Raw genomic sequence first — 42125 nt, forward strand, 5'->3', positions numbered from 1 at the left:
CTCATCGTGGTGGCATGGCTGCTGCCGGTGCTGGGGGTGCCGCTGCTGCTGGAGCCGGTGCTGCGGGGGCGGGTGGCGCTGCCGGCGCAGGGGGCTCCGGTGGAGCTGGCGCGCTGAGCCGGGCGCGAGAGACCCGCGCGTCACTCGATGAGGTGAGGGGAGGTCATCGCCGTTGACCCGCACGGGAACATACGGCAAATGCCTCAGACACCCCGATTCCTCACTGCCCGATGAGCGCCGGAGCCCTCGTCCGGCGCACCGTGAGCGGCGCGACGGCGCTGCGCGGCGGCGGCTCCTGGCGCCCCACCCCGTACCAGGCCGCCGGGTTCCTCTTCTGGCTCGTGATGTCCCTGGCGTACTGGCGGGTGCCGCTGTGCTGCGACGCCGGGCAGCACGCAGCGGTCGTCGAACGGCTCAAGGCCGATCTGCTGAGCCCCCGGCATCCGACGGCGGATCTGCCGGGCGCGGGCAGCCCCTACTACTCGCCGTTCGCGCTGGCGCAGGGCGTCGTCGCGCGGCTGACGGGGCTGGGCGGCTGGGAGGTGGTCCGGCTCACCGGGCCGCTGAACCTGCTGGTGCTGCTCACCGGGATCGGCCGCTTCGTGCGCGTGCTGAGCCCGCGGCCGTGGGCGCCGGTGCTGGCGCTGGGCGCGATGACGCTGCTGTGGGGCACGGAGCGGGCCTGGTGGAGCGGCTACCTGGGCCTGATGTCGATGACGGGGAACCTCGCCTACCCCTCGGCGTTCGCGATCGGGCTCACCTTCTGGGCCTGGGCGCTCACCGGGGAGCGGGCCCGGGACACGGGCGCGGTGCGCTATGTGGGGCCGAGCGGGCTGCGCGGGCTGTCCGGGTACGCGGCCGTCGGCGCGCTGTACGGGCTGATCGTGCTGGTCCACCCGATCACGGCGGTGGCGGCGGCGCTGGGGGCGATGGCGTTCACCGCGGGATGGCAGCGGGGGTGGCCGCGGGCGGTCGTGAGGCGGTGGGCGCTCGCGGGCGGGTCGGCGGCGCTGGTCGCGGTGTCGTGGCCGTACTTCGACGTCCTGTCGCTGGCCGGCGACGGCAGCGTGGACGGGATGCACCGGAAGCTGTATCTGGATCTAGGGGGCCAGTTCTGGCTGGCCCTGCTGCTGGGGCTGCCGGCGCTGTGGCTGCGAGCGCGGCGCGATTCCTGGCGTGATCCGCTGGTGCTGATGTTCGTCCTGGACTGTGCGGTGGTGGCGTACGGCTGGTTCAGCGGGCACTACACCTACGGCAGGATCCTCGGGCTGACGCTCGTGCCGCTGCAGTTCGCGCTCGCGGTGGAGTTGGCGGCGGCCCGGCCGTGGCCGGTGTGGCGGCGGGTGCTCGGCGGGGCCGCGGCGGCGGGCGCCTGCGCCGGGTTCCTGACCGTGCAGGCCGGGGCGGTGGTGCCGCGGGCCCTGGATCCGGTCGGGTTCGACCAGCCGCCCGACTGGCCGGCGTACGAGTGGGCCGCACGGCACATCGGGCCGGGCGAGGTGGTGATCACCGACGGCTATCACGCCGTGCACGCGATCGCCGGATACGGTCCGAACCTCGCCGCGCCCGCCTGGCCGGACGCCGCCCTGGACGAACGCGAGCGGCAGCGCCGGCTGGCCGACGTCCGCTCCTATCTCGACGCCGGCTCGACCCGCGCCGAGCGCGACACCATCGCCCGCCGCTACCGGGTGCGCTGGCTGCTGCTGACGCGCTGGCACCCGGTTCCGGAGGAGGCCGTGGTGGTGGCGTGGAGCGAGCGGACGGGGGAGGTGCTGGCGCGGGTCGGGTGACGGCGCGGGTTACTCGATGACGAGGTCGACCGGGATGTTGCCGCGGGTGGCGTTGGAGTAGGGGCACACCTGGTGGGCCTGCTCGACCAGCTTGCGGCCGGTCGCCTCGTCCACGCTCTCGGGCAGCTCGACGCGCAGCGTCACCGCGAGCGCGAAGCCCTCGCCCTGCTTGCCGATGCCGACCTCGGCGGTCACCGCGGCGTCACTGACGTCGATCTTCGCGGCCCGGCCGACCAGGCCGAGCGCACTGGCGAAGCAGGCGGAGTACCCGGCGGCGAACAGCTGCTCGGGGTTGGTGCCCTGACCGGAGCCGCCCATCTCCACCGGGATGCCCAGCTTCAGGTCCAGCGTGCCGTCGGAGGAGACGGCGCGGCCCTCGCGGCCGTGGGTGGCGGTGGCGACGGCGGTGTAGAGCGCGTTCATGGGTGGACCTTCCCTCTCGTCGGGTTCGTGACGCCCTTGAGTAGAGCACACAATCCAGATGGACGCAATTAGATTGTGCACAACTAAATAGCCCACCGGGTCTACCCTGGAGGCATGACACCGAGCTCCTCCGACGACTGGCTCCGCCTGGACCAGCAGATCTGCTTCTCCCTGAACGCGGCCTCCCGCGCCTTCAACGGCGTCTACCGCGTGATCCTGAAGGACCTCGGGCTCACGTATCCGCAGTACCTGGTGATGCTGGTGCTCTGGGAGCACGGAGCCCTGCCCGTGAAGAAGCTCGGCGAGCATCTGCGGCTGGACTCCGGCACGCTCTCCCCGCTGCTCAAGCGGCTGGAGGCGGCCGGGCTGGTGCGCCGGGAGCGCAGCGCGCGCGACGAGCGGTCGGTGGAGGTGCGGCCGACCGAGGAGGGGCTCGCGCTGCGCGAACGCGCGCGGGAGGTGCCGCGCCGGATCGTCGAAGCGACCGGCTTCGAGCTCGACGAGATCCGCGCCCTGCGGTCCGACCTCGACCGGCTCACCACCGCCCTGGACACGGCGGCGACCACGGCGGCGACCATGGCATCGACGCACCACACGTGACGAAACGTCCCCAAACGGGCAAAAGGCCAGTGACCGGCCCACCACCCCCAGGGACGCCATGGACCCCTACGTTGCCCAGGTCGCCGTCGTCGTCATCGGATACGACGACGCCGCCCACGTGACCGACGCCGTGCGCTCGGCGCTCGATCAGGGACCGGCCGTGCGCGAGGTCGTCGCCGTGGACGACTGCTCGACGGACGGCTCCGCCGATCTGCTCGCCCGGCTGGCCGACAGCGAGCCGCGCCTGCGCGTGATCCGGCTCCCGGTCAACAGCGGCGGCTGCGGCACCCCCCGCAACACCGGGATCGACGCGGTGACCGCGCCCTACGTCATGTTCCTGGACAGCGACGACGTCCTCCCGCCCGGCGCGGTGGACGCCCTTCTCACGGCGGCGGCCGGGGCGGGCGCCGACGTCGCGGGCGGGCTGTGCGTGCGGCGGGAGCTGCCGTCGGGGCGCGAGGTGCCGTGGGAGCCCGACCTGTACGCCGCGCCCGCCGTCGTCGAACGCCCCGCGCAGCGCCAGCGCCTCGTCCACGACACCCTCTGCGTCAACAAGCTCTACGCCACCGCCTTCCTGCGCGAGCACCGCATCCGCTTCCCCGAGGGCCGCTTCCCCTACGAGGACTTCGTCTTCACCGCCCGTCTGTGGGCCGCCTCCCCGCGCGTCGCGCTCGTCCCGGACCGGGTCTACGTCTGGCACGTCCGCCGCTCCGCGCGACGCCTGTCGATCTCGCTGGACCGCGCCGACATCGACAACTGGCGGGCCCGCACGCACGCGTGCCGCACCGCGTACGACATCCTGCTGGGCGCCGGCCACAAACGGCTGGCCCGTGAGGCGCGGGCCAAGTTCCTCGACCACGAGCTGCGCATGTACGTCCGCGAGCTGCGGCTGCACGAGGAGGACTACCGCCGGCAGTGGTGGACGCACACACGCGGCGTCCTCGCGGAGTACGACGCGGCCGACTGGGCGCGGGACCCGGTCGCGCCGGGCCGCCTGATCGGGCGGGTCGTGCTGATGTCCCCCGAGCCGCGCGACCTGCCCCGGCTGGCGGAACTGGCCGCCCGCCCGGCCCGCCTGTGCCCGCCGTACGCGCGTGCGTCGGACGGCTCGCCCTGCTGGTCCGAGGACCTGCCCGCGGTCGGTCTCGAGGCGCTGCTGACCCGTCCCGTGCGGCTGCTCCCGCTCGCCGTCGACGCGGAACTGCGGCCGCGCGTGCGGGGCACCCGGATGCGGCTGCGCCTGCACGAGCTGTACGGGCGGGTGGCGCGTGCGGACCCGGAGAGCGTGGAGGTGGAGTGGCGGCACCGGGAGGGGAGCGGTGCGGCCGTGCGCCGTACCGTCCCGCTGCGCCCGTCGCACCGGGACACCTGGGTCGCGGAGACGACCGTACGCCCGGCCCGGCTGGCCCGCCTCGGCGCGGGCACCTGGGACCTGCACCTGCGGGTGCGCTTCCGTGACGGCACGTCCCGCGCCACCACGGCCCACGCCCTCACCGGCCCCGGCCTGTTGCGCCGCAGCGCGGTACCGAGCCTCCGGCACGGCCTGGTCCTGATCCGCCCCTACGCCACGAACTCCGGCTCCCTGGCCCTCCGCATCGCCCCCGGCCTGCCCGGCGCCGCCTCGGTACTGCGCGGAAGGCTCTGGCGCCTGCTTCACTGAGAGGGCTCGACCAAGAGGGTTCTTCTCGACCGCACAGCACACCAGCACGGGCCAACGACGAGGGGACGGCCGCACATGACCTGGTTGATCACCGGCGGCGCCGGCTACATCGGGGCGCATGTCGTACGGGCGATGACCGAGGCGGGGGAACAGGCGGTGGTCTACGACGACCTGTCCACCGGCGTCGCCGAGCGCGTGCCGGACGGCGTACCGCTGGTGGTGGGCTCGACGCTGGACGGCGAGCGCGTGGCGCGCGCGCTGGCGGACCACGAGGTGACGGGCGTGGTCCACCTGGCGGCGAAGAAGCAGGTGGCCGAGTCGGTGGCCCAGCCCCTGCGCTACTACCGGGAGAACGTGGAGGGCCTGCGCGTCCTGCTGGACGCCGTGACGGCGGCCGAGGTCCCGTCCTTCGTCTTCTCCTCCTCGGCCGCGGTGTACGGCATGCCGGACGTGGACCTGGTGACGGAGGAGACCCCCTGCCTGCCGATGTCGCCGTACGGCGAGACGAAACTCGCCGGCGAGTGGCTGGTCCGCGCGACAGGCAAGGCGACCGGCCTGTCCACGGCCTGCCTGCGCTACTTCAACGTGGCCGGCGCGGCCCGCCCGGAGCTCGCCGACACGGGTGTCTTCAACGTCGTCCCCATGGTCTTCGAGAAGCTGACCGAGAACGCGCCCCCGCGCATCTTCGGCGACGACTACCCGACGCCGGACGGCACCTGCGTCCGCGACTACATCCACGTCGTCGACGTCGCCGAGGCCCATGTCGCCGCGGCCCACGCCCTGCGCTCCTCCCCCGGCCGCTCCCTGACCCTCAACATCGGCCGGGGCGAGGGCGTCTCGGTCCGCGAGATGATCGACCACATCACCGCCGTCACCGGCCACCGCCTCTCCCCCACGATCACCCCCCGCCGCCCCGGTGACCCGCCCCGGGTCGTCGCCTCCGCCGACCGCGCGGCGACGGAACTGGCCTGGAAGGCCAAGCACGACCTCCACGACATGATCACCTCGGCCTGGCAGGGCTGGCTGCGCCTCCACCCGGAGGCGGGAAGAAACTAGTCAGCCGCCTCAGAGCGCCTTGAGCGCCGCCGCCGTGGAGCGGGCCAGGGCGGCCAGGTAGCCCTTCGGGAGCTTCGGGGTGCGGATGACCACCGAGCGCCAGTAGAGGGGCCCGGAGATCAGGTCGAGGGCCAGGGTGTGGTCGAGGCCGGGGCGGAGGTCGCCGCGGGTCACCGCCGCGGTGATGATGCCCCGGGCGACCGAGTCCTGGCCCTCACGCAGGGCCTTCTGCAGCGCCTCGGCGATGTCGGGGTTGCGGGCGGCCTCGGCCTGGAGGTCGGGGATGATCTGCGAGGCCAGCGGGTGGCGCAGGGCGCGGGACGTGACCTCGTACAGCAGGCGCAGGTCGCCCTCCAGGGAGCCGGTGTCGGGGGCGGGCAGGCCCTGGACGGCGAGGGCCGAGACCAGGTCGAGGACCAGGTGCAGCTTGGAGCGCCAGCGGCGGTAGACGGCGGTCTTGCCGACGCCGGCGCGGCGCGCGATCCCCTCGATGGACATCCGCGCGTAGCCGACGGCCGCGAGCTCCTCGAAGACGGCCGCGCGGATCGCCTCCGTCACGTCCTCACGCAGGACCGCCGCCCCCGCGGGGGCCCGGCGGCGCGGACGGGGGCGCGGCTGCGGCTCGTCGGCGTTGGTCGTCATGCGCGCCAAGCATAGGGCGTCACGACGGAACGGTTGCGTTCCGACGTCGACCGGGCCTACGCTCGCGTTGCGACGATACGGTCCCGTCCCGACGTATCGCCGGCCACCCTCCTCATGCCCTCCCTAGCGAAAGCAGCGGATGTGAGTCAGGTCCTCCACACACCGCCTCCCGCACCGGCGGCCCCCTCGCCGGCCGCCGCCGAGCACGACCTCGCGGCACTCGCCGCCCGCCACGGGCTCACCGTCAGCGGCGCCCGCCCCTCGCTGCCCGCCTACGTCCGCGCACTGTGGGCGCGCCGGCACTTCATCACCGCGTTCGCCACCGCCAAGCTCACCGCCCAGTACAGCCAGGCGAAGCTCGGCCAGGTCTGGCAGGTGATGACCCCGCTGCTGAACGCGGCGGTCTACTACTTCATCTTCGGCGTGCTGATGCAGACCCGGCACGGCGTCCCGGACTACGTCCCGTTCCTGGTCACCGGCGTGTTCGTGTGGACGTTCACGCAGAGCTCGCTGCTGGCGGGCACCCGCGCCATCTCCGGCAACCTGGGTCTCGTCCGCGCCCTGCACTTCCCGCGGGCCGCGCTGCCGGTGTCGTTCTGCCTCCAGCAGCTCCAGCAGCTGCTGTTCTCGATGGCGGCGCTGGCGGTGATCCTGCTGGTCTTCGGCGTGCCGGTCGCCGCCTCGTGGCTGCTGGCGATCCCGGCCCTGGTGCTTCAGTTCACCTTCAACGCGGGCGTGTCCATGATCCTCGCCCGGATCGGGGCCGCGACCCCCGACATCGCCCAGCTGATGCCGTTCGTGCTGCGCACCTGGATGTACGCGTCCGGGGTGATGTTCAGCATCGACCACATCATCGCCAAGCACGGCAGCGATCTGCCGTCCTGGGTCGGTCCCGTCCTCCAGGCCAACCCCGCCGCCGTCTACATCGACCTGATGCGCTTCGCCCTCATCGACAGCTTCCAGGCGCACCAACTGCCGGACCACGTCTGGCTGATCGCGACCGGCTGGGCGCTGCTCGCCGGCATCGGCGGCTTCATCTACTTCTGGAAGGCTGAGGAGACCTACGGCCGTGGCTGATCACACCGACGAGAAGACCGGCGAGAAGATCCCCACCGTCATCGCCGACGGCGTCGACATCGTCTACCGGGTGAACGGCACCGGCGCCGGACGCGGCTCCGCCACCGCCGCCCTCAACCGCATCCTGCGCCGCAAGCAGACCGAGAAGGCCTCCGGCGTGCGCAAGGTGCACGCCGTGCGGAACGTGTCCTTCGTGGCGTACCGGGGCGAGGCCATCGGCCTGATCGGCACCAACGGCTCGGGCAAGTCCACGCTGCTCAAGGCCGTCGCCGGACTGCTCCCGGTGGAGAACGGCCGTATCTACACCGACGGCCAGCCCTCCCTGCTCGGGGTCAACGCCGCCCTGATGAGCGATCTGACCGGCGAGCGCAACGTCCACCTCGGCGGGCTCGCGATGGGGATGTCCCGCGAGCAGATCCGCGAGCGCTACGACGAGATCGTCGACTTCTCCGGCATCAACGACAAGGGCGACTTCATCACCCTGCCGATGCGGACGTACTCCTCCGGCATGGCGGCCCGGCTGCGGTTCTCCATCGCCGCCGCCAAGGACCACGACGTCCTCCTCGTCGACGAGGCGCTGGCCACCGGCGACCGCTCCTTCCAGAAGCGCTCCGAGGCCCGCATCCGTGAGCTGCGCGAGCGGGCCGGGACGGTGTTCCTGGTCAGCCACAACAACAAGTCCATCCGCACGACCTGCGACCGGGTGCTGTGGCTGGAGCGCGGTGAGCTGCGCATGGACGGGCCGACGGAGGAGGTGCTCGAGGAGTACGAGGCGTTCACGGGCGGCGCCGGCACCAGGAAGGCGGCCGGGGCCAAGCCCAAGCCCGCGGCCAAACCCGCGAAGGCCCCGCTTCCCTCGTGAGGCGCACCGCCGTTCCCTCGCCGGGCGCATCCCGGGCAGCCCGTTCGTCGTATTGATGCCACTATGACCGGAAGCGGGATGTCCGGAGTGTGACGGCGAGACGAAGGAGCCCCCGATGCCCGAGCTCAGCGTCATCGTCCACGGGCCGAACGTCCAGGACCACCTCACCGGGCTCCTCGACTCCCTCGTCGCGCACCCCCTCCCCGGCGCCGAGGTCGTCGTCGCCGCCGTCGGCGACTGGGCCCGGGAGACCGCCGAACGGTACGCCGCCGACCTGCGGGTGCTGCCGCTGCCCGACGGCACGTCCGACGCGGCGGCCCGGGCGGCGGGGGCCGGCCTCGCCACCGGCCGCCGGCTGCACTTCGTCCACGCCAAGGACGGCCTGCCGCCCGGCAGCACCCGCACCGTCGCCGAACGCGTCGCCGAGCTCCCGGACACCGTCGACGTCCTGCTCATGGACCACCTCCGCAGCACCTGGCGCACCTCCGGCCTGCCCTCCCCGGACGGCCCCCTCCTCGCCCGCGCGGGCCGCGCCGACCTCCCCCTCGACGACAGCGCGCCCCTGCTGCGCCTGACCCCGCTGCTCGGCACCCGCGTCCTGCGCACCGACTTCTGGCGGGCCCACGAGGCGCAGCTCAACACCGACGACGAGGCGTACGACGCGCTCGCCGCCCTGCTCCTCGCCGACCGCGTCGCCTGCCTGCCCCTCCTCGCCTACGAGGACCGCAGGCTGCGCCCGGCGAGCCTCCCGCCGCCCACCCCCGAGCAGCGGTACGCCCTGGTCGAACGCTACGAGTCCCTGCTGGAGCTCACCCACGAGCGCCCGGCCGCACACACCGTGCTGTACGAGGTGATGGTCCGGGACTGCCTGCGCACCTTCGCCCGCGGCGGCATGCCTGAGGAGGTGGCCCGCGAGTTCTTCCGCCGCGCCTCCGTGGCCGCCGTGCGCCTCCGCCCCGAGGGCCACCGCCGCCCCGCGGGACCGGAGGGCGTCCGCCGCGCCCTGCTGGAGGAGGGCGCCTATCGCAAGTACCGCGCCTTCCAGGCCGCCAACCGGGCCCGCCGCACCGTCCGCTCCGCGGTGCGCACCCGCGGCCGCCGCCTCGGCACCCGGCTGCGCGACCACCAGTACCGCAGGGCCCTGCACCGCCCCGTCGACACCCGTCTCGCGGTGTTCGCGGCCTACTGGAACCGCGGCGTCGCCTGCAATCCGGCCGCCATCGCCGCCAAGCTCGCCGAACTCGCCCCGGACATCCACCCGGTGTGGGTCGTCACCGCCGAGAACGCCGCGCTGCTGCCGCCCGGCACCGACCACGTCGTCCCCGGCACGCGCCGCTACTGGGAGGTGCTCGCCACCGCGAAGTACCTGGTCAACAACGTCAACTTCCCCAATGCGGTGGTCAAGCGCCCCGACGCGGTCCACGTCCAGACCCACCACGGCACGCCCCTGAAGCGCATGGGCCTGGACCAGATGCCGTACCCGGCCGCCGCGCAGGGCCTCGACTTCCAGGCGCTGCTGGAGCGCATCGACAAATGGGACTACAGCATCTCCAGCAACAGCCACACCACCCGCATGTGGGAGCGGGCGTACCCGTCCCGGTACGTGTCCCTCGACTACGGCTATCCGCGCAACGACGTCTACTACACCGCGGGCGCCGACGACATCCGCGCCGTCCGCGAACGGCTCGGTATCGCCCCGGGCCGCCGCGCGATCCTGTACGCGCCGACCCACCGCGACTACGAGGCCGGCTGGACTCCCCGCCTGGACCTCGCCGCGCTCGCCGACCGGCTCGGCGAGGACACCGTCCTGCTGGTGCGCGCCCACTATTTCTACGCCGGCACCGCCTCCCCGCTGACCGGCCTGCGCCGCTCGGGACGCCTCGTCGACGTCTCCTCCTACGACCCCGTCGAGGAGCTGTGCCTGGCCGCCGACGCCCTGGTCACGGACTACTCGTCGATCATGTTCGACTACGCCAACCTGGACCGCCCCATCGTGATCCACGCCGACGACTGGGAGACGTACCGCACCACCCGCGGCGTCTACTTCGACCTGATGGCCGAGGCCCCGGGCCCGGTGGCCCGCACCCAGGAGCAGCTCACCGAGATCCTCACCACGGACGCCTGGCGGGACGAGAGCGCGGCGAAGGCACGCGCCGCATTCCGGCGCAGATTCTGCGAGTACGACGACGGCCGCGCCGCCGAGCGCGTCGTACGCCGGGTCTTCCTCGGCCAGGACGAGGCCGCGCTGCCGCCGGTGCTGCCCGTCGAGGAACGCACCCCGGCGCCGAACCCTCAGGAGGTGGGCTCCTCATGAGCACCCAGGGCACCCCCGACGTGACGGTGACGGTCATCGTGCACAACGACGCCGAACGCCTCCCCCGCGCCGTCGAGTCCGTGCGCCGCCAGACCCACAGCGATCTGGAGATCGTCATCAGCGACGACCACTCCACCGACGACACCCCCGAGGTGGCCCGGCGGCTGGCGGCCGAGGACCCCCGCATCCGGTGTCTGCGCCTGCCGGAGAACAGCGGCGGCTGCAGCGCCCCCCGCAACCGTGCCCTGGAGATCGCCCGCGCGCCCTATCTGTTGTTCCTCGACAGCGACGACGAACTCCCTCCGAACGCCGTCGGGTCGCTGCTCGCCGCGCACCGCGAGCGGGAGATCGACTTCGCGATGGGCGCGGTGCGCCGGATCCGTGTCGACACCGGCCGCCGCTCCACCTGGATGCCGCACCTCGTGCAGGAGCGCCGCACCCTGGACGGCATCGAGGCCGACCCGCGGCTGTTCTTCGAGCACCTGGCCACCAGCAAGATGTACGCCCGCGCCTTCCTCGACCGGCACTCCCTGCGCTTCCCCGAGGGGATCCACTACGAGGACCAGCTTTTCTCGGCGCAGGCGTACTGCCTGGCGAAACGGTTCACGATCATCCCCGAGCCGGTGTACGTCTGGTACGTCGCCCCGTACGCCTCCTCCGACGCGGCGTCCATATCCAACCAGCGGTACAAGATCGCCAACGTCCGTGACCGCGTCCACGTCCAGCGCCTCATCGACGCGTTCCTGACCGACAGCGGGCACGAGGCGCTGCGCGAGGACAAGGACCACAAGTTCCTCAAGCACGACTTCCGCATGTACGCCGGTGACCTGCCCTACCGGGACGACGCATGGCTGGAAGCCTTCGCGGACGTGATGAACCCCTACCTGGACGTCCTCTCCCCCGGCGCCTACGCCCGCCTGCCGCGCGCGGAGCGGGTGGTCCTCCAGCTGGTCCGCGACCGCCGTCTGTCCGAGGCCCGGCTCGCCGCCCGGGGCCTGGGCCGCGGCGTCGCCCCGCGCCGGGTCGTCACGGACGCGGACGGCCGCACCTACTGGGGCGAGCGGCTCCCCGCATCCGCCGACGCCCGCCGCGAGCTGGACCTCACCGACCTGGACCTGGACACCCGCCCGTTCTTCAGCGCCCAGTTCCGCCACGAGATCACCGAGATCACCCGGGGCCCCGGCGCCTCCGTCGACCTGACCGTGCGCACCTACGACCCCGCCCTGCGTCTCCCGGTCGGCCCCCAGCGCGCGACCCTCCTCATCGCCCCCGGCCCGCGCCCCCTCACGGTGCCGTTCCGGCTCTCCCCCGTCCGCCCGGGTGTCTTCGAGGGCCAGGTCCACTTCGACGTGGCGACCGCGCCCCTGTCACCGGCCGGCTTCGCCGGTGTCCGTCATCCGCTGCTCCGCCTCACCCACCAGGGCCTGGCCAACACCGGCCTCCTGCTCGCCCCACTGGACTTCCCGCCGCTTTCGACCCGCGTGCCCTACCACTCCGGCGCGACTCCGCACCGGGTGACGATCGAGCCGGAGGGCCATGGCGCGGGCCGGCTTCAGGTGCGGTGGGAGCCGGTGGGGGTGACGGCCCGGGTGCTGCGGCCGGTGGTGCGCAGGGTGGCCCGGCCGAGGGTGAAGCGGGCGGTGCGGCTGGTGGCGAGCGCGGTGCGGTGAGGGGCCGGCGAGCGCGGTCCGGTCAGGTCCGGGAGCGCGGTGCGGTCAGGTCCGGGAGCGCGGTGCGGTCAGGTCCGGGAGCGCGGTGCGGGACTGATCACGGCGCCGGCACCTCGTAGAGCACCTGTCCCTCCGGCCCCCGGGCCACCTCCCGCAGCCCGGCGCCGTCCAGCACCCCGTACGCGTCCACGACCCACCGCACCCCGTACTCCCGCTCGGTCCACCGCCGCACCCCCTCCGGTGTCCCCGCCGCGAAGTACGTCTCCACGGCCGCCGCCCGCCGCTTCTCGTCCGGCAGGAAGAAGTCGGGGTAGCCGGGTGCGACCGTGTACGGGCCGTACGCGGGGATCCGGCGCGACGGATGCCGCTCGGCCAGCACCACCTCCCCGTACCGCACCCACGGCGTGATCCAGTGGTATCCGGTCCACGGCTCCCGGTACCTGGCCTCCACCGGCCCGGGCAGCGCCCCGCGCGGCAGCACGTACCCCAGCGTGCCCGACTGCGCCCACGCCCCGAGCACGAGCGCGGCGGTGAGGACGGCCGCCCATCCGGCGCGCAGCCACCGGCGCCCCGCCTCGACCGCCTCCAGCGCGACCGCGAGCTGCGCGGGGATCAGCACGGCGGGCAGGGCGCGCCCCCACGAGTAGTGCCCGCTCAGCCACCCCGCCGCCACGATCAGCGCCCCCAGCGCGAAGAACAGCACCAGCGGATCCCGCCGGTCGCGCCACCACCGCGCGCCCAGCGCGGCCACCCCGAGCAGCACGAGGCCGAACCGGCCGAGCCAGTCCCGGTACAGCACCCGGTGCACCGTCTCCAGGTCGTCGCCGGCACCGAGCAGCGCGAAGAAGTCGTAGTACGGCCAGGCCCACAGCAGCACCGCCCCCAGCAGCAGCCCCGCCGCGAGCCGCGTCCACAGCACCGGGTCGGGCCGCCGCACCGCGAGCAGCGTGGCGCACGCGCCGAGCGTGGCCACGACGCCCGAGAACTGGTGGCAGAGCAGGATCACCGCCCACAGCGCGCCCAGTGCGAGCCACGCCGCCCACCCACCGGGAGCCCGGATCGCCGCGCCGAGCCAGGCCCAGAAGTGGAAGGCGAGCCCGAGGGCGAAGGTGCTCGGGTACGACACCGTCAGCGCGAGCGAGGTGAGCCCGAGGAAACCGCTCCAGGTGTACGCGGTGGTGCCCCACACCAGCAGCAGGCTCAGCAGCGCGAGCGCGGGTGCCGCCCGGTGCGCACTCAGCGTCCGCACGTACCGCCACACGCCCGTCACCAGCAGCGCCAGCCCGGCCACGGCGGCCACCCGCAGCACGACGAAGACCGACAGCCCTGTCGCCCTGGCGAGCAGGCCGAGCAGCAGCATCCACGGCGAGTAGTACGGGCTCGGCGTGTCCGCGTCGACCAGCGGGTTGCCGGGGTCGAGCGGGCTGTGCCGCAGCCGTTGCACGGTCGCCGCGTGCATGCCCAGATCACCGGCCCAGGGCAGCCGGACGATCACCGCGAGCAGCAGGACGACGAGGAGCCCCGCGACCGCCATGGGAGCGACGGACGGGGAGCGGACGGTCACCCCACAGACATGCCCGAATCCATGACATATCCACCGTTTTCCGCCCAGAAGCCATCTAAGGCACCACAACGCAAGGGGGGCGCCCCGGGTCCTCGCGACCCGGGGCGCCCCCCTTGACGTACCGCCTACGCGGCCTGCGAGGTACGCACCGCCTACGTGTGGCTGCGCAGCAGGGTGCGCATCGTCCGCATCGCCACCGACAGGTTGGCCAGGTCGAAGGTGTCCGAACTCTGGATCTCGTCGAGGGTGGTGCGGGCCCGGCCGAGGATCGCCGCGTTCTTCTGCTCCCACAGCTGGAACCGCTGGTGCGGGGTGTCGGAGCCGTTGCCCGCCGCCAGCACGTCCGCGGTGACCGCCGCGTGCGCCGCGTACAGGTCCTCGCGGATGGCCGCGCGGGCCATGGACTGCCAGCGGTCCGCTCGGGGCAGCTCGATGATGCGGTCCATCAGCTGGGTGATGCGCAGCCGGTCGGCGAGGTCGTAGTACACCTCGGCGACGTCCAGCGGCTCCTTGCCCATGCGGTCGGCCACCGACACGATGTCGAGCGTCGGGAAGGCCGAGGAGAACCCGGCCACGCGGGTGGCCAGCTCCTCCGGGACCCCGGCGTCGGTCAGCTCGTCGTGGATCTTCTGGTACCACTCCAGGTCCGCGCCGCGCAGCAGCTTCGGCAGCTGCGACCAGACCAGCTCGACCCGCTCGGCGAAGAACTCCACGGTCTCCTGGAGCTCCAGCGGCTGCGGCCGGTTGTTCAGCAGCCAGCGCGTGCCGCGCTCGACCAGCCGGCGCGAGTGCAGCCGGATCCGGGTCTGCACCTCGGCCTCGACCTTGTTGTCCAGTTCCTCGACGGCGTCCCACACCACCGAGGAGCGGAAGATCGCGCGGGCCGCGGTCTGCGCCCGGACGATCTCCTCCAGCGACGCGCCGGTCTCCTCGCGCATCCGGTGCAGATACGTCGTACCGCCGGTGTTGACGGTGTCGTTGACCAGCACGGTCGTGGTGATCTCGCGGCGCAGCGGGTGGCCGTCGATCCGGTCCAGGAACTGCTCGCGCAGCGCGGTCGGGAAGTACGCGTGCAGCAGCACCTTCAGATACGGGTCGTCGGGCAGCGAGGTGTGCAGCAGCTCCTCGGCGACCGTGATCTTCGTGTACGCCAGCAGGACGGCCGTCTCCGGACCCGTCAGGCCCTGCCCGGTGGCGAGGCGCTCGCGGATCTGCCGGTCGGTGGGCAGGAACTCCAGCGCCCGGTCGAGGCTCCCCTCGCGCACCAGGTGCTTCATGAAGCGCTGCTGGGCGTGGAGCATGTCCTTGGACTGGGCGAGCGCGTTGGCGATGGCGGTGTTCTGCGCGTAGTTGTTGCGCAGCACCAGCCGGCCGACCTCGTCGGTCATCTCGGCGAGCAGCTTGTTGCGCTGCTTGACCGTCATGTCGCCGTCCGCGACCAGGCCGTTGAGCAGGATCTTGATGTTCACCTCGTGGTCGGAGGTGTCCACGCCGGCGCTGTTGTCGATGGCGTCGGTGTTGATCCGGCCGCCGTGCAGCGCGAACTCGATCCGGCCGAGCTGGGTCAGGCCCAGGTTGCCGCCCTCGCCGACGACCTTGACGCGCAGGTCCTTGCCGTCGACGCGGATGGCGTCGTTGGCCTTGTCGCCGACGTCCGGGTGGGACTCGGTGGACGCCTTGACGTAGGTGCCGATGCCGCCGTTCCACAGCAGGTCCACCGGCGCCTGGAGGATCGCCTTCATCAGGTCGGCCGGGGTCATCTTGGTGATGCCCGGCTCGATGCCGAGGGCCTCGCGGATCTGCGAGTTGATGGCAATGGCCTTCGCGCTGCGCGGGAACACGCCACCGCCGGCCGAGATCAGCTGGGTGTCGTAGTCGGCCCAGGAGCTGCGCGGCAGCTCGAACAGACGGCGGCGCTCGGCGTACGAGGTGGCCGCGTCCGGGTTGGGGTCGATGAAGATGTGCCGGTGGTCGAAGGCGGCGACCAGGCGGATGTGCTCACTGAGCAGCATGCCGTTGCCGAAGACGTCACCGGACATGTCGCCGATGCCGACCACGGTGAAGTCCTGGGTCTGGGTGTCCACGCCCAGCTCCCGGAAGTGCCGCTTGACGGACTCCCAGGCGCCGCGGGCGGTGATGCCCATGCCCTTGTGGTCGTATCCGGCGGAGCCGCCGGAGGCGAAGGCGTCCCCGAGCCAGAAGTTGTAGCTCTGAGCGACCTCGTTGGCGATGTCGGAGAAGGTGGCCGTGCCCTTGTCGGCGGCGACCACGAGATACGTGTCGTCCTCGTCGTGCCGGACGACGTCCGCCGGGGGCACGACCTCGCCGGCCACCATGTTGTCGGTGATGTCGAGCAGCGCCGAGATGAACGTCCGGTAGCTGGCGATGCCCTCGGCCATCCACGCGTCGCGGTCGACGCTCGGGTCCGGGAGCTGCTTGGCGACGAAGCCGCCCTTGGCGCCGACCGGCACGATGACGGTGTTCTTCACCATCTGCGCCTTCACCAGGCCGAGGATCTCGGTACGGAAGTCCTCCCGGCGGTCCGACCAGCGCAGACCACCGCGGGCCACCTTGCCGAACCGCAGGTGCACGCCTTCGACGCGCGGCGAGTACACCCAGATCTCGAACGCCGGGCGCGGCGCGGGGAGGTCGGGGATGGCCTGCGGGTCGAACTTCATGGAGACGTAGTCGTGCGGCTTGCCGCCGGCCGCCTCCTGGAAGAAGTTGGTGCGCAGCGTCGCCTTGATCACCGTGAGGAAGGAACGCAGGATGCGGTCCTCGTCGAGGCTCGCCACCTGGTCCAGAGCCGCGTCGACCTCCTCCAGCAGGGCGTCCACCAGCTCGTACCCGGCGCGCTGCCGGTCCGGCGACATGCGCGCCTCGAACAGCGAGACGAGCAGCCGCGTGGTGTGGACGTTGTTGCGGAGGGTGTCCTCCATGTAGTCCTGGCTGAAGGTGGAGCCCGCCTGGCGCAGGTACTTGGCGTAGGCGCGCAGCACCATCGCCTGCCGCCAGGTCAGCCCGGCGCTCAGCACCAGGGCGTTGAAGCCGTCGTTCTCGGCCTTGCCGGTCCAGGTCGCGGCGAAGGCCTCCTGGAACCGCTCACGGGCGTCGTCGCCGAGGTAGTCGAGACCGCCGCCGGGCGCCTTGGGCATGCGCAGCCCGAAGTCGTAGATCCAGGCGACGCTGCGGTCGGCGCACCGCAGCTCGTACGGCCGCTCGTCGACGACCTCGACGCCGAGCCGCTGGAGCACGGGCAGCACCGCGGACAGGGAGACCGCCTCGCCCTTGCGGTAGATCTTGAAGCGGCGCTCCTCGGGGGCCGCGCCGACCGGCTCGTACAGGCTGAGCTCGAAGCTCTTCTCCTCGTCGAGCTGCTCGAGGCGCACCAGGTCGGCGACCGCGCTGCGCGGCGAGTGGTCCGCCTTGTAGCCCTCGGGGAAGGCACCGGAGTAGCGGCGCAGCAGCTCGGCGGCGCGCTCCTCGCCGAACTCCGCGTTCAGCGCCTCGCCGAAGCCGTCGGCCCAGGAGCGGGCGGCCTCGACCAGGCGGGCCTCGATGCGCTCCTTGTCGGCGTCGGACAGCTCCGGCAGCTCGGTGCCCTGCGGGACCCGGACCACGAAGTGCAGCCGGGAGAGGATCGACTCGGTGTTCCAGGCGGTGAAGTCGACGCTGATGCCGCCGAGCTCCTCCTTGAGGATGTCGATGATCCGCAGCCGGACGCCGGTGGTGTAGCGGTCGCGGGGCAGGTAGACGAGGGCGGAGTAGTAGCGCCCGTACTCGTCCTGGCGCAGGTACAGCCGCAGCCGGCGGCGCTCCTGGAGGTAGAGCACCGAGGTGACGATGGAGCGCAGCTCGTCGACCGGGGTCTGGAACAGCTCGTCGCGCGGGTAGGTCTCCAGGATCTGCAGCAGATCGCGTCCGTCGTGGCTGTGCGGGGAGAAGCCGGCGCGCTCCAGCACCTCCTCGACCTTGCGGCGGATCACCGGGACCCGGCGGACCGACTCCGTGTAGGCGGCGGAGGAGAACAGACCGAGGAAGCGGCGCTCACCGATGACGTTGCCGTCGGCGTCGAACTTCTTGACGCCGATGTAGTCCAGGTACGACGGCCGGTGCACGGTGGCCCGGCTGTTGGCCTTGGTCAGCACCAGCAGCTTGTGCTCGCGTGCCTTGGCGCGGGCGTCGGCGGGCAGCCGCTCGAAGGAGGGGCTGACAGGGTGGCTCTCGTCGGTGGCGTGATGCGGGTCGGAGCGCAGGATGCCGAGGCCGGTGCCGGGGACGGCGGCCAGGGAGTCGTCCTCGCGCAGCTGATACTCGCGATAGCCGAGGAAGGTGAAGTGGTCGTCGGCGAGCCAGCGGAGCAGCTCCCGGGCCTCCTCGACCTGCTGCGTGGGCAGGTCGTCGGGAACGGACTCGGCCGGCAGCTCCTCGGCCAGCGCGGTCGCGGCCTGCCGCATCTTGCCCCAGTCCTCGACGGCCTCGCGGACGTCGGACAGCACGCGCAGCAGATCGGCGGTGATCTGCTTGAGGTCGCCGCGGTCGGTCTCGCGGTCGATCTCGACGTGGATCCAGGACTCGATGTGGGCGTCGTGCGGGAGGTCGCCGGCGGGCCGGGTGGCGAGGACCTCGATCAGCTTGCCGGTGAGGTCGCGGCGGACCACGACCTGCGGGTGGATGACGACGTGGATGCCGCGGCCCTGGCGGGTCAGCTCGTTGGTGACGGAGTCCACGAGGAAGGGCATGTCGTCGGTGACCACCTCGACGACGGAGTGGCTGCAGGTCCAGCCGTTCTCCTCGACCGTCGGGGTGTGGACCCGCACGTTGGCCGTGCCCTGGGGGCGGTTCTCGGCCAGCCTGAAGTGCGAGACAGCGGCTCCGAAGATGTCGACCGGGTCGCGGTCGGTGAGGTCCTCGGGGGCGGTGTGCAGGTAGTAGCGCTGGAGGAACGCGAGCACGGACTCCCGGTCCGGGGTGCCCTCGTCCGCCGTCCCGGTCGGTAGTTTCCCCCCGGCCGGGCTGTTCTCAGCTACCCGGGCGGCCCTCTCGAGCAGCTCGGCCTTGGCTTCGTCCAGCTTGGTCTGCATTGTCCTCTGGCTCCTGTCGCGCGCCGTTGCGTGACGTAGAAGGAAGTACGGTCTCTGCCCTTGCGGTGCGGTGATACGACACGGGGTGTCCGGTCTGTTCCGACGCTATGCCGCGAGGTGAGATGAGCGGGGAAATATGAGCCACTCTTGAGCTGCCCGCTGGGTGCGACGCCGATCTCCGGTGCGCCGTCACCCGGGCCGTGGATGGCGTCCCGGGAGCTCCGAGAGCCCCCTCCCGCCCGCGAGGACCAGCGACCGCCGCCCGGTCACGGATGTCGTCCGTGCTCTCCGGGCGCACAGCGGGGACACCGATGTCCCCGCGAGCTATCGCGCTGATCACGCCACCAAGGCTATCGCTCCTTACAGGGGGCCCGTCATGAGCCGTATGTGTACAAAACCGGGGGGCGAAGTTTGACGTTCTGCACAGTGCACACCGCGTGCGCGGGGCGTACCGAGCGCGCTCGGCGTACCGCCGCTCACGGCGTGGGCAGCGGTCCTCGGCGTGCCGGCCGCGCCGGGGTCGAGGCTCACGCCGCCAGGCGCTCCGCCTCCGCCACGGCCTCAGCGAGCGTGTCCACCACCGGTACGCCCACCGCCTCCAGGCTGGCCCGGCCGTGGGAACCGCCCGTGTACAGCACGGCCCGCGCACCGACGGCCTGGGCGGCCAGCGCGTCGTCGGCGGCGTCCCCGATCACCACGGTGCGCGCCGGGTCGACGCTTCTGAGCGCGTCGAGATGGCGCACCATGTGCTCCGCCTTGCTGCCCCCGGAGGGACCCGTCCGGCCGTCGACGCGTATGAAGTGCGGCTCGATCCCGAAGTCCCGGACCAGTGGCACAAGATCATCGTGCCCGTACATGCTCAGGATGGACTGACTGCGCCCGGCCGACGCCCACCCCGTCAGCAGCTCCTCCACGCCCTCGGCGAGGGAGCACAGCGCCCGGTGCTCCGTGTAGTACCGGTGGAAGGTCGCGTCCATGACCTCCCACTCGGCGTCACTCGGCAGCCGGCCGAGCAGCCGCTCGTAGAACTTCGGCACCGGCACGCAGTACAGCTCCCGGTACCGCTCCAGCGTGATCGGCTCCAGCCCGAGCTCGGCGAAGGCCGCGTTCGTCGCCCCGATGACCGCGTCGACATCGTGGAACAAGGTGCCGTTCCAGTCCCAGACGATGTGCGCGTCCGTCTGCATCCCCATGCCCGCAAACGTACCCGCCCCCACTGACAATCAAGAGAACGGCAGGTCGACGGGCCTTCAGCCGGCGGTGCCGACGTCGATCAGGTTCGGGATCTCCTGCGTGGCGTACCAGAGCAGTTCATGGTCCTCGGCGCCGTCGACGACGAACTGCGCGTCGTCGTCCCCGGCGTCCGCCGCGGACAGCGCCTCCACGGCCGCCGTCACGTCGGCTTCCGCGTCCGCCGCGTCCACGTGCACGGCCGCGGCCTTGGCCAGCGCGACATCGCCGACGACCCGCACCTCGCCGAGCGTGTCCGGGTCGAGTGCGCGGCCGGGGTCGGTGGAGGCCGCCTTGTCGGGTACGTCGACGGCGACCACGACCCGCCGCCTGGGCGCCCCCGGATCCGCCGCCAGCAGCCGAAGCGAGGCCAGGGTGGCGCGGTTCAGCGCGGCGTACTCCAGCTCCTCGAGGTCGTCGGAGAGGTACCACTCGCGCAGCGCGGGCGTGACGGCGTACGCGAGGAACGGCCCCTCGGCCAGCTGCCCCGTCTTGTACGCCTCGGCGAGCCCGGGAAGGGTCAGGGGGACGTAGACGCGCATGTCGGCCGCTTTCTGGGTCGGAGTGGGTCGGAGTCGTGACGGGCCTTCAGGATACGCGCGGGCGTCCCCCATCGAGTTGCCCTCCACACCCCCGACGGCGTCCACCGGCGTCCCGGAATTCACCCGCCGCTCCCGCTCCCTTGCGGGCTCGCGCAGCCGCACGCCACTCGGATAGGTGAATCCTGCCGCCCCCCGGGCTCGCCCGCCTCCTCCTTGCCGCCGCCCCCGACCGCCCCGTACAAGATCCCCAACCACGAAGTTACCGCCCGGTATCGCCCGGCTCCCCAGCCGGTCCCCGAGCCCCGGGCCGTCGAACGGGGACCCCCATGAACAAGGTCATGACCAGGACCCAGACCCGCCGCACCTCCCACCAGGACCCCCGCACGCCAGCCACCGCACCGCAGACCGCACCCGGCCCCGCACCGCAGACCACACACGGCCCCGCACCGCAGACCACACACGGCCCCACCGGAGACCGCCCGGTCCCCGCCGGACCGCATGACAGCGTCTCCACGACGCGCGCCAGGCCCGCCCGGACGGGAGCCCGCCCAGACCCCACCGAACCCCTCGCCCGCCCGACCCGCAGCACTCCCCCCGGCGCCTCCTCGGCGCGCCCCACAGCCGCCCCGGCCGCCGGGAACCGACCAGCTGCTCTCCAGCGCGCCGCCGTGTCCGGCGACGGGCGCCCCCCATCCCGCCCCGCGGGCACCACCCCGCCCCGGGTCCCCGTCGGCAGGGGGACATCCGCGTCCTCCGCCGACGGCAGGCGCCGTCCGTCCGGTGCGGCGCCCTCCACCCGGCCCGCCGACAACCGCCCTGCGTCCTACCGGGCCCCGCGTCGGCGCGTCGCCGCGCCGGGGCCGGCCCCGCGGAGCACACCGGCGGTGGCCGTCCCCGGCGCCGTCCCGACCGTGCCCCGCGTCCCCCAGCAGGCCCCCCGCCGGCCCCTCCCCGTCCCCCAGCTCCGCCCCACCGATCACTTCGCCGAGCTGCTCCTCGCCGTGCTCAGCGGCCAGCGCCCCGTGCACGCCATGCTGCGGCACACCGCCGGACGGGCCTACGACGAGCTGGCCCGGCTCGCCGAGCGGGGGCCGCTGCGCACGCGCGGTGCCCGGCCCGTCGTACGGGACATCGGTTACTTCGTCCCCCGCGAAGGCGCCCTGGAGGTCTTCGCCCGCATCGCCGCCGGCGACCGGCTGCGCGCCCTGGCCTTCCGGCTGGAACAGGGCCGGGACCTGCGCTGGCGCTGCACCGCCGTCGAAGTGGGCGGCCCCCGCGCCCACCACGCCGGCGCCCACTGAGCGACCGCACGACGCCCGAGGGCCGGGCATCCTGAGATGCCCGGCCCTCGGCCCGCTCGAACCGCTCCCCGCTCACTGGGGAGCCCCGCTCACTTCTTGCGGCGACGCCCGCCCCGCGCCTGCTTGCGGCGCTCGGCGCGCGTGAGACCGTCGGCCGGGGAGCGCACCGGCTCGCCGTCCTCGCTGAAGTCGCCCTCGATGGTGCCGCCCTCGCCGTCCACGGTCGGCGCGGTGAAGTGGAGGTTCCGCCGCTGCGGCGCCTCCAGGCCCTTCGCGCGGATCTCGGGGCGGGAGCCCGCCTGCGCGGGCACCGCGTCCTGCTTCTCCAGCGACGGCGCGGTGTCCTCGACCGGGACCTCCTCGACCTGCTGCTCGACCTGGACCTCCAGGTTGAACAGGTAGCCGACGGACTCCTCCTTGATGCCGTCCATCATCGCGGTGAACATGTCGAAGCCCTCGCGCTGGTACTCGACCAGCGGGTCCTTCTGCGCCATCGCGCGCAGGCCGATGCCCTCCTGGAGGTAGTCCATCTCGTAGAGGTGCTCGCGCCACTTGCGGTCCAGCACCGACAGCACGACCCGGCGCTCCAGCTCACGCATGATCTCGGAGCCGAGCTGCTCCTCACGCTTCGCGTACTGCTCGCGGATGTCGTCCTTGATGGACTCGGAGATGAACTCGGCGGTCAGCCCGGCCCGGTCGCCGGCCGCCTCCTCCAGCTCCTCGATGGTGACCTTGCACGGGTAGAGCTGCTTGAAGGCGCCCCACAGCCGGTCCAGGTCCCAGTCCTCGGGGAAGCCCTCGGCGGTCTCCGCCTGCACATAGGCGTCGATGGTGTCGTCCATGAAGTGCTGGATCTGCTCGTGCAGGTCCTCGCCCTCCAGGACGCGGCGCCGCTCGCCGTAGATGACCTCGCGCTGCCGGTTGAGCACCTCGTCGTACTTCAGGACGTTCTTACGGGTCTCGAAGTTCTGCTGCTCGACCTGCGACTGGGCGGAGGCGATCGCCCGCGTGACCATCTTGTTCTCGATCGGCACGTCGTCCGGGACGTTCGCCATCGACATCACGCGCTCGACCATCTGGGCCTTGAACAGCCGCATCAGGTCGTCACCGAGCGAGAGGTAGAAGCGCGACTCGCCCGGGTCGCCCTGACGGCCGGAACGACCGCGCAGCTGGTTGTCGATACGCCGCGACTCGTGCCGCTCGGTGCCCAGCACGTAGAGGCCGCCGAGCTTCTCGACCTCCTCCTTCTCGGCCTTGACCGCCGCCTCGGCCCGCTCCAGCGCCGCGGGCAGGGCGTGCGCCCACTCCTCGATGTGCTCCTCGGGGTCGAGGCCGCGCTGGCGCAGCTCCGCCTCGGCGAGGTCCTCGGGGTTGCCGCCGAGCTTGATGTCCGTACCACGGCCGGCCATGTTGGTGGCCACCGTGACGGCGCCCTTGCGGCCGGCCTGGGCGACGATCTGGGCCTCACGGTCGTGCTGCTTGGCGTTCAGCACCTCGTGCTGGATGCCGCGCTTGCTGAGCTGCTGCGACAGGTACTCGGACTTCTCCACCGAGGTCGTGCCGACGAGGATCGGCTGGCCCTTGCGGTGCTTCTCCTCGATGTCGTCGACGACCGCCTCGAACTTGGCGACCTCGGTGCGGTAGATCAGGTCCGACTGGTCCTTGCGGATCATGGGCCGGTTGGTCGGGATGGGCACCACGCCGAGCTTGTAGATCTGGTGGAACTCGGCGGCCTCGGTCATCGCCGTACCGGTCATGCCGCACAGACCCGGCATCTCCTTGCCGTTGTGGTCGTGGCGCTTGTAGAGGCGGAAGAAGTTCTGCAGCGTGATCGTGGCGAGCGTCTGGTTCTCGTCCTTGATCGGCACGCCTTCCTTCGCCTCGATGGCCTGGTGCATGCCCTCGTTGTAGCGGCGGCCGGCGAGGATACGGCCGGTGTGCTCGTCGACGATCATGACTTCGTCGTCGATGATGACGTAGTCCTTGTCGCGCTTGAAGAGCTCCTTGGCCTTGATGGCGTTGTTCAGGTAGCCCACGAGCGGGGTGTTCACCGACTCGTACAGGTTCTCGATGCCCAGCCAGTCCTCGACCTTCTGGACACCGGACTCGTGGATGGCGACCGTGCGCTTCTTCTCGTCGACGTCGTAGTCGCCGGTCTCCTCGATGCCCTTGAGCGGCTGCCCGGCCTCACCGCGCTTGAGGCGCTTGACCAGCTTCGCGAAGTCGCCGTACCACTTGGTGGCCTGATCGGCCGGACCGGAGATGATCAGCGGCGTACGGGCCTCGTCGATCAGGATGGAGTCGACCTCGTCGACGATGGCGAAGTTGTGCCCGCGCTGGACGAGTTCCTCCTTGGACCACGCCATGTTGTCGCGCAGGTAGTCGAAGCCGAACTCGTTGTTCGTGCCGTAGGTGATGTCGCACGCGTACTGCTCGCGGCGCTGGGCCGGCGTCATGTTGGCGAGGATGCAGCCGACGTCCAGGCCCAGGAAGCGGTGGACGCGGCCCATCATCTCGGAGTCGCGCTCGGCCAGGTAGTCGTTGACCGTGATGATGTGGACGCCCTCGCCGGACAGGGCGTTGAGATACGCGGGCAGGGTGCCGACGAGGGTCTTGCCCTCACCGGTCTTCATCTCGGCCACGTAGCCCATGTGCAGGGCGGCGCCGCCCATCATCTGCACGTCGTAGTGGCGCTGGCCGAGGACGCGCTTGGCGGCCTCGCGGACGGTGGCGAACGCCTCGGGCAGCAGGTCGTCCAGGCTCTCACCGTCGGCGTACCGCTGCTTGTACTCATCGGTGAGGGCCCGCAGCTCGGCGTCGGAGAGGTCGACGAAGTCCTCTTCGATGGAGTTGACCTGGTCCGCGATGCGGTGCAGCTTGCGCAGGATTTTGCCTTCGCCTGCACGCATGATCTTCGAGAGGACGGACACGGGGGTTGGTCTCCTTGCCGGTCGGGCCTGGGACGGTCGGTTTCCGTTTCACTGACTGAGCAACGGCCATCGTATGCGAGGACCCCGCCGCGCCGGGAGGCCTGCCGTGCCGGTGGCCGTCCGCCGCTCGCCAGGTGCTTGTCATGGGTTCCACGGCTGTTTCACAAAGGACAACGTCCGGGGCCCTCGGATGGTGCCGCATCGCCGCGGCGAATTACGCGAAGGGTGATCGCCGCCTCACACACGGCGAAAGGAATGGCGCCGTTCACCGGCCCGAGAGCAGAATCGGCCGATGGAACCCGTCACGCTCACCACGGACCGCCTTCTGTTGCGCACCGTCGGCCCGCAGGACACCGACGCCGTGTACGCGGCCTGTCAGGATCCCGACATCCAGCGCTGGACCACGATCCCCTCCCCGTACCTGCCCGAGCACGCGCGGGGCTTCACGGAGCAGATGGCCCCCGACGGCTGGGCGAACGGCTCGATGTTCACCTTCGGCGTCTTCCTGCCCACCGGGGACCTCACCGGCATGCTCGGCATCACCTCGCGCTCCCTCGGGGTGGGCGAGATCGGCTTCTGGGCCGCCAAGGAGCACCGCGGCAACGGCTACATCACCGAGGCCGCCGTCACGGCCGCCCGCTGGGCCTTCACCCGTATGTCGATCGACCGTGTGGAGTGGCGCGCGGAGGTCGGCAACCTGCCCTCCCGCGCGGTGGCCGAACGCGCGGGCTTCACCGTCGAGGGCACCTTGCGCGCCGCCATCAACAACAAGGGCGTGCTGCGGGACTGCTGGGTGGGCTCCCTGCTGCCGTCCGACCTGGGGATCGCCTCGACGACCCCGTACGTGCCGGCACGTGAGTGACACCGCCCCCGCTCCCGTTGTCAGTGGCTGCCTCTATCGTGCGGACGTATGACGACCCTTGCGCGTCCCACCACGGAACTGTCGGCTGACGAGGCCCGCCGCATCGCCCTGCGGGCCCAGGGCTTCCTCGGCGCCCCCGACCGCCGCGCGGGAGTCCGCGGTGTCCTCCGTCACCTGGGTGCGGTGCAGCTCGATACCATCTCCGTCCTCGCCCGCTCGCACGAGCTCATCCCCTACGCCCGCCTGGGCGCCGTGGGCCGCAGAACCGTCGAGGACGCGTACTGGAAGACCGGCTCCGAGCCGCCGCACGCGTTCGAGTACTGGTCGCACGCCGCGTGCATCCTGCCCGTCGAGGAGTGGCCGCACTTCGCCTTCCGCCGCCGCGCCTATCGCAACCGCCCGCACTGGAACCACGAGCTGCCCGACGGCACCTACGAGCAGGTGATCAAACAGCTCCGCGCGGAAGGCCCGCTCACCGCCACGGAGTTGGGCGGCGCCAAGCGCACCAGCGAGTGGTGGGACTGGTCCGGCTCCAAGGTCGCCGTGGAGCGCGCGCTGATGTACGGCGAGGTGGTGTGCGTGGAGCGCCGCGGCTGGAAGCGGGTCTACGACCTCGCCGAGCGCGCGATCCCGGACGCTCTGCTGCACGACGAACTGGACGACACCGAGTGCCTGCGCCGCCTGGTGCGGCTGGCCGGCCAGTCCCTGGGCGTGGGCACGCGGGCGGACATCGCCGACTACCACCGCCTCAAGGGCGAACAGGTCGACGCGGTGATCGCCGACTCCGGTCTGGTGCCGGTCACGGTCGAGGGCTGGTCCAAGCCGGCCTGGGCCGATCCGGCGGCCCTCGCGACCCCGCCCCGCGGCCGCCACCGTACGACCCTGCTGTCCCCCTTCGACTCCTTGATCTGGGAACGGGCGCGCACCGAGCGGATCTTCGGCTTCACCCACCGCCTGGAGGCCTACGTGCCCAAGCAGAAGCGGGTGTACGGCTATTTCGCGATGCCGGTGCTCGCCGGCGGCCGGCTGGTCGGCCGGGTCGATCCGGCCCGCGAGGGCCGCACCCTGGTGGCCAGACTGGCCACGCTGGAGGGCCGCAAGGCGGTCCCGGCGGTCGCGCAGGCGCTGGTGGAGGCGGCGAGCTGGGTGGACTGCAGCGACGTCCGCGTGGAGCGCGTGGAAGCACCGGAGCTGCGCGATCCCCTCGTCCGGGAACTCGCCCGGCTCCTGGCCTGACGTGCCCCGACGTGCTCAGCGGATCTCGAGGATCTTCTCCCGCATCGCGTAGACCACCGCCTCCATCCTGGAGTGCAGTTGCAGCTTCTCCAGGATGTTGCGCACGTGGTTCTTCACGGTGTTCTCGGAGATGAACAACTCCTTGGCGATGTCGCGGTTGTTCATTCCCGTGGCGACGAGCTTGAGGACTTCCAGTTCACGGTCCGTCAGCCGCGGCGCCGGAACGAGCCTGCGCTCGTCGGTCCGCTGGATCATCGACTTGAACTCGGTGAGCAGTTTCGACGCCATCGAGGGGCTGATCTGCGACTGCCCGTCGGCCACCGCGCGAATGGCGGTCGCCACCTCGTCGGTGGAGATCTCCTTGAGGAGATAACCGGTCGCGCCCGCCTTGATGGCGTCGTAGAGATCGGCTTCCTCGTCGCTTATCGTCAGCATGATGATCTTGGCGCTGGGGGCGACCTCCTTGATGGAGGTGCACGCCTCGATCCCGCCCCGTTTCGGCATCCGCACGTCCATGAGGATGATGTCGGGCAGCAGATCGGCGGCCTTCTCCACGGCCTCCGCGCCGTCGCCCGCCTCTCCGACGACCTGGATGTCCTCCTCGGCGGCGAGCACGATCTCCAGCCCGCGGCGGAACAGCGCGTGGTCGTCCACCACAAGGACTCTGATCGGTTCCTTGCGTGGTGAGCCCGCGTCCGGGCCCATGCCGACGACGCCGTCGTCGGCGTCCTCGTCACGCATCGGTCCGAAGCTGTCCGCCATCGTTCCTCCCCCTGAAGGCTTGGCCTGTGGTCCTGAGCCATCGCCAACCCAAGGCAACGGCCCACCGCTTGAGCCGTTGCAGCCATGATTCCATGCCCGGATGACACCGGGGTGACAGCGTGCGGTGCGAAGGGGTCGCACACCGGTGCCCCTGGGGGCGCACACGCGCACCAGGGGCACCGCTCGGCTGTCGCCCGGCAGGTCAGCCGCCGAGGGTTCCGCCCGCCTCGGGGGAATGGGTCTCGGTGACCATCGTGTCGGTCCTGAGGTGGATCACGCCGTAGTCGTAGGCGTGGCGCCGGTAGACGACGGCGGGTTCCTTCGTCTCGGAGTCGACGAACAGGTAGAAGTCGTGCCCGACCAGCTCCATCTCGTAGAGAGCCTGGTCAAGGGTCATGGGGGCGGCGACGTGGGTCTTCTCGCGGACGACGAGGGGTCCGTCCCCCTGTACCTCCAGCGAACCGATCTTCTTCGTCGGGACGGCTTCGCGCTCCTCCGCGGCGGAGGCCGCGCCGGTGCCGTTGAGTGTCGCCGCGCCCGGGACGTGGGCGGGGACCTCGGCTGCCGAGATCCTGCGCGCGCCGCGCCGCGAGAAACGCTTGTCGTGCTGCTTGCGCAGCCGGGCGTCCAGCTTTTCCGCTGCCAGGTCGAGCGCCGCGTACGGGTCGCTCGCCGCCGCCTCCGCCCGGATCACCGGACCGCGGGAGCGGAGGGTGATCTCCACTCGGTCACAGCGGTCGGCCTGTCGGGGGTTGGGCTCCTTGGACACCTCGACGTCGAGGCTGATCACCTTGCCATCGAGCTTCTGGATCTTCTCCAGCTTCAGCTTCTCGGCCACGTGCTTCCGGAACCGCTCGGGCACCTCGGTCTTGCGGCCCTTGACGACGATGTCCACGCAGAACTCCGTTCCCGGATCGCTCCGCCTCGGTGCGGAGCGTCTCCCTTTTGCACCAGATTCCGGTCAGCCCCGGAACCTCGGACTCGGTGACTTCCACCTCCTCCCCCGTGGGCGGGATCTCCACTCCCCCAGCGCGGGTGATTGCAGAAAACCCGCGACACGGCATTCGGATTCGAGAGGTGTGGCCTGCGGCTTTCCCTCACAACCGAACATATCTCGCCCGGACGGATGTCGTCACCCTCTACTGCGGCGTACCTCCGTTCAGGTGAATTGGGCCTCTCATAACCTGCAACGACGTAAGTTCTCAGTCAGTTCCGGTTTATTTCGAAAGCATCCGGCGGGGCTGCGACGACGGCCGCGCACACCCGGTCGCCGGACGTCCACCGGCTCGCCCTCTCCTGTGCTGACCGGTCGGACTGTTCTCCTCTCCTTTCCCATCTCTCACCCCTGTACACGAACGCGGACGGCGAAACGCTCGAAATCCGCCCCCCGTCCAGCCTCCCGCCGGACAGCGCCGCCCGCACCGCACGCGCCGCCTCCGCCAGGGACGCCCCGGTGGTCATCAGATCGTCGACGAGGACCACCGGCCCGGCGGTGCGCAGCAGCCGCTCACCGCCGGGAGCCACCGCCAGCGCGCCCGCGAGATTGGCCAGCCGCTCCTGCGCGCTCAGCCCCGACTGGTCGGCCACGTCCCGCCGCTGCCGCAGCACGGGGACCACCCGTGCGGGCACCCCGCACCGCCGCAGCACCCCCGCCGCCGCGAAGGCGATCCGCCGCCCCGCGTCATGCCCGCGAGCCCGCACAGCCCCCCGCGCCGAAGGCACAGGCACCAGCAACGGCCCGACGCCCCCTCCGTCCCTACGCCGAGAAGCCCCCGCCGCGCCGACCTGGCCCCGAGACCTCCCACACCCCTCAGGCACCCCGCCGGCTGACAGCACCTCTCCGTGCCCGGCAGTCCCACCCAGCGCACGCCAATACCCAGCAGCCGCCTCCGGAGCCCGGCCGGCCGACGCCGCCGGTTCGCGCGCGGCACCCCGGCCACCCGGCGCGCGCAGGCCCTCGACACCCGCCTCCGGCGCCCGCCCGACCGCCGAGGCATCCGGCAACCGCCCGCGCCCGTCCTCCGCAGCACGCGCCCCCCGCACGCGCCACCGGTCCGCGTCGGCCTCCGCCGCCCACGCCGCCAACCCCGCCCGCACAGAGCCCGCGAGCGCCTCGCCCAAAGGGCGCGCAAGCGTCAGGGAGCCGCGTTCCTTGTGGGCCAGCAGGGTCGCGCGCACCTCGTCGGCGTACGGGGCCGCCGCGTGCACGACCGGCAGACCGGCCGGTTCCGGCTCCGGGCGCACCCGGCGTGGCGGCGCCCCGCTCAGCGCCGTACGGCACCGGGCGCACAGCACCGTGCGCGGCCTGCCGCATCCGCCGCACTCGGCCGGAAGCACCAGGTCGGTGAAGTCACGCCACCAGCCCCGCATGGCCCCACTGTGCCAACGCCCACCCCGACCGGCCACCCCTGTGGACAACTCGGCCGGACCGCGCCGGGCCACAGCGGAGCGGACGGCATCACCCCGGATAGACCGGCGCCGACCCCTGCGTCACCTTCTGCCACTGCGCACCCGACGGCAGCCGTACGATCCCGTCCACCGAGTACGCCACCAGCGGCACCCGGTCGTCGGAGGACGCGGTGACCTCCTTGACCCCGGTGAGGGCGGCGGGCGGCGAGATGTCCGGCGTGGAGCCGTCGACATCGACGTAGCGCATCTGCTCGACGCCACCCTGCTCGCGTCCGACCACCACGAGCCGGCTGTCCCCGGTCCACGACATCGCGGTGACCTGCTCCAACTCGGGCGTCGGCGAGCGCAGTTCCAGCACGGTGACCGTGGGCCGCTCGTCCGTCCTGTCGTCCGGCCTGCTGCGTTCGATCCGCCCGACCAGCAGCGAACGCCGCTCGCCCTTCTCCACGACGAGCGCGATCCGCACCCCGTCGGCGGCCACCCGGACCGACTGGATGCGACCGTCGAGCCCCGGCGTCCGCACCTCCAGCGGCTCCCCGCCGCCCTTCTCCAGCAGATACAGCCGCGGGTCGGCGGGGTCCCGGTCGGCCACCCACAGCCCGCCCTGGGCATCCCAGCTCGGCGCGGTCAGCCGGTCCTTCTCCGTCCTGCCCCGGCTGCGCAGCACGGGCTCGCCGAGCGAACCGCCCGACACCATCGACCCGACGTACAGCGACTTGCCGTCGATCGCGACCCCGGCCGCGGTGTGCTCGTCCCGCGCGACCGCCACGGACCGCAGCGCCTTCTCGCCCTCGCCCAGCGCTCCCGGCACCGCCTCCGGGTCCGTGTCGCTGTTGCCCGCGGCGATCCGCACCAGCTTGTGGTCCTCGTCGAGGAAGTACAGGTAGTCGGGGTGGTGCTGCGAGCCCCGCGCGGCGACGGTGTCGGCACCCTCCTGGCTGAGCGAGCACAACTGCTTCTCGCCGGCCCGCAGGTCGACCTCCTCCACGACCGGACTGAGGTTGCGCAGCGTGAACAGCAGCTGGGCGGCCATCTCCTCGCAGCGGTTGAGCCCCACCTTCGCCGCCCGGCCGTTGAGCGGCACGGTCAGCCTGCCCCGCTCGTCCGCCGTCAGCGCCCCGGCGCCCTTCGCCAGCGCCGTCCCCGTCGGGAAGCTCGACCTGACCACGTGGTTCAGCCAGGTGGTGGGGCCGCGCAGCAGAGAGCGCACCATCTGCGTCGTGGGGTCCACATGACTGCGCACGTAGACGGGATCGGCCACCGCCATCGGGGGCGAACCGGCCGCGGAACCCGCGGTGTTCGAGGCGAAGTAGTACTTGTTGACCGACATGAAGTTGCGCTCGAAGTCCGACTGGCCCATGACGATGCCCGGCGGCACCCCGTCGATGCGCCACTCGCGGTTCTTCGTGTCCCGCGTGAGATGCAGCAGCTTGTCGTACGACCCCGAGGCGGGCGCGTAGGACTGCTGCGCGTCCACGGTGGCGACCTTGGTGCCCGTCAGCGTGAAGGACCGCACATCGGCGTCCTCCCGCACCGGACGGTCCTCCTGGGCGTCCGGCCCGTCGGCGAGCACCGTGGTGGACACCTCCGGCCGCCACGTCTTCGCGGCGTCCTCGGTCAGATACTGGCGCGCGGTCTTGTACTGCGGGTCGTCGCTGGTCAGCGCCTCCAGAAAGCCCTGCACGATCTGCGTGGGCGTCGCGTCGTCACTCGGCGGCATGGCGAACACGCGCACCTGCGTGTCCTGGCGGGGCGTGGACTCGACGTCGCGCAGATCCCCGCTGTCCGGCATCGAGGCGCACCCGGCCAGCAGTACGGCACCGGCAGCGGCGCACACCGCTGCCCGCACCGGCCTCCCCCGATCGGCCCGGACCCCCCTACCGCCCACGTGAAGCCTCCCCTTGCCTGTCGTATCCCTCGGCGCGTCCCGCCCCTGCCGCACGCGCACCGTTCCTGTCGGTCTCGGCACCGGCGCTCGTGTCAGGGCCTGCTCCTGTCCCGGCTCCCTGCGCGGCCCCGTCCGTCCCGGCATGCCCTGCCCCGCCGCCGGCGGGCGGCTCCCCCCGCTCTCGCTCACCCGACGCCTGCCGGGACACCACACGGGCGCCGTTCCCCGGCAGGGCCGTCGGATCCGCGGCGGGTGCGGCGCCGGTGGGCCTCGGGGCGAGCGGGTCCCGGGACGACCGTGCCGTCACGCCCGTGCCCGCCTGCTGCGCCGGCACTGTGGCGCGCTTGGTGCCGTCCGCGCCGCCACTGGGCAGGCCGGCGTCGTCGAGCCCGCGGTTGCGCCGTGAGTCCTTCGGCTCCAGGGGTATCGGGGACCCGCGCAGCGGCTCGTCCGCTGTCCTCGGCAGCGTCAGCCGGAACTGCGAGCCGCCGCCCGGCTCACCCCACGCCTGCAGCCAGCCGCCGTGCAGCCGCGCGTCCTCCAGGGCGATCGACAGGCCGAGGCCCGTACCGCCGGTGGTACGCGCGCGTGCCGGGTCAGCCCGCCAGAAGCGGCTGAAGACCCGCGTCGCCTCGCCGGGCTTGAGCCCGACCCCGTAGTCGCGCACCGCGATCGCGACCGCCCCGCCCGCGGCGGCGAGCTTGACGACGACGTCCTTGCCCTCGCCGTGCTCGACGGCGTTGACGACGAGATTGCGCAGTACGCGCTCCACGCGCCGCGCGTCCGCCTCGGCGACCACCGGCTGCTGATCGCCGACGACCTTTATCTCGGTGCCCTTGCGCTCGGCGAGCGGCTCGGCCCCGGTGACGACCCGGCGTACGACGTCCCGCAGATCTATCGGCTCCGCCTCCAGCGCCGCCGCGCCCGCGTCGAAACGGCTGATCTCCAGCAGGTCGGCGAGCAGCGACTCGAACCGGTCCAGCTGGTCGGCGAGCAGCTCGGCCGACCGCGCGGTCACCGGGTCGAAGTCCTCGCGTGCCTCATGGATGACGTCCGCCGCCATCCGCACCGTCGTCAGCGGCGTACGCAGCTCGTGCGACACGTCGGAGACGAACCGGCGCTGCATCCGCGACAGGTCCTCGAGCTGGTTGATCTTCAGCTGGAGGTTCTGCGCCATCTTGTTGAACGCCTCACCGAGACGCGCGATGTCGTCCTCGCCGGTGACCTTCATCCGCTCCTGGAGCCGCCCGGCGGACAGCCGCTCGGCGATCCCGGCCGCCATCCGTACCGGCGTGACGACCTGCCGCACCACGAGCCAGGCGATGGCGCCCAGCAGCACGACGACGAACAGCCCCGCGGTCGCCAGGGTGCCCTTCACCAGGCTCAGCGACTTCTCCTCCTGTGTGAGCGGGAAGAGGTAGTACAGCTGGTAGGGGTTGTTGTTGGGGTCGCTGACCTGCTTGCCGATGACCAGCCCCGGCTGGGACTCGGCCCCGCTGTCGTAGATGATGCGGGTGTAGCTCTGCACGGCCGTCGAGCTGGAGTTGACCCGCTCACGCAGGTCCTCCGGCACGCTGGCGGTCGCGATGACCTGGCCCGAGGCGCGCGGGCCGCGCCCGCCGCCGCTGTCGTCGCCCGCGGGCAGCGTCACCACGTCGAAGGCACCCTGACCGCCGCTGGAGAGCGACTCGACGAGGTCGCTCATCCACTGGATGACGCTCGTCGACGGTTCTCCGTCCACGGTGGTGCCGTCGTCGCCGGTGATGCTCGCCGCCTCGTCGGCCTTCTGCTCGGCCACGGCGAACCCGCCGACGGCCTGGCTCTGCGAGGCCTTCACCTTGGCGTCGAGCAGTCCGTTGCGCACCTGCCCGATCACGACGAAGCCGAGCAGCAGGACCACGCCCAGCGACATCAGCAGCGTGGTGACGACGACCTTGAGCTGGATGTTGCGCCGCCACAACCGCATCACCGGCAGCAGCGGCCTGCGCACCCAGCGCACGAACAGCCGGATCACCGGGCTGCCGTGGACTCCGCCCTGCAGCAGCCCGCCGTCCAGCAGGCGTCCCCAGCGGGAGCCCGCCGTCCTCCCGCCGACAGGCCGCTCCGGACGGCCCCCGGACCGGCCGGGCGCCGAAGCGGCACTGTCACCGGACATGTCAGCTCGGTCCTGCCTTGTATCCGACACCACGGACGGTCACCACGATCTCCGGCTTCTCCGGGTCCTTCTCGACCTTGGAGCGCAGCCGCTGCACATGCACGTTCACCAGGCGCGTGTCCGCCGCGTGACGGTAGCCCCAGACCTGCTCGAGCAGCACCTCACGCGTGAACACCTGCCACGGCTTGCGGGCCAGCGCCACCAGCAGGTCGAACTCCAGCGGCGTCAGCGCGATCGACTGCCCGTCCCGCTTCACCGAGTGCCCGGCCACGTCGATCACCAGATCGCCGATGGCGAGCTGCTCCGGCGCCGGCTCCTCCGACCTGCGCAGCCGCGCCCGGATCCGGGCGACCAGCTCCTTCGGCTTGAACGGCTTCACGATGTAGTCGTCGGCGCCGGACTCCAGGCCCACCACGACATCGACGGTGTCGCTCTTCGCCGTGAGCATCACGATCGGCACCCCGGACTCCGCCCTGATCAGACGGCAGACCTCGATACCGTCCCGGCCGGGCAGCATCAGGTCCAGCAGCACCAGGTCGGGCTTGGTCTCGCGGAAGGCGGCCAGCGCCTTGTCGCCGTCGGCTACGAAAGACGGCTCAAAACCCTCACCACGCAGCACAATGCCGAGCATCTCGGCCAGTGCGGTGTCGTCGTCGACGACAAGGACTCGTCCCTTCATAAACGACATCATCCCATTCTCATAACGGTGGCGAAGGTGCAGGTGAGGCACGTCACTGCCTCGTGACGATAGTCGTAGGCCACCGTCACTGTCTGCCCCCGGCCGCCGTGAGCCTGCCCGGCCCCCGGCCGGGCAGGCTCACGGCGGTTCTGAGTCGGTTCCCGGCCCGGTTCTCGGCCCGGTTCTCGGTCGGTTCTCAGTCGGTCGTGCCCGGACGCGCCTTCGCGCACAGCTCGGCCAGCGCCTCCGCCGTCACGGGGGAGACGACGCCCTCCTCCGTGACGATCGCCGTCACCAGCTCCGGCGGCGTCACATCGAACGCCGGGTTGTACGCCTGCGTCCCCAGCGGCGCCACCGGGATCCCGCCGCCCGCCTCCGTGCCGGCCACCGGCACCTGGGGCGCGGTGATCTCGGTGACCTCGTGCCCGGGCCGCTGCTCGACCTCGATGGCCGCTCCGTCCGGGGTGTCCGGGTCCACGGTCGTCACCGGCGCGACCACGATGAACGGCACATGGTGGTACCGCGCCAGCACCGCGAGCGGGTAGGTCCCGACCTTGTTCGCCACCGACCCGTCGGCCGCGATCCGGTCCGCCCCGACCAGCACCGCGTCCACCTCGCCCGCCGCGAACAGCGACCCCGCCGCGTTGTCCGTGAGCAGCGTGTACGCCATGCCGCTGCCGGCCGCCTCGTACGCCGTGAGCCGGGCGCCCTGCAACAGCGGACGCGTCTCGTCCACCCACAGCCGCCGCAGCTCCCCCGCCCGGTGTGCGGCCAGCGCCACCGCGAACGCCGTGCCCTCCCCGCCCGACACCAGCGACCCGGTGTTGCAGTGCGTCAGGATCCGGTGCCCGCCGCCGGGCAGCAGCTCGGTGAGCAGCGCCAGGCCGTGCTCGGCCATGCGGGCGCTGGCCTCGGCGTCCTCCCGGTGCAGCTGCCGTGCCGCGGCCAGCGCGGCCCCGGCCGCCTGCCGGGGGTCGCCGGAGCGCGCGAGAGCCGCCTGATAGGCCGTGTGGGCCCGGCGGACCCCGACCGCGAGGTTCACCGCGGTCGGCCGGGCGCTCTCCAGTGCCGACGCCGCGTCGTCCACCTCGAAGCCCCGCACGGCGGCGAGCGCGACGCCGTACGCCCCGGCGATGCCGAGCAGGGGCGCCCCGCGGACGGCGAGCGAGCGGATCGCCTCCACCAGCGCCGACGCATCCGTACAGACGAGCTCGACCTCCTCGGCCGGCAGCCTCGTCTGGTCGAGCAGGACCAGGACGGGTCCTTCGGGTGGCTCTTCCCAGCGGATCGCCGGGATCTCGGTCGGCCGCTTGTTGTCGCCGCTGTGCGCGTACTGATCAGCCATGCGGTCAGTCTGCCCCCTAACGCGCGGACAATTGAAGCTATGCAGCCCTCACCTCGCCAGGTCACCCGATGACCACCCCATGGCACGATGGCTGCCAACCTGCCGCCGCGACCGCGGACGGGCACCGTGAAGGAGCGACGATGAACGACACTCCGGGCTGGGCCTCGCCCGGATCCGCCCCGTCCGAGGGGCAGGAGCCCGGCACGTCCGGCCCTGCCGAGCCCGCCGACCGCCAGAACCCCGAGGAACCCGCAGACCGCCCCCAGCAGCCGCGGCAGCCCGCCGACCGGCCCCAGCAGCCGGGGCAACCCGAGCAGCCCGGTCAGCCGGGTCAGGCACCGCAGGGACCGGGCATGAAGTGGTCGAAGGAGCAGCCGCCACCGAGCCAGTGGTCCGCGCCCACCGGCGCACCCGGCACCCCGCCCGGCCCGGGCCGGACGCCGCCTCCGCCCCCGCCCGGCCCGGGCTGGGGCACCCCGCCTCCCGCCGGCCCCGGAGGCTACGGCGGCCCCGGGAGCCACGGAGGCCCCGGAGGCCACGGCGGTGGCTACGGAGCCCCCGGCGGACCCGGCGGCCAGGGTGCCTGGGGCGGCGCCTGGGGAGGCGGCTGGGGCGGTCCGCCGCCCGCGGCCAAGCCCGGTGTGATCCCGCTCCGCCCGCTCGGCGTGGGTGAGATCCTCGACGGCGCCGTCTCCACCATGCGCACCTACTGGCGCACGGTCCTCGGCATCTCGCTGACCGTCGCCGTCCTCACCGAGATCGTCGTCGTCCTCTTCCAGGGACTGGTCCTGGACACCTCCAGCAGCGACGTGCTCAACGACCCGAGCGCCACGCTCAGCGAACTCACCCGGGCCATGGGCGACGCCCTGCTCAACAACGGCGTCATCTTCCTGATCACCCTGGTCGGCACCGTCGCCGCCACCGCCCTGCTCACCACCGTCACCAGCCGTGCCGTACTCGGCAAGCCGGTCACCACGGGCGAGGCCTGGCGCGACGCCCGTCCTCAGGTCCTGAAGCTGTTCGGCCTGATCTGCCTGCTGCTGCTCATCACCGCCGGCATCGTCACCGCCGGTTCGCTGCCCGGCATCCTGGTGACCGTCGCGGGCGCCACCGGACCTGGCGTGGCGCTCACCGTCCTGGGCATCATCGGCGCCGGCGTGGTCGCCCTGTGGCTGATGATCCGCTTCTCGCTGGCCTCGCCGACGCTGATGCTGGAGAAGCAGGGCATCGTGAAGGCGATGACCCGCTCCGCGAAGCTGGTCCGCGGCTCCTGGTGGCGGATCTTCGGCATACAGCTGCTCGCCACGGTCATCGCGAACGTCGTCGCCTCGATCATCGTCATCCCGTTCACCTTCCTCGCCGCGGCCCTCGGCAGCGACGGCGTCTCCGGTTTCCTCAACAACCCCGGCGACGTCGGCTGGACGTTCCTCATCGTCAGCGGCATCGGCTCGGTCATCGGCGCCGTGATCACGTTCCCGATCACGGCCGGCGTCACCGTGCTGCTCTACATCGACCAGCGCATCCGCCGCGAGGCCCTCGACCTCGAACTGGCCCGCGCCGCAGGCCTCCAGGGCTACGGCACCGGCACCAACCCGGGGAGCTGATGCGGTGAACGCCACGGGGGGAGTTCTCACATCGGTACAGGCCCTGCCCGGTGCCGCGGACACGGCCGTACGGACCCTGCTGCGCGGCGACGACGAGCCGCCCCTGACCGTCCCGCGTGATCCCGCGCGGGAGGCGGCCCGGCGCGAGCTGTCCAAGCGCATGTACCACGAGAACGACCCCGGCTGGTTCCAGCGGGCCCTGGACGCCTTCTGGGAGTGGGTCGACGACCTGCTGAGCACCGCCTCCACCGCGACACCCGGCGGCACACTCGGCCTGATCGTCATCATCGCGGCGGTCGTCGCCGTACTGGCCGCCCTCTGGTGGCGCCTGGGCACCCCGCGCCGCGAGCCCACCTCCGCCCCAGCCCTGTTCGACGACCGCCCCCGCAGCGCCGCCGAACACCGCGCGGCGGCCGAGGCGCACGCCGCCCAGAGGCACTGGAACCAGGCCGTGCAGGAGCGCATGCGGGCCATCGTCCGCTCCCTGGAGGAGCGCGCCCTCCTCGACATCCGCCCCGGCCGCACCGCCGACGAGGCCGCCGCCGAGGCGGGCCGCGCCCTGCCGACCCACACCGACGGGCTGCACGCCGCCGCCCGCGCCTTCGACGACGTGACATACGGCGGCCGGACGGCGACCGAGGAGTCGTACCGACGCATCGCCGCGCTCGACCGCGACCTGGAACGCACCAGACCGCAGCTGCCGACCAGCAGCACGGCCCCCAGCACCACCGACACCACGGACCCCCACGCCCGCCAGGGAGCCGCCGGATGACGACCGAGGTCACGCTCCCGTCCACCTCGGCCTCGCCCACCGCCCGCCAGGTGTGGACCCGCACGCGAGGCATCGCTCTCGCGCTGGTCGTGCTGCTCGCGGCAGCCGTGGCCATCGCCCTGGTCCGCTCGGACAGCCGGCACGGCGAACTCGACCCGCGCTCCGCCGACCCCAACGGCAGCCGAGCCGTGGCCGAACTCCTGGCCGACCGCGGGGTGGACACACGCGTGGTGACGACCCTGGACGAAGCGGGCGCGGCATCCGGGCCCGACACGACCCTCCTGATCGCCGTCCCCGACCTGCTGACCCCCAGTCAGCAGACCCGGCTGCACTCGGCGTTCGCCGACTCCGGAGGCCGCACCGTCCTGGTCGCCGCCGGCGGCGTCTCCGTGGAGCGCCTCGCCCCCGGCGTCACCGCCGACCCTGCGACCAGCCTCGACACCACCCTCTCGCCCGACTGCGCGCTGCCCGCCGCCCGCCGCGCGGGCACCGCCGACACGGGCGGCATCCGCTACAGCACCACCCACGTCACCGCCGACGAGTGCTACCCCAGCGAGCGCCTGGCCACACTGCTGCGCATCCCGGCCCCGTCCGGCGACGGCGACACCGTCCTGCTCGGCGCGCCCGACATCCTCCTCAACGACCGCCTCGACGAGCAGGGAAACGCCTCGCTCGCCCTCCAACTCCTCGGCACCCGCCCGCATCTGGTCTGGTACCTCCCCTCACTCGCCGACGCCTCCGCCGCCCCCGAGGACGAGCGCGGCTTCTTCGACCTGCTCCCCTCCGGCTGGCTCTGGGGCACACTGCAGCTCTTCATCGCGGCAGCCCTGGCCGCCCTGTGGCGGGCACGCCGACTCGGCCCTCTGGTCCCCGAAAAACTCCCCGTGGCGATCCGCGCCTCCGAAACCGTCGAAGGCCGCGCCCGCCTCTACCGCAGGGCGAACGCCCGCGACCGCGCCGCCGCCGCTCTTCGCTCCACCACCCGCACGCGCCTCGCCCCCCTCGTCGGCGTCCCCGTCACCCAGGCGCACACGCCCGAAGCCCTGCTCCCCGCACTGTCCGCCCACCTCCAGGCCGACGGACAACAGTCCTTGCAGCCCCTCCTCTTCGGCCCGCCACCCGGCGACGACGCAAGCCTGATCCAGCTCGCCGACCGACTCGACGCCCTCGAAAGTGAGGTACGCCGTCCATGATGGACCCGACCACTGACAACGCCGCGCACACCGGGGATCCGGCCGCCGCCCGGGCCTCCCTGGAAGCCCTGCGCGCCGAGATCGGCAAAGCCGTGGTCGGCCAGGACCCCGCAGTCACCGGCCTCGTCGTCGCCCTGCTCTGCCGCGGGCACGTCCTTCTCGAAGGCGTCCCCGGCGTCGCCAAGACGCTGCTGATCCGCGCCCTCGCCGCAACCCTCGAACTCGACACCAAACGCGTCCAGTTCACGCCCGACCTGATGCCGAGCGACGTCACCGGCTCCCTGGTCTACGACGCCCGCACCGCCGAGTTCTCCTTCCAGCCCGGCCCGGTCTTCACCAACCTGCTCCTCGCCGACGAGATCAACCGCACGCCCCCGAAGACCCAGTCGTCCCTCCTCGAGGCCATGGAGGAACGCCAGGTCACCGTCGACGGCACCCCCCGCCTCCTCCCCGATCCCTTCCTGGTGGCGGCGACGCAGAACCCCGTGGAGTACGAGGGCACCTACCCCCTCCCGGAAGCCCAGCTGGACCGCTTCCTCCTCAAACTCACCATCCCCCTGCCCTCCCGCCAGGACGAGATCGACGTCCTCACCCGCCACGCCGAGGGCTTCAACCCGCGCGACCTGCGCGCCGCCGGAGTACGCCCCGTAGCGGGCGCCACCGACCTGGAGGCGGCCCGCGCCGCCGTCGCCAAGACGACCGTCTCCCCCGAGATCACCGCCTACGTCGTCGACATCTGCCGAGCCACCCGTGAGTCGCCGTCCCTCACCCTCGGCGTCTCCCCCCGAGGAGCCACCGCTCTGCTGTCCACAGCCCGCGCCTGGGCCTGGCTGACCGGCCGCGACTACGTCATCCCGGACGATGTGAAGGCCCTCGCCCTGCCCACCCTCCGCCACCGCGTCCAACTCCGCCCTGAAGCCGAGATGGAAGGCGTCACGGCCGACTCGGTCATCAACGCCATCCTGGCCCACGTCCCCGTCCCCCGCTGATGGCGCTCACCGGACGCGCCGCCCTCCTCGCGGCCCTCGGCTCCCTCCCCGTCGGCATCTGGGAACCCAGCTGGACGGGCATCCTCGCCGTCAACGGCCCCCTGGCGGTGGCCTGCGCCTGCGACTACGCGCTGGCCGCCCCCGTGAGGCGCCTCGGTCTCACCCGCTCCGGCGACACCTCGGCCCGCCTGGGCGACACCGCCGACGTCACCCTGACCATCACCAACCCGTCCCGCCGCCCGCTCCGCGCCCGCATCCGCGACGCCTGGCCCCCGAGCAGCTGGCAGCCCGGTACCGAGGTGGCGGCCTCCCGCCACCGCGTGGTGATCCCCCCGGGCGAACGCCGGCGCATCACCACCCGGCTGCGCCCCACCCGCCGAGGTGACCGCCAGGCCGACCGCGTCACCGTCCGCTCCTACGGCCCTCTCGGTCTCTTCGCCCGCCAGGGCACCCACAAGGTCCCCTGGACGGTACGGGTCCTCCCCCCGTTCACAAGCCGCAAGCACCTGCCCTCCAAGCTGGCCCGCCTGCGCGAACTCGACGGCCGCACCAGCGTCCTCACACGAGGCGAGGGCACGGAGTTCGACAGCCTGCGCGACTACGTCCCCGGCGACGACACCCGCTCCATCGACTGGCGCGCCACAGCCCGCCAGTCCACCGTCGCCGTCCGCACGTGGCGCCCCGAGCGCGACCGCCACATCCTGCTGGTCCTGGACACCGGCCGCACCAGCGCCGGCCGCGTCGGCGACGTCCCCCGCCTGGACGCCTCCATGGACGCGGCCCTGCTTCTGGCGGCCCTCGCCTCACGTGCCGGCGACCGCGTCGACCTCCTCGCCTACGATCGCCGCCTCCGCACCCTGGTCCAGGGCCGCACGGCGGGCGATCTCCTGCCGTCCCTGGTCAACGCCATGGCCACCCTCGAACCCGAGCTGGTCGAAACCGACGCCCGGGGTCTCGCGGCCACAGCCCTGCGCACCGCGCCTCGCCGCTCCTTGATCGTGCTGCTCACCACGCTGGACACGGCCCCCATCGAGGAGGGCCTGCTGCCGGTGCTGGCCCAACTGACCCAGCGCCACACGGTTCTGCTGGCGTCGGTAGCGGACCCGCACGTCGCCCGCATGGCCAAGGCACGCGGCACCACGGAAGCGGTGTACGAGGCCGCGGCGGCCGCTCAGGCCCACACGGAGCGCGACCGCACGGCGGAACAACTCCGCCGCCATGGCGTCACAGTCGTGGACGCGACCCCGGACGAATTGGCCCCGGCTCTGGCAGACGCCTACCTGGCACTGAAGTCCGCCGGCCGACTCTGAGAACAGGGGCCCGACGGCCCCTGTTTGCTAATACGCCCAGAAACGCAGAAAACCCCGCACCATACGGTGCGGGGTTCCCCGGAATAATTGTTCGGCGGCGTCCTACTCTCCCACAGGGTCCCCCCTGCAGTACCATCGGCGCTGTAAGGCTTAGCTTCCGGGTTCGGAATGTAACC

At 72.2% G+C, this 42125-nt stretch carries 31 protein-coding genes and 1 rRNA gene (1 of these 32 cut by a window edge); 17 read left to right on the forward strand and 15 right to left on the reverse strand.

Annotated elements, in window-relative coordinates; genetic code table 11:
• Positions 1-117 carry the final stretch of a hypothetical protein gene (locus tag AB0412_RS26230; RefSeq protein WP_366405031.1) on the forward strand. The gene continues 1152 nt to the left of window position 1, outside the view, so the window shows 117 of its 1269 coding nt (coding positions 1153-1269); its start codon lies off the left edge, out of view; the stop codon is at positions 115-117.
• A gap of 113 nt (positions 118-230) precedes the next feature.
• Positions 231-1790, forward strand: coding sequence for a hypothetical protein (locus AB0412_RS26235; RefSeq protein WP_366405032.1), 1560 nt, complete (start codon positions 231-233; stop codon positions 1788-1790).
• Positions 1791-1799: 9 nt separating this feature from the next.
• Here AB0412_RS26235 and AB0412_RS26240 read toward each other — a convergent pair whose 3' ends face one another.
• Positions 1800-2213: an organic hydroperoxide resistance protein gene (locus AB0412_RS26240; protein ID WP_366405033.1), complete on the reverse strand. Its 414-nt coding sequence runs from the start codon at positions 2211-2213 to the stop codon at positions 1800-1802.
• Positions 2214-2327: 114 nt separating this feature from the next.
• Between AB0412_RS26240 and AB0412_RS26245 the strand changes: the two genes are divergently transcribed.
• From AB0412_RS26245 to galE, 3 genes are all read left to right on the forward strand, one after another.
• The gene (locus AB0412_RS26245; RefSeq protein WP_366405034.1) at positions 2328-2813 is read left to right on the forward strand and encodes a MarR family transcriptional regulator; all 486 of its coding nucleotides are present in this window, start codon (positions 2328-2330) and stop codon (positions 2811-2813) included.
• Positions 2814-2871: 58 nt separating this feature from the next.
• Positions 2872-4473, forward strand: coding sequence for a glycosyltransferase family 2 protein (locus AB0412_RS26250; RefSeq protein WP_366405035.1), 1602 nt, complete (start codon positions 2872-2874; stop codon positions 4471-4473).
• A 75-nt stretch (positions 4474-4548) separates the two neighbouring features.
• Complete coding sequence (gene galE, locus AB0412_RS26255) at positions 4549-5529, forward strand: UDP-glucose 4-epimerase GalE (protein ID WP_366405036.1); 981 nt, start codon at positions 4549-4551, stop codon at positions 5527-5529.
• A 9-nt stretch (positions 5530-5538) separates the two neighbouring features.
• Here the strand turns inward: galE and AB0412_RS26260 are convergent, their stop codons facing one another.
• Entirely contained in the window at positions 5539-6171 is a 633-nt protein-coding gene (locus AB0412_RS26260) for a TetR/AcrR family transcriptional regulator (protein WP_366405037.1), read from the reverse strand.
• A 141-nt stretch (positions 6172-6312) separates the two neighbouring features.
• Between AB0412_RS26260 and AB0412_RS26265 the strand changes: the two genes are divergently transcribed.
• The 4 genes from AB0412_RS26265 to AB0412_RS26280 all read left to right on the forward strand — a co-directional run bounded on the left by AB0412_RS26265 (position 6313) and on the right by AB0412_RS26280 (position 12094).
• Complete coding sequence (locus tag AB0412_RS26265; RefSeq protein WP_366405038.1) at positions 6313-7248, forward strand: ABC transporter permease; 936 nt, start codon at positions 6313-6315, stop codon at positions 7246-7248.
• On the forward strand, positions 7241-8110 hold the full coding sequence (locus AB0412_RS26270) for an ABC transporter ATP-binding protein (protein ID WP_366405039.1): 870 nt from the start codon (positions 7241-7243) through the stop codon (positions 8108-8110). Before AB0412_RS26265 ends, AB0412_RS26270 begins: the two co-directional genes overlap by 8 nt.
• 115 nt (positions 8111-8225) lie before the next feature.
• The gene (locus AB0412_RS26275; RefSeq protein ID WP_366405040.1) at positions 8226-10424 is read left to right on the forward strand and encodes a CDP-glycerol glycerophosphotransferase family protein; all 2199 of its coding nucleotides are present in this window, start codon (positions 8226-8228) and stop codon (positions 10422-10424) included.
• Entirely contained in the window at positions 10421-12094 is a 1674-nt protein-coding gene (locus AB0412_RS26280) for a glycosyltransferase family 2 protein (RefSeq protein ID WP_366405041.1), read from the forward strand. Before AB0412_RS26275 ends, AB0412_RS26280 begins: the two co-directional genes overlap by 4 nt.
• Before the next feature lie 97 nt (positions 12095-12191).
• On the opposite strand, the gene AB0412_RS26285 is transcribed toward AB0412_RS26280, so the two are convergent.
• From AB0412_RS26285 to AB0412_RS26300, 4 genes are all read right to left on the reverse strand, one after another.
• Complete coding sequence (locus tag AB0412_RS26285) at positions 12192-13628, reverse strand: hypothetical protein (RefSeq protein WP_366405042.1); 1437 nt, start codon at positions 13626-13628, stop codon at positions 12192-12194.
• Positions 13629-13810: 182 nt separating this feature from the next.
• Positions 13811-18742: an NAD-glutamate dehydrogenase gene (locus tag AB0412_RS26290; RefSeq protein ID WP_366405043.1), complete on the reverse strand. Its 4932-nt coding sequence runs from the start codon at positions 18740-18742 to the stop codon at positions 13811-13813.
• Between the two features lie 527 nt (positions 18743-19269).
• On the reverse strand, positions 19270-19935 hold the full coding sequence (locus tag AB0412_RS26295; RefSeq protein WP_366405044.1) for an HAD hydrolase-like protein: 666 nt from the start codon (positions 19933-19935) through the stop codon (positions 19270-19272).
• Between the two features lie 57 nt (positions 19936-19992).
• Complete coding sequence (locus AB0412_RS26300; RefSeq protein WP_366405045.1) at positions 19993-20514, reverse strand: hypothetical protein; 522 nt, start codon at positions 20512-20514, stop codon at positions 19993-19995.
• 668 nt (positions 20515-21182) lie between these two features.
• Between AB0412_RS26300 and AB0412_RS26305 the strand changes: the two genes are divergently transcribed.
• Positions 21183-21815 (forward strand): Rv3235 family protein, encoded by a 633-nt coding sequence (locus AB0412_RS26305; protein WP_366405059.1) that lies wholly within the window; start codon positions 21183-21185, stop codon positions 21813-21815.
• Positions 21816-21904: 89 nt separating this feature from the next.
• Here AB0412_RS26305 and secA read toward each other — a convergent pair whose 3' ends face one another.
• On the reverse strand, positions 21905-24745 hold the full coding sequence (secA, locus tag AB0412_RS26310; RefSeq protein ID WP_366405046.1) for a preprotein translocase subunit SecA: 2841 nt from the start codon (positions 24743-24745) through the stop codon (positions 21905-21907).
• 292 nt (positions 24746-25037) lie between these two features.
• Between secA and AB0412_RS26315 the strand changes: the two genes are divergently transcribed.
• Both AB0412_RS26315 and AB0412_RS26320 read left to right on the forward strand, forming a co-directional pair.
• Positions 25038-25607: a GNAT family N-acetyltransferase gene (locus AB0412_RS26315; protein ID WP_366405047.1), complete on the forward strand. Its 570-nt coding sequence runs from the start codon at positions 25038-25040 to the stop codon at positions 25605-25607.
• Between the two features lie 48 nt (positions 25608-25655).
• Entirely contained in the window at positions 25656-26843 is a 1188-nt protein-coding gene (locus tag AB0412_RS26320; protein WP_366405048.1) for a crosslink repair DNA glycosylase YcaQ family protein, read from the forward strand.
• Between the two features lie 15 nt (positions 26844-26858).
• On the opposite strand, the gene AB0412_RS26325 is transcribed toward AB0412_RS26320, so the two are convergent.
• From AB0412_RS26325 to mtnA, 7 genes are all read right to left on the reverse strand, one after another.
• Positions 26859-27605, reverse strand: a complete 747-nt coding sequence (locus AB0412_RS26325) for a response regulator transcription factor (RefSeq protein WP_260829410.1) — start codon at positions 27603-27605, stop codon at positions 26859-26861.
• A 202-nt stretch (positions 27606-27807) separates the two neighbouring features.
• Positions 27808-28500, reverse strand: a complete 693-nt coding sequence (gene raiA / locus AB0412_RS26330; RefSeq protein ID WP_366405049.1) for a ribosome-associated translation inhibitor RaiA — start codon at positions 28498-28500, stop codon at positions 27808-27810.
• A 311-nt stretch (positions 28501-28811) separates the two neighbouring features.
• Positions 28812-29306 carry a hypothetical protein gene (locus tag AB0412_RS26335; RefSeq protein WP_366405050.1) on the reverse strand — a complete coding sequence of 165 codons (495 nt, stop codon included), beginning with the start codon at positions 29304-29306 and terminating at the stop codon, positions 28812-28814.
• A 757-nt stretch (positions 29307-30063) separates the two neighbouring features.
• Positions 30064-31806, reverse strand: coding sequence for an LpqB family beta-propeller domain-containing protein (locus AB0412_RS26340; protein WP_366405060.1), 1743 nt, complete (start codon positions 31804-31806; stop codon positions 30064-30066).
• 85 nt (positions 31807-31891) lie between these two features.
• The gene (mtrB, locus tag AB0412_RS26345) at positions 31892-34057 is read right to left on the reverse strand and encodes an MtrAB system histidine kinase MtrB (protein ID WP_366405051.1); all 2166 of its coding nucleotides are present in this window, start codon (positions 34055-34057) and stop codon (positions 31892-31894) included.
• A 1-nt stretch (position 34058) separates the two neighbouring features.
• A complete protein-coding gene (gene mtrA / locus AB0412_RS26350; protein WP_003975799.1) occupies positions 34059-34748 on the reverse strand; it encodes a two-component system response regulator MtrA in 690 nt (229 codons plus the stop codon).
• A gap of 184 nt (positions 34749-34932) precedes the next feature.
• Positions 34933-36081, reverse strand: coding sequence for an S-methyl-5-thioribose-1-phosphate isomerase (gene mtnA, locus AB0412_RS26355; protein WP_366405052.1), 1149 nt, complete (start codon positions 36079-36081; stop codon positions 34933-34935).
• 140 nt (positions 36082-36221) lie between these two features.
• Here mtnA and AB0412_RS26360 point away from each other — a divergent pair, with 140 nt between their 5' ends.
• From AB0412_RS26360 to AB0412_RS26380, 5 genes are read left to right on the forward strand one after another with little or no spacing between them, the layout of a single operon-like run.
• Positions 36222-37685 carry a glycerophosphoryl diester phosphodiesterase membrane domain-containing protein gene (locus AB0412_RS26360; RefSeq protein WP_366405053.1) on the forward strand — a complete coding sequence of 488 codons (1464 nt, stop codon included), beginning with the start codon at positions 36222-36224 and terminating at the stop codon, positions 37683-37685.
• Between the two features lie 4 nt (positions 37686-37689).
• Complete coding sequence (locus tag AB0412_RS26365; protein WP_366405054.1) at positions 37690-38457, forward strand: DUF4129 domain-containing protein; 768 nt, start codon at positions 37690-37692, stop codon at positions 38455-38457.
• Positions 38454-39650, forward strand: coding sequence for a DUF4350 domain-containing protein (locus AB0412_RS26370; RefSeq protein WP_366405055.1), 1197 nt, complete (start codon positions 38454-38456; stop codon positions 39648-39650). The genes AB0412_RS26365 and AB0412_RS26370 overlap by 4 nt, the downstream gene beginning before the upstream one ends.
• Entirely contained in the window at positions 39650-40639 is a 990-nt protein-coding gene (locus AB0412_RS26375) for a MoxR family ATPase (RefSeq protein WP_366405061.1), read from the forward strand. The genes AB0412_RS26370 and AB0412_RS26375 overlap by 1 nt, the downstream gene beginning before the upstream one ends.
• Complete coding sequence (locus AB0412_RS26380; RefSeq protein ID WP_366405056.1) at positions 40639-41949, forward strand: DUF58 domain-containing protein; 1311 nt, start codon at positions 40639-40641, stop codon at positions 41947-41949. The genes AB0412_RS26375 and AB0412_RS26380 overlap by 1 nt, the downstream gene beginning before the upstream one ends.
• Positions 41950-42038: 89 nt before the next feature.
• On the opposite strand, the gene rrf is transcribed toward AB0412_RS26380, so the two are convergent.
• Positions 42039-42125: ribosomal RNA gene (gene rrf, locus AB0412_RS26385) — 5S ribosomal RNA — on the reverse strand; the annotation flags it as partial.

It is taken from the genome of Streptomyces sp. NPDC052012 (assembly GCF_040689265.1).
GTDB lineage: Bacteria > Actinomycetota > Actinomycetes > Streptomycetales > Streptomycetaceae > Streptomyces.

What these genes read in the sequence shown, in the direction of transcription:
- AB0412_RS26235 (WP_366405032.1), top strand. Translation starts at nt 231, where the DNA reads ATGAGCGCCGGAGCCCTCGTCCGGCGCACCGTGAGCGGCGCGACGGCG.
- AB0412_RS26240 (WP_366405033.1), bottom strand. Translation starts at nt 2,213, where the DNA reads ATGAACGCGCTCTACACCGCCGTCGCCACCGCCACCCACGGCCGCGAG.
- AB0412_RS26245 (WP_366405034.1), top strand. Translation starts at nt 2,328, where the DNA reads ATGACACCGAGCTCCTCCGACGACTGGCTCCGCCTGGACCAGCAGATC.
- AB0412_RS26250 (WP_366405035.1), top strand. Translation starts at nt 2,872, where the DNA reads ATGGACCCCTACGTTGCCCAGGTCGCCGTCGTCGTCATCGGATACGAC.
- galE (WP_366405036.1), top strand. Translation starts at nt 4,549, where the DNA reads ATGACCTGGTTGATCACCGGCGGCGCCGGCTACATCGGGGCGCATGTC.
- AB0412_RS26260 (WP_366405037.1), bottom strand. Translation starts at nt 6,171, where the DNA reads ATGACGACCAACGCCGACGAGCCGCAGCCGCGCCCCCGTCCGCGCCGC.
- AB0412_RS26275 (WP_366405040.1), top strand. Translation starts at nt 8,226, where the DNA reads ATGCCCGAGCTCAGCGTCATCGTCCACGGGCCGAACGTCCAGGACCAC.
- AB0412_RS26280 (WP_366405041.1), top strand. Translation starts at nt 10,421, where the DNA reads ATGAGCACCCAGGGCACCCCCGACGTGACGGTGACGGTCATCGTGCAC.
- AB0412_RS26285 (WP_366405042.1), bottom strand. Translation starts at nt 13,628, where the DNA reads ATGGCGGTCGCGGGGCTCCTCGTCGTCCTGCTGCTCGCGGTGATCGTC.
- AB0412_RS26290 (WP_366405043.1), bottom strand. Translation starts at nt 18,742, where the DNA reads ATGCAGACCAAGCTGGACGAAGCCAAGGCCGAGCTGCTCGAGAGGGCC.
- AB0412_RS26295 (WP_366405044.1), bottom strand. Translation starts at nt 19,935, where the DNA reads ATGGGGATGCAGACGGACGCGCACATCGTCTGGGACTGGAACGGCACC.
- AB0412_RS26300 (WP_366405045.1), bottom strand. Translation starts at nt 20,514, where the DNA reads ATGCGCGTCTACGTCCCCCTGACCCTTCCCGGGCTCGCCGAGGCGTAC.
- AB0412_RS26315 (WP_366405047.1), top strand. Translation starts at nt 25,038, where the DNA reads ATGGAACCCGTCACGCTCACCACGGACCGCCTTCTGTTGCGCACCGTC.
- AB0412_RS26320 (WP_366405048.1), top strand. Translation starts at nt 25,656, where the DNA reads ATGACGACCCTTGCGCGTCCCACCACGGAACTGTCGGCTGACGAGGCC.
- AB0412_RS26325 (WP_260829410.1), bottom strand. Translation starts at nt 27,605, where the DNA reads ATGGCGGACAGCTTCGGACCGATGCGTGACGAGGACGCCGACGACGGC.
- AB0412_RS26340 (WP_366405060.1), bottom strand. Translation starts at nt 31,806, where the DNA reads ATGCCGGACAGCGGGGATCTGCGCGACGTCGAGTCCACGCCCCGCCAG.
- mtrB (WP_366405051.1), bottom strand. Translation starts at nt 34,057, where the DNA reads ATGTCCGGTGACAGTGCCGCTTCGGCGCCCGGCCGGTCCGGGGGCCGT.
- mtrA (WP_003975799.1), bottom strand. Translation starts at nt 34,748, where the DNA reads ATGATGTCGTTTATGAAGGGACGAGTCCTTGTCGTCGACGACGACACC.
- mtnA (WP_366405052.1), bottom strand. Translation starts at nt 36,081, where the DNA reads ATGGCTGATCAGTACGCGCACAGCGGCGACAACAAGCGGCCGACCGAG.
- AB0412_RS26360 (WP_366405053.1), top strand. Translation starts at nt 36,222, where the DNA reads ATGAACGACACTCCGGGCTGGGCCTCGCCCGGATCCGCCCCGTCCGAG.
- AB0412_RS26370 (WP_366405055.1), top strand. Translation starts at nt 38,454, where the DNA reads ATGACGACCGAGGTCACGCTCCCGTCCACCTCGGCCTCGCCCACCGCC.
- AB0412_RS26375 (WP_366405061.1), top strand. Translation starts at nt 39,650, where the DNA reads ATGGACCCGACCACTGACAACGCCGCGCACACCGGGGATCCGGCCGCC.
- AB0412_RS26380 (WP_366405056.1), top strand. Translation starts at nt 40,639, where the DNA reads ATGGCGCTCACCGGACGCGCCGCCCTCCTCGCGGCCCTCGGCTCCCTC.